Source organism: Candidatus Poribacteria bacterium (assembly GCA_026702755.1).
Taxonomy (GTDB): Bacteria; Poribacteria; WGA-4E; order WGA-4E; family WGA-3G; genus WGA-3G.
On record JAPPBX010000063.1, the window covers coordinates 1 to 57,671 of the forward strand.

At 48.2% G+C, this 57,671-nt stretch carries 40 protein-coding genes; 33 read left to right on the forward strand and 7 right to left on the reverse strand.

The window, feature by feature from the left end; genetic code table 11:
* Positions 1-186 precede the first annotated feature (186 nt).
* The 10 genes from OXH39_11670 to OXH39_11715 all read left to right on the forward strand — a co-directional run bounded on the left by OXH39_11670 (position 187) and on the right by OXH39_11715 (position 21,503).
* On the forward strand, positions 187-9,000 hold the full coding sequence (locus OXH39_11670; GenBank protein ID MCY3551108.1) for a tetratricopeptide repeat protein: 8,814 nt from the start codon (positions 187-189) through the stop codon (positions 8,998-9,000).
* A gap of 414 nt (positions 9,001-9,414) precedes the next feature.
* Positions 9,415-10,899: a hypothetical protein gene (locus OXH39_11675; protein ID MCY3551109.1), complete on the forward strand. Its 1,485-nt coding sequence runs from the start codon at positions 9,415-9,417 to the stop codon at positions 10,897-10,899.
* Positions 10,900-11,011: 112 nt separating this feature from the next.
* On the forward strand, positions 11,012-11,995 hold the full coding sequence (locus tag OXH39_11680) for a MoxR family ATPase (GenBank protein MCY3551110.1): 984 nt from the start codon (positions 11,012-11,014) through the stop codon (positions 11,993-11,995).
* The gene (locus tag OXH39_11685) at positions 11,992-12,882 is read left to right on the forward strand and encodes a DUF58 domain-containing protein (protein ID MCY3551111.1); all 891 of its coding nucleotides are present in this window, start codon (positions 11,992-11,994) and stop codon (positions 12,880-12,882) included. The genes OXH39_11680 and OXH39_11685 overlap by 4 nt, the downstream gene beginning before the upstream one ends.
* A gap of 134 nt (positions 12,883-13,016) precedes the next feature.
* Positions 13,017-15,071 (forward strand): BatA and WFA domain-containing protein, encoded by a 2,055-nt coding sequence (locus tag OXH39_11690; GenBank protein MCY3551112.1) that lies wholly within the window; start codon positions 13,017-13,019, stop codon positions 15,069-15,071.
* Between the two features lie 120 nt (positions 15,072-15,191).
* Positions 15,192-16,238, forward strand: a complete 1,047-nt coding sequence (locus tag OXH39_11695; GenBank protein ID MCY3551113.1) for a hypothetical protein — start codon at positions 15,192-15,194, stop codon at positions 16,236-16,238.
* A gap of 16 nt (positions 16,239-16,254) precedes the next feature.
* Positions 16,255-18,831, forward strand: coding sequence for a VWA domain-containing protein (locus tag OXH39_11700; GenBank protein MCY3551114.1), 2,577 nt, complete (start codon positions 16,255-16,257; stop codon positions 18,829-18,831).
* Between the two features lie 12 nt (positions 18,832-18,843).
* Positions 18,844-19,539: a hypothetical protein gene (locus tag OXH39_11705; GenBank protein ID MCY3551115.1), complete on the forward strand. Its 696-nt coding sequence runs from the start codon at positions 18,844-18,846 to the stop codon at positions 19,537-19,539.
* A 218-nt stretch (positions 19,540-19,757) separates the two neighbouring features.
* The gene (locus OXH39_11710; protein MCY3551116.1) at positions 19,758-21,071 is read left to right on the forward strand and encodes an AAA family ATPase; all 1,314 of its coding nucleotides are present in this window, start codon (positions 19,758-19,760) and stop codon (positions 21,069-21,071) included.
* Between the two features lie 3 nt (positions 21,072-21,074).
* Positions 21,075-21,503: a hypothetical protein gene (locus OXH39_11715; protein MCY3551117.1), complete on the forward strand. Its 429-nt coding sequence runs from the start codon at positions 21,075-21,077 to the stop codon at positions 21,501-21,503.
* Between the two features lie 50 nt (positions 21,504-21,553).
* Here the strand turns inward: OXH39_11715 and OXH39_11720 are convergent, their stop codons facing one another.
* Complete coding sequence (locus OXH39_11720; protein MCY3551118.1) at positions 21,554-23,227, reverse strand: thiamine pyrophosphate-binding protein; 1,674 nt, start codon at positions 23,225-23,227, stop codon at positions 21,554-21,556.
* Between the two features lie 300 nt (positions 23,228-23,527).
* Here OXH39_11720 and OXH39_11725 point away from each other — a divergent pair, with 300 nt between their 5' ends.
* The 23 genes from OXH39_11725 (at position 23,528) to OXH39_11835 (ending at position 47,801) form a co-directional block, all read left to right on the forward strand.
* Positions 23,528-24,370, forward strand: a complete 843-nt coding sequence (locus OXH39_11725) for a LamG domain-containing protein (protein ID MCY3551119.1) — start codon at positions 23,528-23,530, stop codon at positions 24,368-24,370.
* A gap of 303 nt (positions 24,371-24,673) precedes the next feature.
* Positions 24,674-25,678, forward strand: a complete 1,005-nt coding sequence (locus tag OXH39_11730) for a hypothetical protein (GenBank protein ID MCY3551120.1) — start codon at positions 24,674-24,676, stop codon at positions 25,676-25,678.
* A gap of 33 nt (positions 25,679-25,711) precedes the next feature.
* Positions 25,712-26,497, forward strand: a complete 786-nt coding sequence (locus tag OXH39_11735) for a phytanoyl-CoA dioxygenase family protein (protein MCY3551121.1) — start codon at positions 25,712-25,714, stop codon at positions 26,495-26,497.
* Positions 26,498-26,506: 9 nt separating this feature from the next.
* The gene (locus tag OXH39_11740; protein ID MCY3551122.1) at positions 26,507-28,630 is read left to right on the forward strand and encodes a hypothetical protein; all 2,124 of its coding nucleotides are present in this window, start codon (positions 26,507-26,509) and stop codon (positions 28,628-28,630) included.
* Positions 28,631-28,759: 129 nt separating this feature from the next.
* A complete protein-coding gene (locus tag OXH39_11745; protein MCY3551123.1) occupies positions 28,760-31,795 on the forward strand; it encodes a sigma-70 family RNA polymerase sigma factor in 3,036 nt (1,011 codons plus the stop codon).
* An 18-nt stretch (positions 31,796-31,813) separates the two neighbouring features.
* Positions 31,814-32,701 (forward strand): hypothetical protein, encoded by an 888-nt coding sequence (locus OXH39_11750; protein ID MCY3551124.1) that lies wholly within the window; start codon positions 31,814-31,816, stop codon positions 32,699-32,701.
* A gap of 147 nt (positions 32,702-32,848) precedes the next feature.
* Entirely contained in the window at positions 32,849-33,223 is a 375-nt protein-coding gene (locus OXH39_11755) for a hypothetical protein (protein MCY3551125.1), read from the forward strand.
* Positions 33,224-33,256: 33 nt separating this feature from the next.
* Entirely contained in the window at positions 33,257-33,622 is a 366-nt protein-coding gene (locus tag OXH39_11760; GenBank protein ID MCY3551126.1) for a hypothetical protein, read from the forward strand.
* A gap of 377 nt (positions 33,623-33,999) precedes the next feature.
* Positions 34,000-35,256 carry a PQQ-binding-like beta-propeller repeat protein gene (locus tag OXH39_11765; GenBank protein ID MCY3551127.1) on the forward strand — a complete coding sequence of 419 codons (1,257 nt, stop codon included), beginning with the start codon at positions 34,000-34,002 and terminating at the stop codon, positions 35,254-35,256.
* Positions 35,256-36,176 (forward strand): hypothetical protein, encoded by a 921-nt coding sequence (locus tag OXH39_11770; protein MCY3551128.1) that lies wholly within the window; start codon positions 35,256-35,258, stop codon positions 36,174-36,176. Before OXH39_11765 ends, OXH39_11770 begins: the two co-directional genes overlap by 1 nt.
* Positions 36,177-36,224: 48 nt before the next feature.
* Positions 36,225-37,673 (forward strand): PQQ-binding-like beta-propeller repeat protein, encoded by a 1,449-nt coding sequence (locus OXH39_11775; GenBank protein MCY3551129.1) that lies wholly within the window; start codon positions 36,225-36,227, stop codon positions 37,671-37,673.
* A gap of 60 nt (positions 37,674-37,733) precedes the next feature.
* On the forward strand, positions 37,734-38,339 hold the full coding sequence (locus tag OXH39_11780; protein MCY3551130.1) for a hypothetical protein: 606 nt from the start codon (positions 37,734-37,736) through the stop codon (positions 38,337-38,339).
* A gap of 26 nt (positions 38,340-38,365) precedes the next feature.
* Positions 38,366-38,626 carry a CopG family antitoxin gene (locus OXH39_11785; protein ID MCY3551131.1) on the forward strand — a complete coding sequence of 87 codons (261 nt, stop codon included), beginning with the start codon at positions 38,366-38,368 and terminating at the stop codon, positions 38,624-38,626.
* A 51-nt stretch (positions 38,627-38,677) separates the two neighbouring features.
* A complete protein-coding gene (locus tag OXH39_11790) occupies positions 38,678-39,751 on the forward strand; it encodes a hypothetical protein (GenBank protein ID MCY3551132.1) in 1,074 nt (357 codons plus the stop codon).
* Positions 39,752-39,776: 25 nt separating this feature from the next.
* Positions 39,777-40,109 (forward strand): hypothetical protein, encoded by a 333-nt coding sequence (locus OXH39_11795; GenBank protein ID MCY3551133.1) that lies wholly within the window; start codon positions 39,777-39,779, stop codon positions 40,107-40,109.
* A 384-nt stretch (positions 40,110-40,493) separates the two neighbouring features.
* Positions 40,494-40,622: a hypothetical protein gene (locus OXH39_11800; protein MCY3551134.1), complete on the forward strand. Its 129-nt coding sequence runs from the start codon at positions 40,494-40,496 to the stop codon at positions 40,620-40,622.
* A 30-nt stretch (positions 40,623-40,652) separates the two neighbouring features.
* A complete protein-coding gene (locus OXH39_11805; protein MCY3551135.1) occupies positions 40,653-41,486 on the forward strand; it encodes a hypothetical protein in 834 nt (277 codons plus the stop codon).
* A 345-nt stretch (positions 41,487-41,831) separates the two neighbouring features.
* Positions 41,832-42,527 (forward strand): hypothetical protein, encoded by a 696-nt coding sequence (locus tag OXH39_11810; protein ID MCY3551136.1) that lies wholly within the window; start codon positions 41,832-41,834, stop codon positions 42,525-42,527.
* A gap of 1 nt (position 42,528) precedes the next feature.
* A complete protein-coding gene (locus OXH39_11815; GenBank protein ID MCY3551137.1) occupies positions 42,529-43,935 on the forward strand; it encodes an aldehyde dehydrogenase family protein in 1,407 nt (468 codons plus the stop codon).
* 45 nt (positions 43,936-43,980) lie between these two features.
* Complete coding sequence (locus OXH39_11820) at positions 43,981-45,480, forward strand: sulfatase-like hydrolase/transferase (GenBank protein MCY3551138.1); 1,500 nt, start codon at positions 43,981-43,983, stop codon at positions 45,478-45,480.
* Between the two features lie 41 nt (positions 45,481-45,521).
* The gene (locus OXH39_11825) at positions 45,522-46,601 is read left to right on the forward strand and encodes a membrane dipeptidase (protein MCY3551139.1); all 1,080 of its coding nucleotides are present in this window, start codon (positions 45,522-45,524) and stop codon (positions 46,599-46,601) included.
* Between the two features lie 15 nt (positions 46,602-46,616).
* Entirely contained in the window at positions 46,617-47,033 is a 417-nt protein-coding gene (locus OXH39_11830) for a hypothetical protein (GenBank protein ID MCY3551140.1), read from the forward strand.
* Positions 47,034-47,453: 420 nt separating this feature from the next.
* A complete protein-coding gene (locus tag OXH39_11835; protein ID MCY3551141.1) occupies positions 47,454-47,801 on the forward strand; it encodes an STAS domain-containing protein in 348 nt (115 codons plus the stop codon).
* Between the two features lie 28 nt (positions 47,802-47,829).
* Here OXH39_11835 and OXH39_11840 read toward each other — a convergent pair whose 3' ends face one another.
* The 6 genes from OXH39_11840 to OXH39_11865 all read right to left on the reverse strand — a co-directional run bounded on the left by OXH39_11840 (position 47,830) and on the right by OXH39_11865 (position 57,436).
* Complete coding sequence (locus tag OXH39_11840) at positions 47,830-49,200, reverse strand: DUF4159 domain-containing protein (GenBank protein ID MCY3551142.1); 1,371 nt, start codon at positions 49,198-49,200, stop codon at positions 47,830-47,832.
* Positions 49,201-49,278: 78 nt separating this feature from the next.
* Positions 49,279-49,848, reverse strand: a complete 570-nt coding sequence (locus OXH39_11845; GenBank protein MCY3551143.1) for a DUF1854 domain-containing protein — start codon at positions 49,846-49,848, stop codon at positions 49,279-49,281.
* A gap of 2 nt (positions 49,849-49,850) precedes the next feature.
* Entirely contained in the window at positions 49,851-52,172 is a 2,322-nt protein-coding gene (locus OXH39_11850) for an ABC transporter ATP-binding protein (GenBank protein ID MCY3551144.1), read from the reverse strand.
* Positions 52,173-52,546: 374 nt separating this feature from the next.
* Positions 52,547-53,665 carry a mandelate racemase/muconate lactonizing enzyme family protein gene (locus tag OXH39_11855; protein ID MCY3551145.1) on the reverse strand — a complete coding sequence of 373 codons (1,119 nt, stop codon included), beginning with the start codon at positions 53,663-53,665 and terminating at the stop codon, positions 52,547-52,549.
* Between the two features lie 192 nt (positions 53,666-53,857).
* Complete coding sequence (locus tag OXH39_11860; GenBank protein MCY3551146.1) at positions 53,858-56,083, reverse strand: DUF5916 domain-containing protein; 2,226 nt, start codon at positions 56,081-56,083, stop codon at positions 53,858-53,860.
* A gap of 192 nt (positions 56,084-56,275) precedes the next feature.
* Positions 56,276-57,436: an RNA-guided endonuclease TnpB family protein gene (locus OXH39_11865; GenBank protein MCY3551147.1), complete on the reverse strand. Its 1,161-nt coding sequence runs from the start codon at positions 57,434-57,436 to the stop codon at positions 56,276-56,278.
* Between the last annotated feature and the right edge of the window lie 235 nt (positions 57,437-57,671).

The window sequence follows — 57,671 nt, forward strand, 5'->3', positions numbered from 1 at the left end:
TGAAGGATACCCAGTATCCTGACTTTTGGCAACTATTATTTATGAAACACCCTCAATTAATTAGACATTGTGGAAGGCGAGGTTACAAACCTCGCCAGCGAAGGAGAGGTGTTTTGTGGGATGTAAAATCCTCAAAAGTTCTAAGTGCTTTTCCAAAGCTGCCTATTCACTCAAGGAGATCCTTCCATGTTTGGACGAGAAAAATTCTCAGTTGTCGTATGTGTGTTGTATCTTATATCCTGCACCTTTTATCTTTCCTCGATTAGTTTTGCCCAAGACGAACAGATCATTGAACGCTACAAACTAATGCTCAGTCGCAATCCGAAAGAGGGGAGTACGTTTGATCGACTCTACCAGTTTTATCTGGAAGGGACGGGTTTAGATGCTATGGTAACCGACTATCAAGCGGAGGCACAAGCCAAACCGGACGATTCAAACGTTCAACTCATCTTGGGACACATCTACAAACGTCTTGGAAAGGACCTTGAGACTGTTGCAGCGTATCAACGCGCTGTTGAGCTTGCTCCGAACGATTATTACGCGCATTTCGCGTTGGGACAGATGTATGCAACGTTGCGGCGGCACGAAGAGGCGATCGGTGCGTTGACGAAGGCAGCAGAATTGTCGGAAGAAACACAGGCGGCATCTCCTGAAGAGTTGATGGATGTATATAAAGCACTTGGGCGCGCCTACTTCAGTCGAGACCGGGTGGACGAAGCAATTGCGGCGTGGGGAAAAATCCCTGAACTTGATCCGGAAAACATCTTTTCCCGTATTGAACTCGCGGATCTTTTCCGAGAGCAGGAACTCTATGATCAGGCAATCGCACAACATGAAGCGATTATTCAACTTAAAACAGAGGATCCATATCGGATCTGCTTGAGTCGTCGAGAAATTGGGAACATTCACGAGGCAAAAGGCGATTATGAGGATGCCATTCAAAGTTACGATACTGCGATGGCTTTAACAGCACCGGGCAATTGGCTGCGGAAAGATCTTCAACACCGCATTATCGGTATTTACGCCGCTGATGGCAATTGGGAAGGGCTGATTGCGCACTATCAACAGAAACTTGAGGACACACCGAACGATCCCGAACTCATCGGTCTGCTCGCTGCCGCATACATTGAGAACCATCAATTAGATGAAGGTATCACTACATATCAGAAGGCAGCAGAACTCGCCCCGACAGACGCTGGAATCCGATTAAATTTAATCACCGCCCTCCGCAGTGCTGAGAAATTTGAAGACGCAGCAACTGCTTATGAATCCCTCAGCGAGCAACAACCTGACGATTTCGGCATCTACCGCGAACTCGGCGAGTTGTACTTGCAGTTGGAAGATGAAAGCAAGGCAAGGGCAACATATCAGCGGATGCTTGACCGAGACCCCGATAACGCAGGAACACACCTTATCCTCGCCGAAATTTATGCTGGAAATGACTGGATAGACGATGCCATCGCAGCATACCAAAAAGCGATTTCCGTTGACCTCAACAATCTTGACTATATTGAATTTTTCGGCGAATTCTACTTCCGTCAGGGAAACCGTCAAAAGACTGTGGAGACGTGGAATCAACTGGTTGCAGGTGACAAAGCAACTGCTGAGAACTATGACCGATTGGCGAAGTTACTTGATGCCAAGGATTTTCGCACCGAAGCCATCGCTGCGAGTCGGGAAGCGGTTACGTTGATGCCCGATGCCTATCGTTATCGTGAAGCACTGGCGCAGCGGCTCACAGAGACGAAGAACTACGACGAGGCATTGGCAGAATATGCTGAGGCGGAGAAACTCGCACCCAACGAATTCTTCGCTGAACAGATGGCTGACCAGCAAATCGAAATCTATCGGCGGCAAGGGACGCTTGTTGGAAAAATTGAGGCATTGGAGGCGGAACTTAACAAGCAGGAAATTGCTCCGGCTGATGCCTTTACCCAACAGAAGCAGCTTGCCAAGATGTACCTCAAGTTGGGTAATATTACCTACGCAATTGAAGTGCTTTTGAAGACGAAAGCACTCCAACCCGATGATATACTCATCAACCGTTGGCTTGCGGAGGTCTATACCCGACAGGGTTTGCGCGATGAAGCGGATGCTATCTACGCACATTTGATTGAAGTTGATAGTGCGAATGCGCGGGAATACTATGCAAACATTGCGCGCGCCCATCTGGCAATTATGGATTTTGATACTGCGACAGACGCAGCGAAACAGGCAGTGGCGCACAGTCCCCGCAATCCTGAAGGACATCAGATGCTCGCGTTGATCGCTAAGCAGCTTGGCAACTATGAAACCGCTGTTGACAGCCTCAAGCAGGCGATTCGCCTTCGACCAGAAGCGACCGATATACGTTCTGAACTGGCAGAGGTTTATAAAATTTCGGGGAATCCCCGACAGGCGATTGAGCAGTACTGGCGGTGCTGGGAGTTAAGCGAGAGTGTGAATGATAAACTTGCATTCGTCAAACCGCTCTCTGAGATATATTACGATTTGGGACGACGCGGTGAGTTAGAAGAAAAGCTGAAACAGATGTCGCAGACGAATACGTTTGGCGTAGGTCCTGTCGTTGCCTTGGCGGAGCTTTATCAGATGGAGGGCGACTTACCAAGCGCACGTTTCCAATTGGCGCGGGCATTAGATCAGGAGCGTGAAAATTCGGATCTGTTGGCACAACTCGTCAAAGTCAGTCTTGACCTTGGTGACACCCAAGAGGCACTCACCTATCAACAGCGACTCGCTAAGGCGCAACCCGATCCGATCCATCAGCAGCGACTCGGTGAGTTACTCTTTGATGTCGGACGCGAACAGGAGGCAATCCAAGCGTGGACAAAATTGCTGCATGCCAAGAATCAACCGCTTGAGGCGGAGATTCGGCTCGCGACTTTGCTGATTCGGCACGGGCTGCTCGATGAAGCGATTTCTGTCCTTGACCGCGCGGCGGAAAAGATAACGGGGACAGATACCCATATTGCGCTATATCAGTTCGGTGCAGCGTTGGTTCAAATGAACGAGTTTGACCGCGCACAACCTCATTTCCAACGGATTCTGGACATGCCCGAACCCCCTAAGAGCACAACACAGAACGTCACTGCGAGTCGTTCAGGGTGGGGTCCTCCTGGAATCAACATACGCAAATTCGATCTCCCGCAGCAACTCATCTGGGATATTCAAGGACAGCCCTTTGGAGGCAGCGGCGGACAGCGGTGGATACCGAAAAGCTTTGAGGAGGCACAAGCCGGTGCACTCGTGCAGTTGACAACAATCGCACAACAGCAGCGGAAATTGACGGAACTGATTGAACAATTTGAGGCAGAGGCGGACGCGAATCCGAAGAACGTCCAGAATCTCGAAACACTGGTGCAGATCTATATCTTGACAGACAACACCGACAAGACGAAAGAAACAATTGATCGGTTGCTTGCTGTATCCCCGAACGATCCTCTCTATCGAAGCCTGCGATTGAGTCGCTCAATGCGGCAGGACATTGATTATGAAACTTTGAAAAAATACCTTGATGAAATAACCGGACTGACACCCGAGGCACGACTCTGGTATATCGCTCAATATGCTGGCGATTTCTATCGTCGTGGATCGAAAGCAGATGCTGAAAAACTGGCGGCAGAGCTTGAGACAGCAGAGATAACCGATCTCGGCACCGGTTCAATGCTGGTGAGTACCCTCGCGCAGATGAACAGGACCGACGCGGCGGAGAGAATCCTCGCGCAACTTCCAATACCAGCACTTCCCACAGGACCCCAGACTTTGACGATGGGACGACCGTCACCTATACAGCAACAGTGGAGCCAATATAGAGGTATCTATCAGAGTCTCGTTAGTGCTTACGTTCGTGCGGAGCAGACAGACAAAGCGGTTGCCCTGCTCTGGACATTCTTTGAGCGAACTAAACCCTACACAGCGAGTGCACGGCGCGTCTCAAACATCGCACGCGCCTCTCACTCCTACAGTGGTTATTCACCGCTTCAATCAAGTTACCCATCGCCCACAACTTACTACGATCAGGGCCGTTTGCAGTATCTCCAGCAGGTTTTCAGCCAGTTGTGGATCGCAAATCAACAGGACGTTTTGTACGCCAAATTGCAGGCTGAGTTGGATGGCGCGAAAGGCAGGGAACGCATCTATCCGGGTTTAGCGTTGAGTTATTGCTATTGGTGGGAAGGACAGCGCGACAAATCAGAGGAAATCCTGTCGGCGTTGCAAAAGGAACTCCCTGATGACCTTACGCTCAAACTCAACACCGTTTTCGTCCTTGTTCAGACGGGACAGCATACGGAAGTGTTAGATTTACTTGAGGAACTTGCCGCGGCAGATCCAAGAAACCGCCATCAGTATTATAACCTCACACTCCAACTCGCCGCACATACAGGGGACACCGTCGCTGTCCGTGAGTTGGTAACAAAGGTACTGAATTCGCCGATCGGTGTTCGGGAACTGCATCAATTCTCGCAAAAACTCCAACAGAGTGGGCTTACGCAGTACGCCATCGCTGTCGCCAAGAAAGCAGCGGTGCTGGCAATGTCACAACGCGATCCAAACTTCCTGATAGATTTAGGGCGCCATTTAGAGGATTTAGGTCGCGGGAAGGATGCAGCGCGTATTGCTGAACGGGCCCTGCGTTTTGCGAACCAACGTGACCGGTACGGTCAGACGCTGTACTCATGGGATTTTCAGCAAGCATCACAAATGGTCGGGCGTTCCAAAGCCATACGGGAGCGCGAACCGCAATTGGTTGCGGCCGTCCAAAATGACCCGGATTCGTTCCAAGCGCGCGTCAAACTGGCGACCTTCTACGAAAGTACCACTCAACTGAAAAAGGCATCGGACGCGTTTGAGGCAGCACTTGAACTGCGCCCTAAGGACAACATGACTCGACAACGGTACGCGCAGATGCTCCAGCGAAGCGGGCAGGCGAAAGAGGCTGTTACCCAATACATCGTCCTCCTCAAAGACAACCCAAATGCGATGGGTTATAACTATTGGGAGGTAATGGAAACCTTCTTCCAGGCAAGCAAGGTTGATGAACTCGTTTCGCTGGCAAAAGAGATGATCGTGCCGTCTGTTGGCAGGAATTTCGGCAACGATTTCGCTCGAAGCGTAGCACGCGAGTGTATGGATAATAACAGAGCCAAAGCGGCGATTGAACTCTATGAAAAGATTATTGAGGTTCAACCTGACCAGACCTATACATATAACGATTTAGCGTCTGCTTACGCTGCTGTCGGTGAACCAGAGAAAGCCATCCAGTTCTTGCGTGAGAAACTAGACCATCTGGATAAGAAACTTACACAAGATTCTTATGCACAAGTCCAAATTGTAACGAAGCTTACCGAGCTTCATAAAACATCGGGTGGAATAGAAACGTTGGTAACGGAATATGAGGCGAAACTCGCTGAGAAGCCGGAAGACCCGGCGTTGCTCTACCTCGTTGCCTCAATGAAGATTGCTGCAGGCGATCTCGAAGGGTCAAAAACATTCGTTGACCGATTGCTTGATGATGATGCCGTATTAGTAAACAGCCGATGGTTGAACAGTCTCGCGGATGCCTATCGAACCGCGAGCGACCGGGACCGTGAACGCCTCCTGCTTGAGACCGCAATTGCAAAGATGAACCCAGGGGATACGTGGGGGCTCTCAGAAAGTTACCAAAAACTCGGCACAGTGTACGCTCGCGAAGACGAGAAGCAGAAAGCACAGGATGCGTTCCGTAAGATGGGAACACTCCGACTGTTGCAAGGGAGGGGTTTCTACGAAAAAGAGCAGATAGCGAACACATACATGCAACACGAAATGTTCGATGATGCCGAAGTACTCTTTAACGAAATCATCAATGATTTCTCAACGCAACAGTGGACGCGAGAGCAGGCGCAGCGGCAGTTGGCGGAGATTAAACGACGACGCGATGGACCCACAACTACAACCCGAACGCCTGAAGAAGTGCCGAAGTTCAACGTTGGAATGCAGCGAACATTAGCGCAGCAACATGCTCGGAGCGGTCAGGTCAAGAAGGCTATTGATATTTACGAGCAGATTGCAAAGGTGATGCCTGAAGACCTTGAATCACAAGCACAACTTGCAAGGCTTTATTCACGCCAAAATAAGCACGATAAAGCAGTTGACATCTGGAGCGCGTTACTCGAAGCGGACCCAGAGAATACGAAGTATCAGGACGGACTTGTTGATACCTACCGAGATGCCGACAAAACCGATGAGGCACTTGAACTCGCGCAGCAATACATTGCATCGGATCCGGAAAGTAGTGTTCACCATGTCCGACTTGCTGAGCTTTACGCTGCTGACGATCAAGTGGATACGGCTATTGACACCTATAAAAAAGCGATTGAACTCGGTACCGGCGATGGAGAGGCATACCTCAAGTTGGCGCAGCTTTATCTCCGTAAAGATGACCTTGACGCGGCAGAAAAAGCGTTTGCGGATGCCATTCAACACACCGGTGAGGAGTGGGAACGACGGAATATTGAACGGCAGCTCATGGATCTCTACCGCCGTCAAGGTAAGTTGGAGGAGATGCTAAAGCAGGCAGAGGAGGTAGGCACGCTGACGCTTGAGATGCAACAGGAGCGCGCCCAAGAGTACCGTAACGCTGGCGAATTGGAAAAAGCCGTCACTGCCTACAAGAAAGCATTGGAGATGACCTCCCAAAGATGGGATCGAAGTAACATCGCTAATGAGCTGCTACAAGTCTACGCGCAACTCGGCGAAAACGACTTGGCAATGGAACTCTATGAAACGCAGTCTCAGTCCCGCTCAACGGGTGTATCAATCCACCACGGTCCGTCAGGTATCAAAGTCATGTTCGGTGGAGATGAGGCACGTGAAACCTTGATTAACGCCTATAAGAATCAAGGAAAACTTGAAGCGTTGACGGACATCTTTGAGGGTAAGCTTGAAGCGGATGCGGATAATCCAGCACTGCTTGAGATGATCGCTGAAATTTATCGGAATGCCGACAATCATGAAAAGACGGCGGAAGCCTATCAGGCACTCTGTAAAGCGCAGCCCAGCAATGTCCGCGGTTTTTACTATGCTGCTGCCGCTCTCTATAAGACGAACCAACCTGAGTTGGCAAAAGAATTGATGGACCAAGGGGAAGTCGCGCTTTCGGCGAACAACCGCAGCGGGGATATGTGGTTCCTCGCGGCACTTGCATCTATCTGTCTTGAAGGGGAAATGTATGACGCTGCCATCAAATTCGTTGAAGATGCGATTGCTGCAAGTTCAAGATTCGGTGGTTTCTCGTCCGGTGTCGGGAATTTATATGGGATTCTTGGGAAGAGTTACTTAGGCACGAAACAGTACGAAGAAGCTGCTAATGCCTATCAACAGGTGGTAAACCTCTCCAGACACAATTATGAGCGGGATCGGGCGGAAGCATCCTTACGCCGGGTACATAGAGAAGGTAACCTTTATGAAAAGAAAATTCCCGAACAGTTGCAGCGGGTTGAGAACAATCCCGACGATCCGGATGCCCACTTCGAGCTTGCTCAAACCTACGAGTGGAGCGGTAAAGTTGACGAGGCAGTTGCGCAATATGAGAAAGTTGTCGAACTTCAACCCGATAACGCTGAGTGGCACAAAAAAATCGGCGACCTCACCCGAAAATCGCGTCAGGGAGACGAAGCCGCGCGCTTAGCGAAGGCGGGTGCTGCTTATGAAAAAGCGATTGAACTTGAGCCGACTTCATATCAATCCTACAGTTCGTTGGCACAAACGCACGTGAAAGCGGATCGGTTATCCGAGGCGGAGGCGGTATACCGTCGCGCCTTAGATGCTTCTCTTGAGGATCACGAATATAGTAGTGCCCTCCGAGGCATCTGGAAGCTGTACGCTGATGCGGATCAAGAGGACAAGGGCCTCGCTGTCCTTGAAGAAGTGAGGTCGGATTTTGACGAAAAAGAGCGCACAAATGCTATGCTACTTGAACTGTTAGGGGATGCCTACAAAGAAGCAGAGGATGCAGAAGAAGCGGACGCTGTATACGCCGAATGGCTGGCGATTCGACAGAAAGAGGTGAATCGGAATCAACGCGAGTGGGACTATCGTCTGCTTGCTGATCAGCTTCTGAGAAAGGGCATCATGCCGGAGGTGGCGTTGGAACTCGCCGAACGCGCCTCACAGATGCGGAGTGATTGGAGTTTCGCCTTAACGTTGGCGGATGCTTATGTCACGAACGACCGGTATGAGGAAGCATTGGAACAATTCAAGCGCGCTATGAACGGTATGAGTCAGAGATACTCAGATACGGGGAGGCGGTTTTGGTCAGGTGTTGCTCAAGCAGGCAAGAATGCCAAGGACGAAGAGCGTTACGTCGAAATGGTGAAGGAACTGGTAAATCTCCCTTCCAGTAATCCGACGACTCAACTACATGCCAATGTAGCATTGGCACAGTTCTATCATGAACGCGATCTCCCTGAGAAGGCGAAAGCGTATATGGATAAAACTGCCTTCATCGCTGAGAATGCGTGGTGGATCATTGGTACGTTTGACAATGCAGACGGAATCGGTTATAATAAGGCTTACATCCCGGAGACCGAGACGCAGTTTGACACAACTGCGGAATACGAGGGTGTAGATGAGCAGGTGCGTTGGAAGAAGCAGGCGGATGATACGTTCGATGGATTCATTGATTTTCGACAAATCCTCGACAAAAACGTCAATTGGAGTACAGCCTACGCTTGGACGACCGTGAACTCACCCGACGAGCGAAAAGCCCAATTCCATTTCAGCAGCGGTGTTCAGGCGAAACTCTGGTTAAACGGCGAAGAGGTCTTTACACATAGTGAATCCCATGACTTCGCGATGCATCAGGATACCATTCCGATAACGCTCAAAGCCGGTGAAAACGGTATTCTTGTCAAAGTTTGTAGTGAGAATACACACGCTTTGGGATTCTATCTACGGCTTACCAATATGGATGGAGAACCCTTTGCGGATTTAAAACTCAGCAGTTCAGAGGAGAATTAACTGGTAGTAGTAAATAATTCTGGGTTTGTAGTGGCGCAATTCACTGCTTTCCCTAAGGCAGGTAGTCTTGTAGGTTGGGTTGAGCGGAACTCAAAAGCAGGATGTGGTGTTACAAATACGCGTGAAGTTTGATAGGTGGTCATATCCACTTAACAACGCAGCGAAACCCAACTTCATACCGCCAGAATCTGGGAAATTTTGCAACAAAGGCGTTGGGTTTCACTCAGTTTCTGTTTGATGTAATGTGTATCGATGGATTTCATTCTCTTTAACTTTTCGGAGATTTGATGGAATCCGTTCAACCCAACCTACGCTGCTAAGGAGACTAAACTTCTGTAGGGATTTAAGTTATAGATGCGGTTTACAACTGCGCTCAAAGAACAGACATACAAAAAGTAAAGAAGGAGAAGCCTCATGGACGAAAAATTAATTCTCGAAAAAATTCGGCACGTCCGTCACCGTCTGAACATTCAACGGTATTTTCAGACCTTCGCGACGTTCCTCTTCTACGGATTTTTGGCGTGTGTTCCGTTAGTTATTGTTGACAGCGTCACGTCCTTTAACGTTCCACCCCTCGTTTTTCTTTGGGTGGTGCTCGGTATTGCTGTGAGTGCCTTTGCGGTTCGCCTCATTCGCCCTGTGAGCCTCTACGAGACGGCGCGGAGAATTGACACAGATGCTTCCCTCAAGGACCGTGTCATAAGCGGCTTGGAACAAATTCAGCAGCGGATTGATGAACCCTTGACGGCTCTGCAACTTCAGGATACCTCTAACAGGTTAAAAGCAGTACCCGTGAAGCAGGTCGCCCGCTACGTTGTCCCGCGCGAGACGAAATTCATTGTGCTCATCGCTGCTTTCCTCGTTACTTTTTCATTTGTTGAATTTTTCGCTCCCTCAGCAACTTCAACGGAGATTGACTTCTCACCGCAAATCGCAGCCGAAGCAGACACGCTGTTGAAACGGATTGAGGAAGTGAAGAAGGAGGCGGAACGGGACGAGGATACGGAGCTTGAGGAGCTCTTGGAAGAGATTGAGAAAAGAGCATTGGAATTGAAAAAACCGCAGATCGCTCCGAAAGAGGCACTTGCCAGAATGACTGAGTTGAGCGCGCTTTTGAAGACGAAGATTGATCCGCTCAAGATGGCACAGCAGCAAGAACTCATGAAGGGGTTAGGGCAACAGTTCATCGGTAATCCCTACCTCGGCGAATTCGGACACCAGTTGAAACGCGGCGATTATCAACAAGCAGCAACGAAACTTGACGACGTAACCAAAGATTTGCCAAAGTCCGATAAGGAGAAACGTCAAAATCTTGCCGATGCGCTCAAACGGGGTGGGAAACACCTCGAAGGTAGCGATCTCGATGGACTTGGAAGCGAGCTGTCAGGAGCAGGCGAAGGTTTGGATGGTGACAATATCGAAGGGGCAAGAGTTCGGCTCCGCGCCTCAAGCAAAAAGATTCGGGATCTCGCCCTCCTTAAAAATAGAAATGTGCGGTTAGCGGAACTACTTTCCGAATGTGAGGCTTGTAAGGCAGGTATCGCTGGGGCTTGTAGTGCCGCTGGAATTAATAAGGCTACGGGATTGGCAAAGGCACTGAGCGTCAGTCCGAGCAATGGGGTAGGCAACACAACATCGGCGAGTCAACTCGGTCAAGTGACATCTCTTGATTCTGTCTTGAATCTTGAACAGATTACGGGTGTCCAAGGAGAGGGTGCTTCGACCGTCCAAACCTCTAAGGCATCTGCAGAAGGACAACAATCCGCTGTGAGTTATAAAGAGGCGTACACGAAGTATCAGAAGCTTTCTGAGGATGTCCTCACCCAAGAACAGATTCCGTTGGGTTATAAGTTTTACGTGAAACGCTACTTTGAATCCATTAAGCCGAGTAGTAAATAGTTATCAGTTATTAGTTATTAGTTAAGAGATATGTTGTGGCACTGGCAGAAAATGTTACCACCACAGAGATTAACTGACGACTGACGACTGGAAACTATACTATAGGAGAAACATGTCCGAACACGCTGAAGAAAAATATGAAGAATTCCGTGAGACTTTCCTGAAAATACAACAAGAGGTTTCCAAACGAATTGTTGGGCAAAAGGAAATCATTGAGGGTGTTCTGATCTGCCTCATGACGGGAGGACATGCACTGTTAGAAGGTGTCCCTGGGTTAGGCAAAACCTTGCTAATCCGAACGCTGCACGAGGTGTTGGACCTCAAATTTTCCCGAATTCAGTTCACGCCGGATCTGATGCCAGCGGACATTATCGGTACCACTGTGGTTGCTGAAGATGAAGAGGGACGCAAGTTCTTTGAATTCCAACCCGGTCCCGTATTCGCCAATCTTATCCTTGCCGACGAAATCAACCGAGCGACTCCTAAGACACAATCAGCTTTGTTAGAGGCGATGCAGGAGAAATCTGTGACCGTTGCAGGACAGCAGCGGGAATTGGATCTGCCTTTCTTTGTTATGGCGACACAAAACCCTTTGGAGATGGAAGGTACCTACCCGTTGCCCGAAGCGCAACTTGATCGCTTCTTTTTCAAACTCAAGGTTGAATACCCAAGCCTTGACGAACTCGACCTCGTTATGGAGCGCACGACGAGACGTGAGATGCCAACTGTTGATAAAGTCTGTGATGGTGCGCAGATCAATATGTTGGAACAGAGTGTCCGGGATATTCTCGTCGCTGAGGACGTGCGTAGGTACGCCTTGCAGCTGATATTGGGTACACACCCCGAAGCAGAAGATGCCCCAGAACTCACCAAGAAGTATGTCCGCTACGGTTCGAGTCCCCGTGGCGCACAGGCGTTAATTCTCGGTGGAAAGGTCCGGGCAATTCTCGATGGCAGGTACAATGTTGCCCGTGAAGACATTCAAGCTGTTGCCTTGCCAAGCCTGCGGCATCGTCTCATCCTCAGCTTTGAAGGCGAAGCGGAAGGGATTGATCCCGATGGCATCATTCAGCATTTGCTGGAAGCGATTGAATGATGAACGATACACAGGCTGCCTTCGACAGCGAATTCCTCAAAAAACTTGAATACCTCTATATCGTCTCCAAAAAGATTTTTGCCGGACGCATCAAAGCGGAGCGGCGGAGTACACGCCGAGGTGTCAGTGTCGAATTTGCTGATTATCGCAACTATACCGCGGGCGACGATTTTCGTTATATTGATTGGAACGCTTTCGCACGTTTGGATGAACTCCTGCTGAAACTCTATGAGGAGCGGGAGGATCTGCACATCTATTTCCTCGTTGATGCGAGTCGGTCAATGACCTACGGCGAATTGCCGAAGTTAACCTACGCGAAACGCGTCGCTGCTGCGCTCGCCTACATCGGTTTATCCAACCTCGACCGGATTAGCATTACCGCCTTCAACAACACGCGTGTGCATCGGCTCCCGACAGAGCGTGGCAAAGGTAAAATTTTCACCGTGCTTGACTTTCTTGAGCAGATTAATGGTACCGGCGAAACGGATTTGGAGAACGCCTTCCACAACTTCATTCATACGACCAAACGCCGCGGGCTTGTCGTTCTAATTTCTGACCTCTTTGATCCGAGTGGGTTTGCAAATGGGTTGAATGTGTTGAAGTTTCAGAAGCATGAACTCTTCGTAATCCAGGTCATTGATCAGAAAGAGGTCACCCCCGACCTACTCGGTGACTATCATCTCATTGACGTTGAAACGGATCGGCTCCGTCAAGTCACTATCAACGAAAATCATATCAAACGGTATCAGGCACTTTTCAAAAAATATTGCGACGATCTGGATTTATACTGCACACAACGCGAAATCAGCCTTGTACGGACGACGACAGAATCACCCTTTGAGGAGCTCATCCTACGCATCTTCAGGATGGGAGGTTTCGTCTCTTAATAGTTGTCAGTTACCAGTTAAGACGCGTGATCGGTCCGATAAAACAGACTGCCACAAGTGACTCTTTAACTCTTTAACTGAAAACTGAAAGGTTTTCGCAGAAAACCGTACTGACAACTGACAACCGTTAAAAAATGAATTTCTTATCCCCGACCTCACTTTTTCTATTTGGGCTGGCTATTCCGATTGTCGCACTGTACATCCTCAGGCTGCGGCGGCGACGCGAACCTGTCTCCACACTGATGTTCTGGGAGGAACTTTTCAGAGAGAGACAGACGACCTCACTGTTTCAGAGACTGAAGCATCTCCTATCGCTCCTGCTGCAGCTCCTGTTTCTGGCACTTTTGGTACTTGCTGTGGCGCGACCGCAGTTCGCGTTTCTAACGAAGTCGGCTCGGCAGCTCGTATTGATTATTGACCGGTCAGCGAGCATGAACGCCGTTGAGGATTCCGAGGGACGCACGCGGTTGGAATCTGCTAAGCAGCGTGCACTGCAAACAGTAGATGGTCTCCGTTTCATGGACGAAATGACTGTGATTAGTTCCCATACGCAACCTGTAATTCACAGTCCATTTACCAATCACCAGAGATCACTGCGGGAGGCGATTAACGCAATCAAGCCAACCGACATCAGCACGGACCTTGAGCCAGCATTTGATTTAGCATCCGCGATTGCCCAAACGAAGCCCAATCCCGAAATCGTTATCTTCAGCGATTTCCAGTCTGTTTCCGAATCGCTGCTTGTTAAACTCAATAGTAAAGTAGAACAGGACAAGGATACCGAAGAACCAGACTCAGAAATCAAGCACCGTCTGGTCAGGATAGGAGAAGCGAAAAATAATGTCGGTATCACGCAGTTCCGCGTCCGAAAGAGTCTCGTCAACCCTTTTGATTACGAAACGCTTTTGCGCGTCGTGAATGCCTCAGAGGAGGAGCGACAGTTCAACGTTGAACTCTATTTCAAGGAGGACCTCTTTGACGTGCGTCCCTACACGCTTGCGCCGGGCGAAAGCAAATCCGAGATTTTTAGCAACTTTACATTTGAAGGCGGAGAACTCAAAGCCGTTTTGGATATTGAAGACGCACTCTCCACGGACAACGTTGCTTATGCGGCACTCCCGAAGCGTGAGCGTATCTCTGTTCTGCTGGTGACAGAGGAGAATCCATTTCTTGAAAAAGCACTCGCCGTTGATGAACAGCTTGATCTCAGCGTTGTCACACCAGCGGCGTATGAATCCTCTGCACCACTTGAAAGCCATGACTCGGAAGGCAAGCGTGCCTATCAGGTCGTCATCTTTGACCGATACAGTCCGCCGACCCTTGGCGATGGAAATTACATGTTTATCTATCCACCGGCTGGTTCTTCATCTTTAGAAACTTCCGGCACGGAACTGAAATGGAACATCGGGGCATCCTTGGAAACACCGATTATCACGGATTGGGAGCGGACACACCCAATTCTACGGCATGTTCATCTTGAGAACGTTCAGATCGGTGAGGCGTATCAGATTACGCCACCGGCGACAGCAGAGGTGCTTGCCCGTTCATTTGAGTCACCTGTGTTGTTTGTTGACGTTGCACCGAACCGGAAAATTGTCTTCGCAGCCATTGATATTCTGCAATCTGATCTGCCGCTTCGCATTGCCTTTCCTGTGATTATTGCCAACACGATTCAGTGGTTTCAACAGCGTACGGGGATCCAAGAATACTATCTCCAAACAGGGGAAGTCCTACAACAGCGGATTGAACCGCTATCGGAAGCGGATTCACCCCAAGACGTGCCGAGAAGTGTAACAATCACGGGACCTGGAGATGAGACGTGGGAGATGCCTATTGAGCAGGGTGAGATACTTTTTGATCAAACGCAACGTGCCGGTTTTTATGAACTGAAACTTGCGAATGGATCGTTATCGGAGGCAACCACACCTACAAGAGAGGAGGATTCCCCATTGGAAGCAGCCGCTTCTGCAGAGGAAGAGAATGACGGAATTTTGTGGGCAGTCAATCTCGCTGATGAAATGGAGTCACACATCGGGACAGACGCAGCAATTGAGGACCTGCTCGAAGAATCGGTGTTACCGAGCGGTGCTGCGCTTTTGCACTATCCACCGTGGGTTTATTTGGTATTCCTCGCTGTCGGATTGAGTGTTGTCGAATGGTTTTTATATCAACGGAGGCGAATCGATTAAGGTAGTAGGGGCGAGGTCACCTCGTCCACACGGATTGGGGGATTCAGTCTGGGAATAGACTGAATCCATTCCTTGTATTACATCCCCAACCGCTACGATGCTTGGTGAACGGAGATATAGGTGAACAACAGCAATACATTCACACCTCAACCGATGAGATTTGCCGAGATTCTGGACACAACCTTTAGTCTCTATCGGAAGCATTTTCTATTATTCTTGGGCATTATTATTCTCTATTTCTGTGGGGTTTTGGTAGAATATTTATCTGAAAGGTTCCTTCCTGAATTCTCTGGAAAAAATTTTGTAGTCGATCTTGTTGATATACCTTTCACGCTTATAAGTATGGGCGGAATAATCGTAGCGACGGCTACAATCTATTTAAGTGGGCGTATTACAAGCCGAAATGCATTGAAGCAAGCCAGACATCGGTTCTGGCACGTGTTGGCGTGTGCTTTTGTATGGAGTTTGGCTTTTGATATATCAAGGATTGGTGTCGTTTTTCCTATGATTTCTATGATAAATCCTATAACTCGGTGGGCTCCGGGTTCTCCTGTTGATACCGACCCTCTAATACATTTTTCCTACATGCTCGCTTTTCTTAGGTTAGTTTCTATGCCTTTCTCAATCTATCTTCAGACTCCTTTGTGGCACATCATCAGTTTTTTACTATTTTTTGTGATGAAACCAGGGTTGTTATGGATACAGTTGATTCTGTTCGCCTTTGTACCTTTCTCAATTTACTATGCCGTGCGTTGGACATTCGCTACCTCAGTTGTTCTGCTTGAGGAATCCCCTATCCGACGCGCGTTTAAGAGGAGCAGCGGGCTAACCCGTGGTAATTGGTGGCGAGTGTGGGGAGTGCTAATCTCCTTTTCCGTGTTAACCTTCGCTGTTCAGCGTATCTTGGAGAGCACAGTCGGATTCATTCTTATTTTAACAAGATTGGCGGGTGCGGTAAGCCCTATGGACATCTTTCGATGGGCGGTAATGTACACGTCCATTGATGCTGATCCACTGTTCTACACGATTATGATGTGGACGGGTTTCATCGTTAGAACGCTTGTTTTTCCGATTTGGGTCATCGGCATTACACTTTTGTACTTTGATTTACGAATACGAAAAGAGGGATTTAATGGCGAAATGCCACTAAACAATACCACTAACTGAATATCTCAATAAAATTATGGAAATTACACGCCCACTTTTACTTTTACTGCTACTTTTCTTACCGGCTCTTTACTACGGTTACCGGCGGAGCCTCGTGGATTTGTCACGGACGCAGCGAGTCATTAGTTTGGTTGTTCGGATTATCATTGTCGTCCTGCTGATTCTGAGCGTTGCCGATGTCCAGTACCTGAAGACAGATGATAAATTGGCGGTTATGTTTTTGGCGGACATTTCGGATAGTATCTCGGACGATGGGTTGACGAAAGCGACGGATTATGTCAACGAAGCACTGAAATCACGAGACGGGAACCAGCAAAGTGGTCTCATCGCATTTACGGACAAAGCGGAGGTCGTTCAAGCATTACTGAAAAATGGAGATGAGCCTGATGCTGAATTGAAACTCACTGAAGTCAAGCAGGCGTGGCTGGAGACGGATGAGGACGCGGGTGATACAACGAACATCGCACAGGCAATTGAGACTGCATGGGGAACTTTCCCCGCAAATGCGAATAAGCGTATCGTCCTTATCACGGATGGTGTTGAGACACAGGGGGACGCTGTTCACACTGCACTTCGTGGGAAGGATTTCGGCATACAAATCGACACGGTGCCGCTATATCCGAGCGATGAACCGGAGGTCATGGTTCAAAGACTTGATATGCCAGCACAGGTCAAACAGGGTGCGCCGTTCAATGTAGAGGTGCTCATCCACAGCAACCATGAAGATGTAGCAGAGATCCGACTCTTCAAGAACAAATTCGAGGTGGCTAAACAGGAGGCTCGGCTTGAAGAGGGTGAAAATCGGGTAGTGTTTACCCAAACGGCTATGGACAGCGGCACGCTTACTTACGATGCGCTCTGCCGATCCACCAAAGATACGCGCTACGACAATAACCGTGCACTCGGCATCGTTTCGGTCTCTGGTAAACCGAAAGTGCTGCTCATCGATGAAAACGAGTCGCAAGCCCGTTATCTGACACGCGCGCTTGAAGATGCCAAAATTCGCGTTGATGTCCGTAACGGATTGGGCGTACCGAATGAACTCGCAGATTTGCAAAACTATGAACTCGTTATTTTCAGCAATGTGCCCGCTAACCGGCTCACCCAAAATCAGATGGAACTTATCCGCACCTACGTACAAGACCTCGGCGGCGGCTTCATGATGCTCGGCAGCGAAAACAGTTTCGGACTCGGTGGCTATTACAAAACGCCAATCGAAACGATTTTGCCTGTCCACACGGATACAGAGAAGAAAAAAGAAACGCCTTCTTTGGCAATGGTCTTGGTTATTGACAAATCTGGGAGTATGGGTGGCATTAAGATTGAGTTAGCAAAAGCCGCAGCGCGTGCCACCGTTGAACTGCTTGGGAAACGTGATAAAATAGGGGTTGTTGCCTTTGATGGTTCCCCGTTCTGGATTGCGGAGATGCATGATGCTTCGGACAAATTGTACCTCTCCGATCAGATCGGTTCAATCACCGCGAGTGGTGGCACGAATCTCTATCCGGCACTTGAGCAGGCGTATTTCGCCCTGACGGAGACGACAGCGAAACTCAAGCACGTCATCGTCCTCAGCGATGGACAGTCACAAGATGGGGACTGGTACGGTATTGCCAGTTCTATGCGGAACGAACGTATCACGATCTCAACGGTCGGCATCGGGAGTGGTGCTGACATGAACCTCCTTGGCAACCTCGCTAACTGGGGTGGTGGACGGGATTACTTTACGCAGGACCCGTATAGCATCCCACAGATTTTCGCGAAGGAGACTGTTACGGCTTCCAAATCTGCAATTATTGACGAACCTTTCATACCGCAGCGTATCAAGCCCACTCAGGTCTTGAGCGGAATAGATCTTGAACTCGCACCCTTTCTGCTCGGTTATGTTGCTACGCAGCCGCGTCCGACGGCTGAAGTCTTCCTTGTTTCCGACCGCGGTGATCCGCTACTGGCAAGTTGGCAGTATGGTTTGGGGAAATCTGTCGCGTTTACCTCTGATGCTAAAGCACGTTGGGCTTCGGATTGGTTGGATTGGGGCGGCTATGGCAAGTTCTGGACGCAATTGGTGCGTGATACAATGCGGAAGGCGACGCTCAGCAATTTTCAGGCGGAAATCAGGAAGGAGAAGGGGATTGCGCATCTCGCTATTGATGCGCTTGACGACGCGGGAGATTTCCTGAATCAACTGGAAAACGATATTTCCCTTATTTCGCCCGATCTCAAGAAGAAACAACTCGCTGTTACACAAACCGCTCCTGGGCGATATGAACTCGATTTTCCGACGAAAGACGTTGGGCCCTATTTCCTGAATGTCATGCAAAAACAGGCAGGCGAAGTCGTCAATACGCAAGTTACCGGCACTGTCGTTTCTTACCCACAGGAATATCTCGTTCATAACGCCAATGACGCGCTTCTTACACAACTCGCTGCGGTATCGGGTGGAAAATTCAACGCTTCAGCCGAGGACGCGTTCCGTCCCCCTGAAGAGCAAGTCGCGCTGCGTATCCATCTATGGCGACCGTTCCTCATCGCTGCCCTATTTCTATTGCTCGTGGATATTGCGTTGCGTCGCGTTGATTTCAAGCGCGCCTAAAGGAATGTGTTGATGGTCATGACAGAATGGGGTGCAAGCGCGTCCTCAAAGCATTTCACCTATAAAGTGGAAACACAGCGTCCGTGGAAGCCTGAAACGGTGCTTGAACTCTTAGAACAGGCACATCAGGAATTTGAAAGCCTCATGGGACCGGGCTTGGATACTGTGATTGAAGTCGAAGACCGAATCTGTGAACCTAATAATTTAGGTGCGCGCGCCGAGATAAACAAACAGGTTCACTCCGCTCAAGGGTATACCGTAGAGGTCAAATTCATCTGTGAATTTCCGCAGAACTATGGTGACACCGAGCAAGAACAGAATCTGGCATACCATTTCTTTGTTCATGAACTTTTTCATTGCTGGATTGGTGGGAATGTATTGAACGGTTATGGATTAATCGTTGAAGCAATTACCCAGTATATGACGGATTGGACGCTTGTTCACTTGGGATGGTGCACCGAAGATTTATTGATTCAGGGACGAATTAACAGTCAACAAATCGTAGACACCGCAAACCCACCTCACGCAGCCATCGCCACATACAAACTTCTGTTCGATCAGATGCACACCGATGATTCAGAGAATCTCTTCGCTTTCTGTAAGGATTTAGCCGACTGTTTCCGTCAACAACGAAGTCGAAAAGAAACGGATATATCCCGTATTTTGCAGCGATACTTGGGAACAGCGTTGGAAGAATCCAAGGCATAGCGAAATCAATTAAAGCCTCTTTCATGGAAAAAGAGGCTTTTTTCAAATAGGCCCCCAAGACAAAACAGCCGTGTATCTCAGTGAATTCTTTTGACAGGTCCTGATTGTATGTGTTACCATAATGGATAAAATGTATTGAGAATACTGAAAATTAATATGTCCCAGAATCGAATCTAAGTAGAATGTTGACAACACAATGAGGTTGTGGAGATGACAAAATGAACATTACCCAATTCATAATGGAAGAGGTCCGTTGTTTCAGTGAACGCCAGACACTTGAAATTCGACCGTTGACTTTTTTGGTCGGGGAAAACAGTACTGGTAAGACGACAACACTTGCCTGTTTCCATGTATTAGCAAATTATTTGCGGGGTAATGGTGTAGATTTTAATTTAGCCCCCTATTCCATGGGGACCTTCAGAGACATTGTCAGAAACAGTCGAAAAAGAGACAAAGTTTTTAAACTTGGATTCACTCATAAATATGGCAATGAAAATGTTGAACCAACATTTGAATTTGTTGAGAAAAAGGAAGGATTTGAACCCACGGTGAGTTCGGTCACAGTGAAATTCAGTAACGGAACAATCGTTTTTAATAAAATTAAAGGTGAATTGGAATGGATGAAGCACTTAACCACCTTTGATGTAAAACGAAATCAATATTGGATAGATTGTAGAAATGATGTTTTCACCAGACTCTTCCTTGATATCTCCTTAGATTCACTAAAAGGGCAAATTGAAGGAAGAACTGCCTTAGCAAAATATTTGAAAGCACTTGGAAATGCGGCAAGCATCGTCTATCAGCCATGGGATATATGGGACACCATATCCATATTTAGCACTTCACCTATTCGCTCACGTCCTAAACGAACTTACGATCCGACAAGGGAATTTGATGATCCAGAAGGCAGCGATGTTCCGATGTATTTAATGCGGATTGAAGCGACCGACGAGCAGAATTGGGAAGCGTTAAAAACACAATTAGTTGAGTTTGGTAGGAATTCTGGATTGTTTGAGAACATAGATGTAAAAAACTTTGGACGCTCCTTGGGTGCTCCATTCCAACTACAGGTCAAAGTACGTGGTCCTAAAGCAAATATCACTGATGTCGGCTACGGGGTCAGTCAGATTCTACCAATTTTAGTGCAGATTTTAAATCCGAGTATTTCTAAGAATGTTCGGCGTGATCCAATGCAGTCATTTTTTTCTTTATTACAACAACCTGAAATTCACTTGCATCCAAAAGCACAGGCAGAATTTTCTTCTTTGTTGGTGAAATTGGCTAACAAGGGCAATCAGTCATTCATTATTGAGACACATAGCGATTATATGATTGATCGTGCACGCATTGAGATCAGAAAGGGAAATATCCGTCCAGAAGATGTGTCCTTGATCTATTTTGAACCCAAAGGAAATATTGTCAATGTCCATAATATCGGTTTTGATAAGGAGGCGAATCTAATCAATGTTCCACCACATTATAGGGATTTTTTTCTAAAAGAATCTAAACGACTTATGGGGTTTGAAGATTAGGTGATGTGTGTAATTTTGGATGCAAATACTTTTGGTAAATTTAAGAACCCCACTGATGAAGATATGGCACCTGTGTGGAAATGGTTGGATAACAGAAATGGCAAAATCGTCTACGCTAACACTGAAAAATTTGAGGATGAGTGGGAAAAGGGAGGGATGAGTCCCTTAAGAGACCAGATGATGCGGGCGGGTCAACTTAAGTTAGTATCTGAAGGTGTACAAGAAAAGGCGAATGAATTGGAAGGTGAAATAGCATCAAACGACGAGCATATTATTGCATTGGCTATAGTAGCAAGCGTGAAAGTGCTAATATCTTACCGAGAGGGCGACGGCGATTTATTTGATGATTTTAGGGATAAGAATTTAGTTGGAGGCAGAGTATATACGAGAAAAACGCATACACACCTACTGAAGAAAGACACCTGCCCGTAAAATGAAGTAATGCGAGGCATGGCAACCTCGCACTACCACATAATTCTCCTTTAGGAGGGCATCCAAGTCCGTGGTGCAATCCCTTCCACGTGCGTTTTCACATCCACGACTGCTGGCTGACCTGAAGCAAACGCCTGATCCAGTGCCCTTGAGAGTTCACTCGGTTTGTTGACCGTGATCCCGAAACATCCCATTGATTCTGCCATCTTCGCGAAATCTGCGTCTGGGAACAGCCAGAGTTCATCGGAACCCGCTGTCCGTCCGCCATAAACCGACTCAACACCACCCTGTTCTTGGTTCAGTGAGTGGTTATTGTTCACAACGATAACGGCATTAATTCCAGATTTCATTGCCGTGTCGAGTTCGGTCATGTGATACCAGATGCCGCCGTCTCCTGTGAAACAGAGCACGGGTCTATCGGGTTGTGCGCACTTCGCGCCCATCGCCGCGGGGACACCCCATCCCAACGAACCTGAGCAACGTATGAAGCTCTGATCGGGATGTTTAAAGTCAATCATCGTGCCGGTCCAGATGCCTGAATGCCCTGTGTCGGACACAAGGATCGCGTCTGATGGGAGATAATCTGTCAGTTCACGGCAGAGGCGTTCCGGTAGCATCGGGAGTCGCTCTGAATTAACTTTTTCGCTGACGCTTTCTCTCCAGTTGTTCACCAATTCTTGCACGCAATTGACCCATTCAGTGCGCGGTGTCGTCGTTTCTGCTGCTTCAAGCATCCGTCTTAACGTATTCCGCACGTCTCCCTGCATCCCTAACTGAATAGGATAATTCCGTCCGAGTTCATCTGGATTAATATCGAGTTGTATAATCGGTGTCCCTTGTGGCGGGATCTTGTATCCGTTGGTTACCTGTCCACCGGTGTGGCTGCCGATAAAGAAGACGAGGTCTGCTTCGCATACCGCTTGATTGGCGCACGCCCGCGAGTATGAACCGGGGGTTCCGACTGCCAGCGGATGATCACTAGGGAACATCGCCTTGGCATTCAGAGAGGTCGCTACTGGAATCGAGAGTTTTTCTGCCAATGCTACGAGTTCTGCGCGTGCGTCTGAAGCCGTTACGCCGCCACCGGCTACAATGAGGGGTTGTTTCGCGTTGGAGAGGAGTTCGAGAGCCTCTGTTACCTTTTCTGCTTCTGCTTCCGGTCGGAACGGTGGGAGTTGGGTAAACGCCTCTTCAACGATTACCTCAAGTTCGCCTTCCCGATCAATAACCGACGACCCCGCGATGCCCTCGAAGTCGAGATGGGCCGGTCCTGGTGTCCCTGTGGTTGCAGCACGAAAGGCTTGGCGCAGATAAAAGGGAAGCTGCTCGGGTGTCGCAACATAAGCACTATATTTTGTAACAGCAGAAAACGGATTAACGTGGTCTACCTCTTGATAGGCGTGCCGTTGCTGATTGATTTGGTTTTCCTTACCGGTAATCGCAATCACCGGCGCGCAAGCGAGATAGGCATCTTGTAATCCGGCGGCGAGGTTGACTGCTCCGACAGATTGTGCCATACAGAGACTCGGACTGCGATTCACACGAGCGTAGGCATCCGCCATATACGCTGCCGCTTTCTCGCCATGTGTCTGGACCCGCTTAATCCCAAGATTTTCCATCTCCATTAAAGCCCGCGGCCCGATATAGGGCATAAAAAAAACGTGGGTAATCCCATACCCGTGAACGGTTTCAGCAATAAATTTAGCACCTGTCATTTTCGGCATAAGTTTTTCTCCTCTTTTGGCACTGCTTGTCAAACCAAAACTTGCTCTACAAGAGTGGTGTGGCTTGCGACACGATGTGAGAAGCATTCTATCAGTTTTCAGCATAACTTGCAAGCGTGAACTTGAGATAAAAATAAATTTGGTAGTAAATCGTTGAAGGTGCTATAATTATCTCAACGATATCGTCTGAACCAAAGTTCGCAGGGTTCAAGGATAGCAGGATTGTAGATATTTCGAGGTCACACCAAAGATTCTCAATAGATGCGGAAACGTTCTCACTTCCGCAAGGAGCAAGGGACTATGAAAAGACTAATCTATCTCCTTACGCTTACACTGGTTATTGCAGCACTTTCCAACAACGGATATACAGAGCCAGTGGTGACAGATGGACTTGTGAGTTATTGGACTTTTGACCGGCAGGACATTGATGGCGGCACAGTCAAAGATGTCTGGGGCGAAAATGATGGGAAAATCGTCGGTGCTCCAAAGATTGTTGACGGTCACGTGGGGGAAGCACTCGAATTTGATGGCTCTGATGATTATGTCAACTTGACAAACCTCGGCGATTTTGGAGAGCAGGTCGGTACCTCTACATTTGAAGCTTGGGTCAAAACCGGTTTCAAGAAGAATTGGACGACGCTATTTAAAGTCCTTGATCAGGGGTGCAATATGGCGTGGGCAATCGATGTCAACCGGAGTGCGAAAGCGGGTTTTCCGCTTGCTGAAGACATTGTCCACTATTACGTCCGTCAGAAATCGGCGGCGGGCTGCAACGCCATCGCTGTTGAAATTGAATTTGCCCTGTCAGACGGCAAATGGCATCACATCGTTTTCGCAATTGTAGACGCTGGCAAAGCCGAAGTCAGTATCTATATGGATGGTGAACCACAAGAGGTGATCGAAGGTGCTGTAAAAGACCTCGACACCTTTGTTCCGTTTGTGGAGCCGGTCTATATCGGTGCGGCGAACAATCGCGGCAATGTTGAGCGGCATTTCCCCGGTATCATTGATGAGGTACGTATTTACGACCGACCGCTCACAGCTGACGAAGTAACCCGTAATTTTGAATCCAAAATAGGTTTGTCCGTTCAAGCTGCCGAGAAGTTATCTATTGTCTGGGCGACCTTGAAGACAGAATTATAGGATAACGTGAGTTCAATAATAAAAATTAACGTACACGTAGGTTGGGTAGAGTGGTAAAAGACTATGTCCTTTCAGGTGTACAGAGAGTTCCGATTTTCGATGTTTCATTTATTTAGATCGATATAGCGAAACCCAACAATCCAACTAAATAGTTCCTAATTTTTCCAAATTTAGACTTGTGTAGGAACGTTGGAAAATGATATACCCTGTCTATCAAAAAGATTTGAAGGCAGATTTCATAAGTGTCCGTTGTGTAGGCATACCTTACCGTGCGATTTCTGTGCATCTAAAGGAGCAATTACCATGAAAAGGTTACTTTACTTGCTGACGATTGCCTTAACTATCTCCATATTTTCCCACAGCGGGAACACGGCGATAGTGACAGATGGGCTTGTGAGTTATTGGACATTTGATCGACAGGACATTGTTGATAACACAGCCAAGGATGTTTGGGGCAAAAACGATGGAACAATTGTAGGAAATCCCAAACTTGTTGCTGGCCGAAGGAACAGTGCCTTGGAATTTGATGGTTTTGACGATTATGTGAACCTGACAAACCTCGGCGATTTTGGCAGTCAGGTTGGTACGTCTACATTTGAAGCTTGGGTCAAAACCAGCTTGAAGAAAGAACGCTCGACCACACTCTTCAAAGTCCGAGATGCAGATTGTGGTATGGGTTGGGGAATGGATCTCAACGGCTGGACAGAACGCCCCCGGGATCCCCATATACCTGGATTGGATAAAGAAATTAATCTCAACGACTGGCAGAGAGCTAATCACAACGGTTGGAAGGACTTCGCTAACTTACCCCCTATCTTAGCAATGAACCCGGGGGTGAATCTTGCTTTTGATAATAACATTAGTTTTAATAAGGATGTCATTCGTCTGTATCTTGCCTATAAATCGGGGCAGCGTGGATGCAGACATTCGGCCTCTGGATGGCGGTTCCCGATTTCTGATGGAGAATGGCATCACCTTGTCTATGTCAATGGAGTTCCTTATGTAGATGAAGATGGACGCGAGTTGCGAGAAAGAGCCATCTTTATAGACGGTAAACGGGAATGGCTCAGTAGGTATAGGATTGAGGAAACCGACAGTTTTATCCCGTTCACGGAACCTGTCTATCTTGGTGCCGGGAACAATCTTGGTGAGGCAGAAGCGTTCTTCAACGGGATCATTGATGAAGTCCGTATCTACGATCGACCCCTCACTCAAGACGAAGTGACCCAGAACTTTGAAATTGAACTATCCGTTGAGGCAGCCGAGAAACTTCCTGTCGTTTGGGGTGCTCTGAAGACAGCACAATAGCATTGCGTTAACAACAGCCATAAAAGGAATTTAATGTTCACACCTCACGAAAAATGGTTTTTTGACCACCACGGATTCATCATCCTCCGTAAAGTCGTGCCACCTGAGGACATCCAACGAATGATTGAACTCGGTAACCAGTGGTACGACACGCCCTTGGAAGAACTTCCACCACCGCTCACCTCTACCTCCCGAACAGGTGATCGTTCCGCGACGATTGCCCATTGGATTAATCATATCCAATACGGCGACCCTGTCTTCCAACGGCTTGTGCTTAACCGAGAGATTATGCGGGTGATTATCGCCCTGACGCGAGGGACTCCCTGTCTCGTTGATTGTGCCTTGACGAAGAACTACAAAACCTCCGATGACATCCACTTCCATGCCTCCGGTCAAGATTATAGCGTGGACGAATCTGGACCTCGAGCGGGTTTCCTCAACGCTGGGACTTCGTTAGTTGACGTGCCATCAGGGACAGGGTTCGTCTGTCTGCCCGGAAGCCATAAGCGTAACTTTGAACCGCCTGATGACCTCTCAATCTATGATGGCCCCCCAACGGTTATCAACGTCCCTGTCAACGCTGGCGATTGTGTTATCTTTACTGAAGCACTCTATCACGGTGGAAGACGCTGGACGGAATCCTATCCCCGATACACTATTTTTAATCGTTATATTGACAACGCATCACACAATTCCCTTCCCATTGAGAGCCACAAACATCTGATTTCGGACGAGGTCTACGAGTTGGAGCAGCCCGCAGTTCGGGGACAACGGAAACAAGTTGTAAAACGGATTTTGAGTGAATTAGACGCACGCTGAGGTGCTACGATGCAAACATGCCAGCCGTATCCACTTGGCGAACCGGGACAGATGGCGACGTATCGGTATGAAGGTGAAGACCCGCTGCCGAATACGATTGTGAGAACATTCACTTGGGCAATCGGTTCGGTTGAGGAAAAGGCTGGTGTGCCCTATCAGTGGATCTGTCTCCGCGCAACGAAAGTATCCGGTGAAAAATTTTCTGTCTGGTTGCTCAGTGAAAATATACCGTCCGAGGATGTGAAGGCAGCCAGCGCGACCACGTCCCGTTACATCCTCCAAATTGGAGACGATATTCCTTTGGAATTCCATGATAGATTCACTGGAAAACCTGTCTTACCCGGACTCGGCGCGTGGCAATATCTTTTCCCTAAGCCCGCAGATGAAACGGCGCGAGATAATCTCTTCCCGCAAACAGTAAAATATCTTGGACATACCTATCGGCTCACGCAGATATCCGATTCAGGTGAATCTGACGCACCGCCCGATACGCAGCTCCTTTCACTCCGTCCTGAGACTCTTATCGGACCCCCCAGCAACACGAGGCAGAAGGACGAAACGCGCCGCTACGACCTGTCCGATTATGAACTCGTCTCTTTGACTGAAGCAGATTACGATGAAATGATTGCGGCAGGAATCAACTGTGTCCGCGTTGATACAGAACAGGTCGAATGGGTTAAGAAGCGCAACGTTTTTTATTGGGGAATTGACGCGGTTGCACTCGGGTATCCTGAGTGTTTATATCGAAGCAACTACCTCGGTCCCGCTATTTTTATGGACGAACCCGCTGTCTGCACACGGGACCATGTGCTTCGACCCAAGTTAGAGACGGATGTGGCATTTCGGAAAGCGATAACACCGCAACTCGCCTTTGAAGCGTTCCAAGACTATTTCCACACCGCCAAATACGATGGCGCGCCTACACGGCTATACAAAGGTTTGGAAGCACACCCGGACGTGGATTTAGGAGACATGGAGTTTCTTCAGCAGAATCTATATACGTGGGAGACCATCGTCAGTTCAGCAGTGTACCAGTTGTCAGAGGGAAACGCAGAGACACCTACCGCGATCGTTTTTGAACCACCCGGTAGGATTGGAACGATGCGAACGCTACCTGAAATGAATATGGCTTACGGCTGCCAAATCCCGATAGACAACCCGAAAAATCTGGCGAGTATCCTCTACGGCTTCCTACGCGGTGCAGCGAGGCAAACCGATAAAGGGTGGGGCATGAGCATCTACGGACAGGTACACCGTGCAGACGCGTTCTGGCTACAGACGCACGCTTACGACTTGGGCGCGCGACATTTCCACTACTGGGATAGTTATCAGCTTGCTTGTGTACCTTATGGTGAAATCCTTGCACTCTCACGAAATCTGAGTGCCCATGTTGAAAGCCATCCGCATAGGAATCTTGAAGAACTCCGCACAGCCGCGGAAATAGTTATTCTGTTACCACCCGGCTACAATCTGGGACACGTTGAGATGGGTAGGGGTAATCTCTGGGGTTTGGGGGAACTCAATTTAGAGAGGCGCAACAGAGAGGGTGTCAAATATCGCACCGTGATGCACAACTTCTTTACCGAGATTGAGAGAGCGATCCGACTCGGTGTTGCCTTTGACCTCCTTTGGGATTTAGCCGAACTTAAGTTGTCCGATTATCGTGAAGTCGTCCGGATTCGAGAGGATGGCAAGGTGGAGGTCCGTGAAGGTGAGGAGACGGTCTTACACGAAGGCGCGAGGATACCACCCCGTCCAACCGGTGTCTCGCCGACGTTGACTGTTGATGTGTCTGTTTCACAAGTCAATGCCTCAATTGAAGTCCATGCTTGCGCGACTGTGACCGAAGGATCCGCCTCAGTTTACTACACGCGAGGTGCTGACGAAAATGGTGTCTATAGTAACGAGATAGTACTCTGGGAATTGTTCGGTCCAGGAGAAGAGGATTACCGTTTCTTGAATAGAGAACAATCGGAAGTCCGCATCACTCAAACGGGATCGGTCGCCGGTGTGGAAGTTCGTTTTGAACTTAGACATCCTGGTGACTATCACCTTCGAGCCGCAACCGTTGACATGGCGGGTCGCACAGCGGTCGCGTGGGAAGCTATTACCGTTTCCAATGCGCGTGTCTAAGTACATTCTTTTTCGATTTTCCTATTTTAATTCTGAAATTTTCCATAAATCTTACATTTTATGCAACCTTCCTACCCGCAGCACATCTCTTATATATTATGAGAGACAACATGCTTTTGGAGGTGGCACATGCGAAACAACGACGCTGAATTAATTCAACAAACCTTAACAGGCGACCAGCGCGCTTTCGGTACACTTGTACGAAGGTACCAAAAACCGCTCCATGCACTTGTATGGCGGAAAATAGGCGACTTCCACATTGCTGAGGAGATCACGCAGGATATTTTTCTTAACGTTTACAAAAAACTACAGACATTGAAAAATCCGAATCGGTTTGCGGGATGGCTTTATGTAATTGCTTCCCGCCGATGTATCGCTTGGTTAAAAAAGAAGCGGATTCCAATGAAATCGTTAGATGCGATGCCACCAGAGGAATTGGAAGAGCTGGCTTACGCACAATATCACGCGGAACGACAAGACGAGGTCGTGAGTGAACGGCACCGCGAAATTGTCAAACGTCTCCTTCAGAAATTGCCGGAGAGTGAACGCACCGTTGTAACGCTCCACTATCTCGGTGACATGTCATGCGAAGACATTAGCAAGTTTTTGGGTGTATCACCGAACACCGTCAAGAGTCGGCTCCATCGCGCTCGCAAGCGATTGAAGAAAGAGGAACGCATGGTTCGTGACGTTTTGGGCGGTTTCCAGTTATCCGCGTCGTTAACTGAGAATATTCTGAGAGAAGTTGCTCATATCGAACCCACAACACCAGCGGGGGGTAAGCCGTGGATACCGTGGGCAGTAGCAGCTTCAACGACCATTTTCGTTATACTTTTGATGGGAAGCGGTACACAGTATTTAGCCCGTTTCCAGCAGCCCTACAGTTTGAATGTTAGATCAGAGACAACCGTTGAACTCGTTGACACGCCTCTTGTTCATGCCTCAAAGAAAAAAATTGATGTCAGAAATCAATTTGGGAATACTGACGTACCGGGTAGAAATAACAGAAACACTCATCTCGGAGCGGATGCACGCCAAATTGTTGCCGACCAATCGGAGCGATCCGATACATCCATTGTAAAATCGCGGTGGATTCCGATGGGCGGACCAGAAGGCACTTCTGGTGGCAGAGCCGGTTTGTTTGCGACATCCAAGCGAACCCTTTACGCCGTTGCAGCAAGGGGGATTTACAGGTTGACAGAAAACAAAGATGCCTGGACCCTTATCTGCGAAAGCAGCCCAACCCGTCAGTTTCAGGCACCGATGGCAGAACATGAAAATATGCTCTATGTTTTAACACCCAATCATCTATTAGCCTCAACCGATGAGGGTGAGACATGGGATACCGTTGGTCCGCGACCAAAGGGACGTGCTTTTGAGTTGCTCATCACAGACAGAGCATTTTACCTTGTTTTTGAAAAACATATCTTTCGGTCTGACGATGCTGGTAAAAGTTGGATACCGATGATGCAGGAGTTGCACGCCCAGATTACAAAAAGGAATGCTTCACCTGACATCTCAATTTCGGACGCTGTCGCGCTTGACAACAGTGTATTTGTTGGGACAAACCAAGGACTTTACCGTGTTACCACCGGCGTTTGGGAGAGGTTGCCTTTCTACGGTCCCCAATTTATTAATTCATTGATCGCTACCGAGGGTAAACTTTATGTTGTAGCGGGTCCCGATTTTACACAGTCTACAATATTTGAGTATCAAAGCTTAGATTTTTCAGTTGAGATATTAAAGGCGCCGCCGAGAATTTTTCGGTCAATCGACCTTGGCGATACTTGGGTCGATATTTCACCGGCGATAGGAAAAAACGAAAGAGGGGAGTTATGGATGGAGATACCGCCAACAGATGACAAGTTCCGACTCCAAATGTTCAGTGGTCTCCAGTTAGTCGCAGTTGGCGAAAGGCTCGTAGTGATGGGGACACGCGTCTTACTATATTCACAGGATAACGGCGATACGTGGACAGACATCGGAAAAGACATCAACATTGGCGAGAATGCGTTGAGTCAGAGCGTTTTCCCAGTTGTCGCGTTGGACGAAAATAACTTTTATACCTCGGATATTACAGGGATAGCCCGATCAATGGATGCTGGTGTTTCGTGGCACCCCTTTTCCAACGGAATGGTGAACTCTCATATTCAGAGTTTGATTCCCCTTGAAAACGCGCTCTGTGCACTCACTCCTGAAGGTGTGGTTAAATCAACGGATATCGGAGAATCGTGGACATCCATTGGGATAGATGCTCATGCTATCGTTGTGAAAAAAGGGAAACTTCAAAAGAAACAGACGGCTCCAGATTTGCTGAGCGATGCCAAAATTGCGAAGGATAAGGGTTCACTTTATGTCAGTAACAGTACAGCCGATAGCGTCGGTTTTTATCGCCTTTCTACTGATGGAGGTGTACTGATGTCCGTTCAAGGAATTCCGGCTTTTGTTGAGGATACACTGCAGGTTGAATGGCAGAAAAAAATTAATAATGCGCCTGGCGATCGTGGATTAAATCGCAAGCAAAAAGCGGATAGGCCCCGTATCATTGAAGAATATCTGACGAACGGTGGTTTTACAATTACCGACGAAACCGTCTTTATGGAATTCCGACACCAACTTTTCAGATGGCGAAAAGGTGAAGCCCAATGGTTCAATACGGGTATCATAGATACCACCGAACGTGCTGCCGGTGCAGATGCATCCAAAGGTCTCACGCTCGCGGCTTCACAGAACGTCGTCTATGCTGGTAAACGGGATGGATCCCTATTTCAATCGCTTGACAGCGGAAAGAATTGGAAAGAGATTACCGCAAATTTACCTTTTGTTTTCACATATTTTGAAGAGATAGTTTTTGCTGGTTCCACCGTTTATGTCGTAACAGATCAAGGTGTTATGAACTCTCATGACGGTGTCAATTGGAACGCACTCACCGATACCAAAGGAGACCGAATTCAGATGACTCGGATAGCGGTAGATGGTGATACGGTCTACGGTGTGTGCAGCCAAGGCGTTTATCGCATGGACACCGGAACAGATACATGGATTCAGATGGCATCCGAGATTCCATACAAGATAACGGCTTTCGCCGTTGACCGCGGTATCTTCTACATCGGTACACGACGCCGCGGTGTACTCCGTCTGCATCTTGACCAATCCAACAATTAAATTTGACGGAGATATTTCATGAAATATGTCAAAGAGACATTTTTGATGATCCTCTTGATGTTACCTTTAACGCTCTCTGCGGTGCCCCATGAACCTTCCCCTGCTGGAGGGGGTTGGCTTGAACTGAATCCACAGCTGCCGCTCGTGCAAACTGAAAAACCATGGTTTCCTGATTATCCGGGTCCGCTAACGATTGAGGCGTGGATATATATAGAAGAACCGCCGAACCTTCAAAGTGCTTTCTCACTTGTTGGACAAACAAGTCGTTTCAATTGGGCAATTCTTGGACATTCCGGGGATAGCAATTTTGATGGTGTTCCAGATTCTATTGGAGGCATTCTTACCCAGGAACATAATGGAACTTCAGGTATGGTCACCACACATCTACCAGCTAGGAAATGGGTACATTACGTAGCGGTAATTGACAATGGTGTTACTGTAGGAAGCAGCGGTTTTATTACACAAATAAGTCACGGGGAATCTCTGGCAACTGCTAACAACCGATTGATCATAGGTGGGGTTCCAGTATTGACTGAAATTGCTTTTCCGAACAAGCAAGAAACGGTTCTTGGGACAGGGGTATATATTGATGAACTACGAATCAGTTGTGTCCTGCGCTACAAGTTGGGTGAAAATTATACTGTTCCAACCAAGGCGTTTACATCGGATATTGATACACTCGGATTATATCATTTTGATGGTGAATCAACAGAACACTACCAGGACGCGTCAGAGCACCGGATTCCGTTAATTCGTAGTAAAGAAAATGCCGAATCCAAAAAGGAAAAACTTGCGGTCGAAGCCCCCAATAAATTAGCCACTATATGGGGCACCCTGAAATCTGCACGATCGAGGTTGGAGAATTTTTTCCTCGAACTAATGAACCTAATGATCATGATGATCTGATCGGGACAGTAAACGTAAGGATCGTCAGCATCGTAAATGGGCTTATACTACATATGGATTTTATCTGACCATTATCTCCGACAGGAATTAAAGATACCTGCTATTCTATCAAAACTGTGTAAACCCTAATTTTGAAGGAAGTAGATTATGCAATGTATTAGAAAAATTTTCTTGATGATTATAGGCATTATTTTTACAGTGCCTTTACCGCTCCTTGCAGCACCGCATGAACCGTCTCCTGCTGGAGGGGGTTGGCTTGAACTGAATCCGGAGCTGCCGCTCGTGCAAACCGAAAAGCCTTGGTTTCCCGATTATCCCGGTCCACTAACGATTGAAGCGTGGGTATACATAGACAGACCACCGAGCGTTCAGGATATCATATCACTGGAGGCTGGATCTCGTGCTGCCTTTTCCATAGCGGGTCAGACAGACCGGTTCACCTGTGCCATCGTTGGTGATGGATACAAAGCAAGTCCCGCTATCGTTACAAGGGGTGTTGGGGCTGGATCCGGGAAGATATGAGGGACACTACCTACCAGGCGGTGGGTCTATTACGTGGCAATAATTGACGGCGGTTCTACTGTCGGGTGCGGTGGAGCTATCTCTGGACTAACACCCGGGAGCCGTCTCGCATCTGTGAATGAACCTCTCCTTATCGGTGGTGTTCCAGTTTTAAGGGAAAGTGCGCTGAAAGCGGTGCCTGCCTCTGGGATGTATATTGACGAACTGAGAATCAGTCGTGTTGTGCGTTATGACGTAGGTGCGTATAATACACCCATTGGCGCATTTACTTCAGACGATGATACACTCGGTTTGTACCATTTTGATGGAGCGTCAACCGAACGTTATGAGGATGCCTCACCGCACAAGATTCCATTAATCCGCGTTAAGAAGCAGACCAAATCCAGGTCAAATCAGTAAATCCCTCTAATTTCCACCTCCTCTATTCTCGGAAACCCATTTCAAACTTTATGCCTTCCCGCTGGCAAGGTTTTTTTCCTAACCACGCCTTTCGCTGTTTCTCAATTTAAGTCCTTTTTCAAAAACATCAAACGTGGTATAATAGTATATCAAAAGATATGCAGAACAAAACTATCTCTTGCGCTGTCAGATTCATAAGCGCGACATAATGAGATGTTTCTAACAGACGCACAGCGTTAAACATTAAGACCTTTTTCAGCGTCTTAATAGGGTTACAGATACCCGTAAAATACATGAGGAGGAACAGAAGTTTGCACCATTGGAAATCAAACCTTTTTCGACTATTTACTTGCTTTGTTCTGGTGGTTTCCCTTTCCATGCCTGCTATCGCTGGCGATTGGCCGACGTGGCGGGGACCAAACCAAGACGGCACCTCAACTGAAACTGGGTTAATCTCATCTTGGTCGGTTGAAGGTGAGAACCTACTCTGGGAAGCGGAATTTATCGGACGTTCAACACCGATTGTGCTCAACGGCAGAGTCTACGTCATGGGGCGTGTCGGTAAAGACATCACCGAACAGGAACGCGTTGCCTGCTTCGACGCAGAAACCGGTGAACGCCTATGGAATTATCAGTTTAACGTCTTTCACACCACCATCACCTTCAACCGAGTCGGCTGGACGAGCCTCGCTGGCGACCCAGAGACAGGGAATATCTATGCGCACGGTGTCCAAGGACTTTTCTTCTGCTTCGACAAGGATGGCAATGTCCTTTGGTCGCGTTCACTCACAGAGGAATATGGACGGATATCGGGTTACGGGGGGCGCGTTCATACTCCCATTATTGCTGGCGACCTCGTCGTGATTAGTTATCTCAATTCGGGTTGGGGCGATCAAGCCGCAACACGCCACCGCTATTTTGCCTTCGATAAACGGACCGGCGAACTGATTTGGATTTCAACCCCCGGCGGTAGACCCTTAGACACAACTTACTCCACGCCAGTCGTTACCACTATCAATGGACAGCAGCTCATTATTGGTGGTAACGCTGATGGCGGTATCTACGCCATGAAACAGAATACCGGAGAGATGGTCTGGGGATTTAAACTGAGTCAACGCGGTATCAATACATCTGTCATCGTTTCAGGCACGAAGGTCTACGCCTCGCATAGCGAAGAGAATATAGACAATACAGAGATGGGACGCGTCGTTTGTATTGACGCAACCGGCACCGGGGATGTCACTAAAACCCACGAACTCTGGCGGTATGACGCGGTTAACGTTGGATACGCGTCTCCGACAATTCACGGTGGACACCTCTATGTTGTGGATAATTCCGCTAACGTTCATGCTGTGAATGCGGATACAGGTGAGCTTCTCTGGATGCACAACATCGGCAAAGTCGGTAAAGGTTCTCCTGTCTGGGCAGATGGAAAACTCTATGTCCCGGAAGTCAACGGTGGTTTTGCGATCCTTCAACCCAGTGAAGATAAGTGTGAGACGTTAAGCACGCAAGAGATCAGTCGGGCAGCGGAGGAGCATTACGTCGAGATTTACGGTTCACCGGCTATCGCTGATGGACGTATCTATTTCACGACAGAAGAACGCCTCTACTGTCTCGGAGGGAAAAATTAATGAGAAATTCTATCCTACTTTACGTTATTCTGATCGTGTGTATCCTCGCCGCTGGTTGTACGAGCAAAGAGATGGCACCGGAGCCGATGAAGATGTCAACTGCCCCCGCTGTCTCGCTCCTGCTTACGCCTGCTGAAACGCTCACATCAGGTGAATCTGTTGCGTTCAGTGTCATTGGGTTCGATGCAGCGGGTAAACAGACAGAAGCAGTCGGTGCCACGGAATGGAGCAAAACCGGCTTGACCGGTACGCTTCAAGATGGCACATTCACACCTGATAAAAATGCAGGCGCACACGCTGGCACAGTTACTGTCCAATCGGGCAATATGAAAACGATGGCTCGTGTTCGTGTTATTCCATCACTCCCGTGGTCGCAAAATTTTGAGGGGATTGAGCTCGAAAAGATACCCACGCACTGGATTGGCGCGACCGGCAAGTTTTTTGTGCGCGAGAAAGATGAAAATAAAATTCTTGTCAAACCGCCCCCCGTACGCGGTTTAGACCGATCGAATGTCTACATCGGTCCCGCCACAATGAAAGACTATCAGATTCAAATTGACTTAATGGGCACAAAAAATAAACGCAGAGTCCCGGATATGGGACTCATTGCGAACCGATATACGTTGGATATGCAAGGTAGACACCAACGTCTGCAAATCCGTTCATGGGCATCAGACTTACGGATGGCGAAGACAATCGACTTCGCTTGGGAGACAGGTGTCTGGTACACAATGAAAATGATGGTAGAAATTGCTGATGATAAAGCAATCATCCGTGGAAAAGTATGGCGAACTGGCGAATCTGAACCGGCAGAATGGACGATCACTGCTGAAGATCCATTGCCGAATCGCGAGGGAAGCCCGGGTATCTACGGTAACTCCCCAGCTGATATCTATTATGACAATCTTAAGGTATGGTAGTCCTCTAACGAAAACCACGCGTAAGAAGAAAACAAAGGAGTCGTTCAATTGAAACCTTTTTGGCAATCACGATTTATCTACATCATAAAACTCGCGGTATTTCTTCCTTTTATGGTGTCTGCCGTCTCCCCGGAAAAAGAGATCGCCTTGTGGGGCGGCACGCTAAGCCGTAATATGGTCTCCGACGAAAAGAATATCCCCGCAAGTTGGGATTTGGAAACCGGTGAAAATATCAAATGGACAGCAGAGCTCGGTTCGCAAAGTTACGCAGGACCCCTCATCATTGGCGGGAAAGTTTTCGTCGGTACAAATAACAAGGCACTCTACAACCCAAAACTGACCGGTGATCGCGGGAATCTTATGGCATTTCGCGAATCCGATGGCAAATTCCTCTGGCAATCGACCCACACCAAACTCCCGGCAGGCAGGGTAAACGACTGGCCCCTGCAGGGAATCTGTTCCACGCCGTTTATTGAAGGTGATCGACTCTACTATATCTCCAACCGTTGTGAAGTCGTCTGTGTTGACACTGAAGGTTTCCTTGATGGTGAAAACGACGGCCCCTTTACCGACGAAACCGAAACAAGTGAGATTGATGGAGACATCATTTGGAGCTACGATATGATGGACGAGTTAGATGTCTTTCCACACAATCTCGCGACCTGTTCACCACTCGCAGTTGGTGATCTTCTTTTCTTGGAAACGAGTAACGGTGTTGATGAAGGGCATATACATATCCCTTCACCAGATGCTCCATCCTTTATTGCTTTGAATAAGAATACAGGAGAACTTGTGTGGGAGGATGCCTCCCCTGCCGAAAATATACTGCACGGGCAGTGGTCAAACCCCGCTTACGGTGTTATCAAAGGTGTCCCGCAGGTTATCATCCCTGGTGGTGATGGTTGGGTCTATGCGTTTGCGCCGGAAACAGGTGATATCATCTGGAAGTTTGACTGTAATCCTAAAGATTCCGTTTGGGAACTCGGCGGACGTGGCACACGCAACAACATCATCTCAACCCCTGTTGTTTATGACGACAAGGTTTTTATCGCTGTTGGACAAGACCCGGAACACGGTGAAGGCGTAGGACATCTCTGGTGCATTGATGCTTCACAAACCGGCGATATTACCGAGACCGCAGGTGTATGGCATTTCGGCGGTGAACAGTTCAATCGCACAATGTCCACTGTAGCTATTGCTGATGGCCTCCTCTATATCTCAGACTTGAGCGGATTCCTCTATTGCTTGGATGTGAACACTGGGGATCTCTATTGGAAACACGATGCTTTCGCTGCAATTTGGGGTTCCCCCTATGTTGTGGACGGCAAGGTTTATCTCGGCGACGAAGATGGCGATGTTGTTATCCTGAAAGCAGGTAAAACTGAACAGGTACTGTTTGAAACCAATATGGGTAGTGCTGTTTATACGACACCTGTGGCAGTGAACGGGGTGCTTTACATTGTAACCCGTAATACACTGGTTGCAATTTCTGAATAGGAGACTGCTAAATACCAGAATCATTTGGAATCTATCGCATATCTTGTGAGGTACTATCACATGGCGTATAGTAACTTTACATTGGAAACAGTACGGAAAGCATTTGACATAGAAGAGGTTGATATCGCTGGACTTTTCTCTGAGAGTGAACCGATGGCTCCGAGTGAACTGCTTACCGCCGTGTTGGCGAGAAACATACCATTAGCTACTGCTATCGGAACCGAGAAAGCAAAGTCAGAATTGATTGTCGCCAATGTTCTTGTTGAACTCCGTGAGCAGTTAAATCTAAGCATCAGTCTCTTTTCTGGAATTGATTTCAACGTTGATGACGAGAGGGGCCTGACAGGTGTTTGTGATTTTTTGGTAAGTCTCTCACCAGTACAATTTGGTTTGGAAGCACCGGTCATCATCCTTGTTGAAGCAAAGAACGATAATCTTGAAATTGGTCTTGGGCAATGTGTGGCAGAAATGGTTGCTGCCCAGCACTTTAACGCTGAAGAAGATAACGACATTCCGTGTATCTATGGAGCGACGACTTCGGGCACAGAGTGGCGGTTCCTCAAATTGAGAGGGAAGAGGCTCTATATTGATATGCTTCCCTACCAAATTGAACGCTGCGACAAAATACTTGGTATCCTCGCAAACATGGTGGCTCAAAAAGCCTAAGCGCGAAATTTTAGGAGACTCCAAAAATGAAAGCGTTGCAGGTACCAGAATTTTCAACTTACGAGGAAGAAGCCGCTTTTTGGGATAACCTTGACACCGCCGATTTTATGGGAGACGATGGAGAATGGTTTCGTTTTGAGACGAATCAAGCGATTCGTGTGGCAATTCTTCCGGAAATCGCTGAAGAACTTATGAAAAAAGCGCGCGCGCGAGGTGTGTCAATTGAGACCTTAGTGAATGTTGTTTTAGTTGAGCACGTTAGGGAATCAGTTGAACACATTGATTAGTTAAATTTGAAAGTGCCAAGTAAATGGTACTTTGTAGAAAGTTTTATACAAATGAACCTTACCCGAAAAATTAATGAAGCCCGAAAAGCACTCGATGCACACGTCCGGGAAATCGTCAAATGGCACTTTAGCCCAAAGACCGGATGTCCCTTCTGGCTGGAGTACGCAGAAAATCTCGATTTTGACCCGCGAAAAGAGATCGGTGGCTATGCGGATCTCAAGTGTCTCGGACATTTTGAAGACGAATGGCTCCGCGGTGGGCCCGTCCGACGTTGGGTCCCGAAGGCTTACGCCAATGATCCGATTTATGTCTTTGAAACCGGTGGTTCGACGGGCGTACCGAAGTCGCGCATTAGTGTACGTGATTTTCACATTGATTATGAAATATTCAGTGAAACGCTTTCTGATGAAAGTTTCCCACCCGGTAGCGATTGGCTTATGTTAGGTCCAACGGGGCCGCGGCGTTTACGGCTCGCCGTTGAGCATCTCGCACAACATCGGGGTGGCATCTGTTTCCACGTTGATCTCGACCCACGTTGGGTGAACCAACTCGTGCGTTACGGGAAAAATGAGGAATTGGACGCGTATAAAAACCATGTGATCTCACAGGCACTCAATGTGCTGCGCGCCCATGAAAACGTCCAATGTCTCTTTACAACACCGAAGTTGTTAGAGGCGTTGTGTGAGAAAATTTCGTTGCCAAAGGTCGGTATTAAAGGTATTTTTTGTGGGGGAACCGAGATGGACGCACAGTTTCACCGTTTCGCCCGTGAGGAACTCGTTCCGGGCATTGATTTTATTCCAACATACGGGAATACACTTATGGGTTTAGCCACTTGTAAGCCATTCGATCCAGCGGACAACTATGCGATTATCTATTATCCACCGCATCCGCGCGCTATCATTGAATTGGTTAACCCTGAAAATCCGGAGGAGCTTGTCGATTACGGCGAAACCGGGCGCGTCATGCTAACCACGTTAACAAAAGAGTTTTTTGTGCCACGTTTTCTGGAACGTGACGAAGCCGAGCGCGCCGAACCGATTCCCGAATATCCGTGGGACGGTGTTGAGAACCTCCGCCTGCTTACGGAACTCCAGGAAAGTGTCGTCGTGGGTGTTTACTAAGCACTCTTAATCACAGGAGATAAACATGGAAGAGATTAAAACCGTTGAAATACAAGACCTAATATACGAAGAAACCTATACCGCTCACATTCAGAAAAATGGAGCTACGTGGATCGGGTGGATACCGGAAGTTCCGAAAGTCAAGTGTTGTGAGGAAAACACGCAGGAAGCGTTGCTAAAAACCCTCGCAAAAGTCCTTCATGAAACCTTAGTCACTGCAGAAGAAGAATGGGATAGACAAATTGAGGAAGACTTAAAAGCAGGACATCTTGATGATCTCTTACAAAAAGCAGAAGAAAATTTCAAAGCTGGCAAGTACTACGAGATAGAAGACCTCCGGAAATTCTTGGAAAAGTAGTTTTTTAGTGCTTATGGAATAACTATGAACAGAAATGTGTCCAACAAACTGGGCTTCTTGATACAAAAATCGGAAATTTTTGAGTAAACGCGAACAAATATAGAGCAACATGAGCCATATTCTGAATGCTGATTTTTGGAGGTTTTGCGCGAAACTTCCGCGCGATGTTTGAAGACGAGTCCCTCAGAAATTTGAACTGCTAACGCGAAATCCAAGACATCCTTCTCTTCGTTTTAAAAAGGTTGGGATTCTTTGGGCGATTCGAATCGGTAACGAATATAGAGCTTTAGCACGGAAAAAGAACGGGGTATTCGACTGGTTTTGGATCGGAAAACATGATGAATACATAAGGCGGATTCGAGAAGGTTGACGAAAGAATTTTTTGTGCCCCGTTTTCTAGAACGTGACGAAGCCGAGCGCGCCGAACCGATTCCAGAATATCCTTGGGACGGTGTTGAGAACCGCTGCCTGCTTACGGAACTCCAAGAAAGCGTCGTCGTGGGCGTTTACTAAATTGTCTTAACAAACAGGAGAGAAAATAAGGTGATAGTGGACTTTAGTAATGTTCTTAGCAGCATAGCGGATGTGCAAGTGCAAGCACATTGGGAACCAATAGCGGATGCTACGTACAACTTGCATCAGCCAACACGAGAACAGTTCGATAGGCTCAAAGCACGGTTGCCAGAACCAGTGAATATGGAGTGGGAACAGGCGTTAGAACTTTTCAATCTCAAACCTGTGCACCCATTGAAGAACTACAGCCAAGTTGACTTTCAAGTTTTTCTACCACCTTCGGCTGCTAATGTAGGGGATATTTGGGAACTTGACCCGAAAGGGATTCTCCCATTCCTCCATCAGTTTCACCCGGGTGCAACAACGGAGATCACCATCTCTTCTCACAGAACGCCTAAGTCTGACGGTGCGAGGGCGTGTTTACGGGCAATTTCGCCCGATTACGCCGAGGTTGTCTTCCGAATTCATGCGCAGTTCGTGCTGGACGCGTCTGGTATCCGTTTGTTGCCATCACAGTTTGCAGGACGATTGGTACTGAATCGAAAGGAAGGAGAAGTTGTCGAGTTTTCTCTGTTTCTTCCGTCACGCAATAGCAATGTAGATGTTAATGTGTTCAGGGCAGCAGACATAGCTTTTATCCCTCGCATGGAACTTTCCACTTTATCAAGCACACCTGTACGCGAGATAGCATGGGAAACAGCGATCACTGAGGAGGAAGCGTACAAAACGTTAGCGACTGCGTTCTACAAGTTTGCTAAAATTGAGTGGAGCCCAATTGAAGATGCCGTTGCACTCGCGAAAGTAACAAATCGTCCTATCCATGCGTTAGTTTTATTTGGTGCACTTGATGATGAATCGTGCTGAGGGACGGGTAAAATTTTGAGAGCGGGTCCGCTCTCTTCATCGGAAGTCATCAAGTTACTCAACGCGCACTTTGTCAATGTTTGGGTTCTATTGCGAGAGTTACCCGAACTGCAGGACGGTGCCAAAGGAGCTGCTGCCGCTATGTTAGCGACAAAACTCCAAGCGCATTTTGTATATCCGGTGGACTCTCTGATTCTGACGCCAGCGTTGGAGTTTGTCCAACATCTGCCCACGAATGAGTTTCACAAATCTTTTCCCGGTAATGAAAAAAAATCCGAATATTTTAGATGGCTAAAGTCATCTTTAGCGCAAGTAGATAGATAGACACTGAAGAGGAGTCTAAGTATGATAACGAAAATTGAGAAAGTCTTCCGTTCACCCTATTCCGTACCGAACGGTTTGCAAGTTACGGACGACGGTTTATGGATCGTTGATCAGATTACCGATAGAGTCGCTTTAGTTGAAATCACATCAGACCCGGACTATACCGTACCGAAACTCATCCGCGATATTCCGAGCGAATCCTCGAACACAAGCGGGATGACATACGGCGGTGGCGCGCTCTGGTTAGCAGCGAATGGTACTGGCGAACGCTGGCGTCCCGTACGGGATACAGATGCCGAGACAGGTGAGATCTTCCAAGTGGATCCCGATACTGGCGAAACCCTCGGACGATACCCGATACCTGATGGCGGCGGCACGCACGGTGTCGAATATGACCACTACGATGAGGGACATCTCTGGGTCCAAACCCTCAAAGATCAGGTCACACATAAGGTCAGGATTTCGGATTGGTCTATCCAAAAGACGCTTCCATTGCCTCATGGACGTGGACACGGCATGGTTCGCGTTGAAGATGGGCTTTGGTGTACGCATACCTCTGATAGAGTCATCGTCAAACTTGATCTTGAAGACGGCACGCCGCTTGATGTGATTGAGGTTCCTGAAGACTGCCCAGAACCGCACGGTTTATCCCTCTATGGGGACGATTTCCTTTATTGCGATGCTTCTTCGGGATGGGTCGCGAAGATTACATGGTAAAATGATACACATTCCAATTCTACGCGCCGGACGTTCTTACAGAAGTCTGAACACCGTTCGTGTGCCGCATATTAAAACAGGTAAACCCTTGGTTGAGGTGAGCCAAGCCAGCCGTGGCTTGATAGCGAAAGACCTCGTGGACATCGCCCTCCAAAAAGAGGTACTTGGGCAACGTTCTGTTGCCGAATTAGTCGCTATCTGCAAGGAGGCAGCACGTCTTTTCACAACGGCAACGCTGCCACTTGACGGGACCGACCAATCGCCAACGGATTATATCCAACAGGTCTCTGGGACAACCGGTCTACCCGAAGCACTCTGTCAGCAGAATTTAGTCAAGATTCAGGGTGTATTGGAAAACATAGACACGGTTTTGGACGGACTCACCCGCGGACTCGATTTGCAAGTGCTTGACACTGGGTGGGGTGTCCAAAATGGACGGACGTTGAGTTATGTCTGTGAAACGGATTCCTTGGGTGCTGTCCTGCCGAGCAATTCACCGGGCGTGCATTCGTTGTGGGTGCCTGCTATTCCGTTGAAAGTGCCGCTCGTCCTAAAACCGGGACGCGAGGAGCCGTGGACACCCTATCGGATAGCACAAGCGTTTATCGAAGCGGGTGCTCCCGCGGAGGCGTTCAGTTTCTATCCTACCGATTATTCTGGTGCTAATGAAATCCTTGTCCGATGTGGGCGTTCTATGCTTTTCGGTGGTGGTTCAACCGTCGCACCGTGGCTCAACACGCCCCGTGTTGAAATCCACGGACCGGGACGTAGTAAAATCATCATCCACGAAGGAGAACAGAGCGATTGGGAGCAATATCTCGATCTCATCATGGAATCGGTCGCTAAGAACGGTGGGCGCTCCTGTATTAACGCCTCTGGTGTCTGGGTGACAGCATACGGGCGTGAGATTGCTGAGGCGTTGACGGAACGCTTAGAACGTATTGAGCCGAAACCCTTGGATCACCCACAAGCCGGAATCGCAGCGTGGGCGAATCCGAAGGCTGCCCACAGTATTTCCTCGCTTATCGATCAACACCTTAAGGAACCGGGGGCAACGGAATTGACAATGGGTGATCGAGTCGTCGAATTAGATGGCTGCACTTTTCTCAGACCGACTGTGATATGGTGTGAGGATGCGGAACACCCGTTGGCGAATACTGAATTCCCGTTCCCGTTTGTGAGTGTCGTGGAAGTTTCACCAGCGGAATTAGTTGAAGCCATCGACGCGACACTCGTTGCTACCGCGATTACAGAAGATGCATCGCTCATACAGAATCTCATAGCAACACCGCTTATTGACCGGCTGAATTTAGGTGCAATCCCGACGAATCAGATCTCTTGGGATAGCCCGCATGAGGGAAATCTGTTCGAGCATCTCTATCGGCAGCGTGCTTTTCAGCATGGGTAGTCCCTTGAAAAGATTTAATTTTTTTAGACGTTTGGTATCATAGTCATGACCGATAACCCGAATGTTATTCTCATCTTCGCGGACGATCTTGGACGCGGTATGCTCAGCTGCTATGGACAGCAACACTTTGAAACCCCGAATATTGATCGCCTCGCAAACGAAGGTATGAAGTTCAATCATGCTTACGGTTGCGCGTTCTGCGCCCCATCCCGCGCCAGCATGTTGACAGGTCTCCACGATTGCCATGATGGGACGTGGACTTATACACAAGGCGGACTCTACCACAGACTGAGTGCCGGGGAACTAACACTGGATCAGATTACAGAGTTAATCCATACAACAGGACTGCAAGCGGATCCCGACGATGTCTTTTTGGCACAGATCGCCGAGGAAGCGGGTTACGTTACAGGACAGATTGGGAAACTCGAATGGGGTTTTGCCACGACTGGCGCGCGTATTCGTCGCCACGGTTGGCAGTATCACTACGGCTACTATGACCATCAGCGTTGCCACGGTTTTTATCCGCCTTATCTCTTTGAGAACGGACAACCCACGCCTATCCGAGGCAATACTCATGACGATTGCGGTGTACATCCGAATACGGAATCTCCTAAAAATATGGAGATTCGCAGCAATCGTCAAGGGAAAGCAGTATACTCTCAAGACATTTTCAACGAGAAAATTATAGAATTCCTTCGCGACCACAAGGATAACCCTTTCTTTCTCTATCACCCTTCTCAGTTGCCACACGGACCGATTGCTATTCCTGACATTCATCCGGCAGTCAAGCAGTCTTCGGAGTTAACAACGTTTGAGAAAGAGTACGCCTCCATGATCCTAAAACTGGATGAGACCGTCGGGATTATCTTGGACGAACTCGAACGCCTCGGAATAGACGACCGCACGATGATTGTTTTCTCCGCTGATAACGGCCATGAAGTGTACTACCGTCAGGAAGGACGAACGACAGGTCGGCAAGTAGATTTGGACGGAAACCGATTTGACGACATCACAACGAAATTCTATTCGGAGACTGGCGGCGATGTGTTCAACGGAAACGACGGTATGGGAGGCTTGAAATGGTCGAGTTGGGAAGGCGGTACGCGAATTCCTTATATTGTTCGCTTGCCCGGAAAGATTACACCCAGCAGTGTCTCCGATCTTATGCTCACGAACTACGATCTAATGCCAACGCTCGCAGACTTTATCGGCGCGGAAATGCTGCAAGATAAAGATGGCGTATCCTTCTTACCGACGTTGCTTGAGAGGCATGAAGACCAGCAGCACCACGAGTGGGTTATATATGCCTCTCGGCTCGGCCCGGCACTCGTAACGGCAGATGGTTGGAAGTTACGGTATATCAATAGCACAGACAGTTTCCAGTTATATCGTCTCCACGATGACTACCGCGAAGAGAACGATATCTCGGCAGATCATCCTGACCTCGTTGCCCGCCTCAGTGGGTGGATGCTCAATGCTTGTGATGGCGATTACCGAAACGGTACACCCGGAGCACATTTCGCTGGGTATCCCGATGAAAATTGACCTAATCCTTCCAATTTCAACCCATCAGAGAGGAATGTTTTATGCTTATTGTTGATGCCCACCTTGATCTATCCATGAATGCGTTACAAGGCAACCGAGACTTACTGAGTTCCGCCTATACGATTCGTACCCAAGAGGCGCGTACGTCCGGAAACCAAGGCACCGTCGCACTCCCAGAGATGCGTCAAGGACGAATTGCGCTGAGTTTCGTCACGCTATTTGCCCGCTCCACCGGTAGACCCTCTCCGCATTCTGATTTTGCGTCGCCTGCTCAATCCTACGGTATCGCACAAGGGCAATTGGCTTACTACCGTGCCTTAGAAAGAATGGGATACGTCCGCATTATCACGGACCGGGAACAATTAGACAGCCACGTCAACGCTTGGCAGAGTTGGGAGAGCACAGCGATAGGCGATGCCAGCGACTACGATAATGCCCCTCCCTTGGGGTTCGTGATTAGTATGGAGGGTGCCGACCCGATCCTTTATCCGACCCAATTACAAGATTGGGTTGATGGTGGGTTGCGTCTGATCGGACTAACACACTACGGTCCCGGACGTTACGCCGGTGGAACAGGCACAGAAATCGGATTAACCGAACTCGGTCGTCCTTTGCTCGCTGAAATGGAACGTTTAGGCGTTATCCTTGACCTCACGCACTGCTCCGATCAGGCATTCTGGCAGGCATTAGAGCACTACAACGGATTAGTCCTCGCGAGTCATAATAACTGCCGGGCACTGGTGCCGCATCAGCGTCAGTTCAGCGATGAACAATTACGGGCAATCTTTGAACGGGATGGGGTCATCGGTGCTGCTTTTGATGCATGGATGCTTCAACCGGGTTGGGTTACGGGTGAGAGTTCCAATGGAGGAGTTACTTTGAACAATGTCGTTGACCATATTGACTATGTTTGTCAACTGGCGGGCAACAACCGGCACGCTGCTATTGGCACGGATTTGGATGGCGGTTATGGGCGTGAGCAATCCCCCAGCGACTTGGACACCATCGCTGATCTGCAGAAGATACCGGGCTTATTGGCAGATCGTGGCTATAGCGACGATGATATCACCGCCATCATGCACGGCAACTGGCTGCGATTTTTGCACAAAGCATGGTCTTAGATAAGGAGACCTTTCATGAATCGAACACTTAGGCTTCTCGCCCTCGTTGTTATTGGATTGTTTGTTTTTCTGATTAGCGGGTGTTCAAGCAGATCCCGCCCTTACATTGAGCTTGATGGGATAGGCTTCAGCGCCGAATTCGGTCGTCTGAATAAACGTTCAGATCCTGTGCGGCACGTTCAAGGTGGCGCGCGCTTGATCTTGGCTTACGATCTTCAGAGCCGTTCCATCACAGGACATGTGGAGAACATGACCCACCAAACATTGAAACGTGTTAGGGTTACAGTCCGCTTATCCAATGGCATAAAACTCGGTCCAACGCGTGTAGCAGACCTTTCGCCAGGCGCAACGCAGGAAATCAAGTTTGCCGAGATAGACGGAGATTTTACGGGTTGGACGGCGCATGTTGAAGTAGGCGGGAATGAGGATTAAAGGCTATTCTATCGGTCAGCGTTCTTCAGAAAATTAACGCATATTCTTTGCAAAAAAATCATAGGAGGGTCGCCGCGCTGTAACAATCCTTCTATATAATGTGTATGTCTCTAAATTTATAGTAAAGTCCATAATTATTTATACACCGACACAAGGGCGAGGATACAATCCTCGCCAGCGGTGGTGGGGTTTTGTTCCTTGACGAACTGTAAACGTATTTTTGGATTTTACTATAAATGAACCTAAGGAATCTATGCATTATATGGAAGATAACGGGCAGACATCAAGTTTTTGCCACTTGAAACAAAAACAGAAATCTGTTATGATTAAATCCGTAAAAGGAACTCTCTTTCGTACTTTTTGGTATGAGGATACACAAAATTTTCCAAACTTTAGTATAAAAATAGCAAAGGCGAGCTTATGCAAGTCAATATTCAAAATAAAAACTTCACAATTTTAGAGATTCAAGGAAGAGTCGTCGGACAAGATGCGGTCGTGCTTAAAACCATGCTTGAGGAACATATTCAGGCACTTGAGGCGCAAGGTGGAGTTCCCACACTCATTTTCAATATGTCTGGGGCACAGACAATGGATAGTGCGGGCTTAGGTGTGCTTATCACTACCAGCACCCAGATCCGTCAGAATGGGGGACGGACGGCACTTGTTAACGTCAATAAGGGCATCAGACGTATGTTAATTCGGACAAACCTGACATCACTTTTTGAATTTCCCAAAAACCTTGCAGAAGCGATAGCCAAAAGTTTCTAATCGGACGAAACTTAGGAAAGAAACAGTTTTACTCCGCATACCCTGTCCTATCTATGTTCCCGCCATATTTCAGCGCATAAATTAGCAGATTCGACATAAACCGATAGACATCCGTAGAACGTCGGAGCCGCAGCATCGTGCGGCTCTCAATTTCTGCAGTCTCCATTGCACACATATAATCCTTGCGATTGTAAACCACCGCTAACCGATCGTCGATGATAATCCCTTTCTGAAAACGGAACTGCGTCGGTTGTGCGTTGTTCTCATTGCCCCAGAATACATCGCCACCGGTAGGCGGTTTCGGCAAATGGTAATGAATACTGTAGATTTCATGATCGTGGGGTAGAATATCAAGCGGGTACTCTGGAAAAATCTGCCTGAGTTCATCGGCGACGACATGTGCGAAAAGTCCGTTGAAGCCGCAGTCATCGAAAAACAGCATCCCACCCTTTTCAACGATATATTTCCGAAGTGCGGCACGCTCTGCTGATGTGAAACCTGTTTGCAGCGGACCATCTTTCGCCAGCCCTCGTCCGACGGTAATATCTTTGTCGTGTCCTGTCATGATGATGAGTGGGGCATCCATAATCTGTGGATCGGTGAGTCGTAGCGCACCGCCAGCGAAATCCATATCCGCTCGAATCGGGGTGTGATCTTCCAACCATTTGATGAGTGCTGGAATGGCAGTCGGATCCTGCCACCAATCCGAAAGTGAATGTTTGAGTCGAATTAACCGGATATGCCCACGGATCTCGTCTCCTGTGCCTTCAAGGATACCGCCTAATTTTTCTTTCGGTATCTTTACAAAATTCCGCAATGTATCAATTCCATCTCCTAAACCTCCTGTCGGCAAAGAGCCGTCCAGAAATTCTGAAAGTCCACTTTTAGCAGCATTGGTGCCTCGACTTCTTACGACGGAAGATGCACCTTTTTCTATGACGGGTGCTTCTACTCTGGGAGTAACAGATGAATGTACGGATGAAGCATTAGGGGTCTCACCGGTGGGGAGTGTCGGTGCTATCGCCATTTCCGTAGGATTCGGGACATCGGTTTCGAGGTCTAATGGTGCTACTTGCCGCACAACCTCCCTTTCGTTCTTTGGAAGTTGCTGCATAGGCGACACTTGTGTTAGTATGCGATTCGTGGGGATTTCTCTTGAAAGTGGAATGTTCGTCGAGACGGTCCGCCGAGTTGGGCGGGTTTCCACATCCGTTCTGGCAGGATTGAGCGTAACGAAGGTCGCCTCAAATGAATCTTTATTCAACTCCCGCTGTCCAGACAGCAGCAAGGCTGCTATCAGTACAAAGAGCAGATGCAATCCGACTGAGGCGATGACTGCATGAGGTTTGTATCGCAAGTTTCGGTTTACAAGCTGCACCGAAAAATGTCTCTGTTTCATTTTTTTTATTTACCTTGCGGTTCGTTACGGCTTGTGATCTTCGCTAAGAGGATGGAAGTTTCTTAGTCCCCGGTATCCTTAGAGATGCCGCTGAATTTGTAGATAACTCTGTGCATCTAACTCCCGATAATCTGGAATATCGTACCGGTTCCCTTGTACGTCTGTCACAAAAAGTCGTGCCGGGGGCACCTGTTTGATATTCTGGTTCAGCCCACGCACCGAGAACGTTATACGTCCCCGCGCCGTTTGGACCTCCCACTCATGGATGCCGAATTGCTCTTTTACACGATACACTTTCTGAATTGTGGGTGTGAAATATCGTTTATCCAACTCTTCTCGTAGGATTTTCTGACTCTCCGGTGTGAGTTCTGATGGGTTCACGAGAATCCCGATTTCAGTGTCCTCATCGGCAGCGATGGAGATGTAACCATCTGGGTTGCTGAGCGGCATGAGCCTTCTCACCAGCACGCGTAGATGACAGACCTCATCCTGAATTTCGAGCCGTGCTGTCCCGACTTCAGCACGCGTGAACGTGAGTTGGGCTGCATCCAAATAACGCGGCGTAAAGTCATCCGGTTCAGACGACTCCGGTTTTGCCGTGTCATCTGTGGTAAGTGTGCCCTCTTTTTTTCCGTTTTCATTTTTCATATTTATCGCTCCACGGCTTGCGCTTGGGCGCGGATATTGGCAGCTTCCCTTTGCGTTTCTACAAGTTTGTAATAGATACCCTGTTGTTCCATAAGTTCCTCGTGAGAACCGCACTCAACACCCTTGCCTTTTTCGATCACGAAGAGACGATCGGCGTTTCGGAGCGTTGAAAGTCGGTGAGCAATTGCAAATGTCGTCCGGTTCTGCACCAATCTGTCAATCGCTTGCTGAATTTTCTTTTCGGTTTCTACATCTACAGATGAAGTGGCTTCGTCGAGAATTAAGATACGCGGGTTGTGCAAAATCGCCCGTGCGATTGAAATGCGCTGTCTTTCACCTCCGGAGAGGCGTCCACCGCGTTCACCAACTTCTGTATCGTACCCGTCAGGGAACTTGACGATAAATTCGTGGGCATTCGCTGCCTTTGCTGCTGTGATAATATCCTCCATCTTGGCATCGGGATGCGCGTAGGCGATGTTCTCGGCAATCGTGCCGCTGAACAGATACGGTTCCTGTAGTACTACGCCAATCTGTTGACGCAAATCTTTGAGGTTGATTTGCTTGATGTCTTCACCGTCAATCTCCAACTGTCCAGAATCCGGTGTATAAAAACGGCAGATGAGGTTAATGAGCGTTGACTTCCCCGCCCCGGAATGACCGACCAATCCGATCATCTCACCGGGTTGCACGTGTAGATTGATGTCCCGAAGCACCGGTTTGTGGGAGTCGTAACCGAAGGTCATATTGTGAAATCTAACCTCTCCTGTGATATTCGGCATCGCTTTAAGGTTGCCGTCGTCCAACTGTTCTGGTTGCGAGTCTATGACTTCAAAAAGCCGTTCCGCTGCTGTCATTGAACGAGAAGCCCAGTTGATGAGCGGACTGATATAGCGCATCGGTTCATAGAACCTCATGAGATACCCATGGAAAGTCATGAGGGTGCCGAGGGACATTGTTCCAGTGAGAACATCAAGCCCACCAACGTACCAGACGATGAGAGAACCCAACTGAATAGCAGACATCAAAGGTGGGTAGTAGGTCGCCCAGATCATCTCAGCGTTGGTTTCATAATCCCGTGCATCGATGTTAGCATAGGCAAACCGGTTGACTTCACCGCGTTGTTGTCCGAAAGCGCGGACGACCCGAATACCAGATACCGAATCGTTGACGACATCGAACAGTTTTGAGCGTCGTCGCCACGCACGGTGCCAGAGGCTGCGGACTTTCTTCCAAAACCAACCTGCCCCGAAGACGATTATCGGAATCGGGATTAGGATGAAACATGCCAATTTCCAGTTCATCCAGAAAAGGATACCTCCAATCCCAAAGAAGAGGAACACCTGCACAGCGAGAAACGAGAGTCCTTCTAACATAAAATCCTGAAGTCTTTCGCTGTCTTCTGTGATGTGTGAAATGACAGTACCTGTTGTTCGTTTGTCGAAAAATCGGATAGATAAGTTGTGCAAGTGCTGGTAGACATGAGACCGGATGTTTGCAGAGATGCGAAATGTCAACCAAGCCGCCAGACGTCCTTGGAAAATTGCAAATATCAAACTGATGACTTGTGCAGCTAACAGTGTACCAATAGCAACTGCTAAAGCGATTGTCGCGGGTTGAATCCTTCGGAATAGTTCCGCTAACCACGTTAACTGCGTATCCGCTGGCGGAGTAACAAGATTGTTCAACTGTAGGATATCGTCAATCAGAATACGATTGAAATATTGTGGCACTAAAGAAATAAGTGTTCCGACGATGATGAGTGCAATAAAGAGAATTGCTCTACCGCGATAGGGTTGTATGTAGGACAGAATCCGTAGCATCACCTTGTGCTTCTTGGTGCATGCGGGGCAAGGCGAGAACTCATCTGGCAAGGGCAGCCCGCAGCTTTTACAGGCGTGATCCTCAGACTTATAGTCCCAAATGGGTGCTTCGTCGCGTTTGCCGTTTCGGAACTCAATCTCGTCCCCGATGAATCGTGCGACAAACCCGAACTTTGAGGCACAACCATTGGAATACCTGATAAGGTCTACCGTTCCTTCTTCTGTTTCCAGTACCAAGAGTCCAGCATCCACTACGATTTCGGGACGGATGCCAAGTACGCTCTGGTAGGGAATATAGTGGAGCACCTCACCTTCACTTGTTACAGTAAGTATCGCCGCTTCTGTTAGCACGAACCATTCTTCACCGTAATGACCGTCTGAGCGGACATCACTTCGGACAGCAAACCGAATCTGTTCTATCGGGGTATCCAAATTTTGTAATGTCTCTTTGAGTGAGTCGGGCAGCGCGTCAAGCGTACCCGTTGGTGTCTCTGCAGTTGCCATTCCTTCTTTGTTCTCCCATACTTACTTCCCGGGCGTGCGCTCGTCCGGATATTTCCAAAGGACTTTGCGATCAATAGACTTCCAACGCCTTGAATCAACGCGTTGGGTAACAAATATCTTCTTACCACACCTGCACCGTATATCGTGAACATGCCCGTTTGAACAGGTCTTTTTTTCAACAAAGTCGATACTGTCTTGGTGGACGCGATAACCGCGCCTGCATGAATAACAGACTAAGTACATGACGAATATCTCCATCTACTGTGTTTCCGAATATTGGATACTCACCTTTATAAAAACCCGTTTCTCGCAATTTAATTCAAAAAATATGACTTTCTATGTAGGATGTCTCTGTATCCTGACTTCATGCTGACTTAAGCAACAACAGAGTGCTTCTCCAAAACCTCGTCGTTCAGTTCAACACCAAGTCCGGGCTTCGTTGAGGGAATGATGTATCCATCTTCCCACTGCAACGGTTCCTTAAGTATTTCAGCGTGGAAACCATCCCATGTATGGATGCCTTCCTGAATCAGGAAATTCGGACTGCAGACATCCAATTGGATATTTGCCGCGCCGCCAATCGGACCGCCGTATAGATGCGGTGCGATCTGGGCATAGTGTGCTTCACCCATAGAGGCAATCTTCTTCGCTTCAAGGATACCACCTGTAATCGTCAAATCCATCTGCAAAATAGATGCTGCCTGTTGCTCCAGCAGATCCGCGAACTCATATTTTGTCAATAATCGTTCTCCGGTGGCGATTGGAATGCTCGTTGACTGGGCAACGCGTACCATCTCCTTGATATTCTCCGGTGGTATCGGTTCCTCGAACCAGAGCGGATCGTACTGTTCCACGCGTTTCGCAAAACGGATTGCGCTATTGGTGTTGAATTGCCCATGTGTCCCGATTAGAATATCACACCTATCACCAACGGCATCGCGAATGCCACGGATGACACTCTCAGCATAATCAAGGGTTTCTAACCTATCGGCAGTACCTGCATCGACCGGGTCAAACTTGACAGCGGTAAAACCTTTTTCGACGTAAGAGAGCGCGAGTTCGCCTGTTTTTTCTGGAGAATCGCCGCGCCGCCATTGCAACAGGTAGGAATAAGCGCGCAGTTTCTCATGGAACATACCACCTAATAGGTTGTAAATCGGCTGATTCAACGCTTTGCCAACGATGTCCCAGCACGCCATCTCGATCGCACTCATTGCTGGTGTCGTCAGTGGACCCGAGTGCCGTACACAGGGACCTTCATAGAGGGTTGACCAGATTTTTTCAATCCGAAACGGGTCCGTTCCAATCAAGAAACGCTCGCCCCAATCTTTGATGAGTTCAACGACGACATGATTCAGTTGTGTATGATAGGTACATTCGCCTACGCCTTCGATGCCATCATCGGTTATCAGCTTGACGAAAATCCAACGTCTTCCACCCCAGTGTGGCGGCGGCACATCAACGAGATACGTTTTCACATCAACAATCTTCATTCTTTTAACTTTCCTTGCGGAGTAACGACGTGGGTTTGGTATTCACATACCTTTCAAAAGATCTAGGGAAACACCCAAGCAAAAACCCCTCCACTACGTTACGGGCTACGGTTTTCTGGTAGATAGCAGCGAAGAATTATCATCGAAGCCAATCAACAGTTAACCTTATTTTTTTACTTTCGTTGCGGTTGGCTATGGGTTCCACCAATAGGTCACTTTGCCAACCAAGGTGGTATCGAGCAATCCTGATGTTATACTGTCTGTCCCATACGTCTGGTTGAAAACGAAATAAAAATCACTACCGGGGCGGTAGATGTAATTGACTAAGAAATTCGTGGTAACCAGATTCCGGTCACTGTTCCATTGTACATAAAGCTTGGTAAAGAGGTCAGTGGAGAAGGAATAGACGACACGTCCACCGAAGACGTTTGTATCAAAAGAGGCCTGTTCGTCAGATTCTTCTTGTTGCGGTAGTGTGACACGGTTAAACTCGTATCTCGGTTCCAAACTAAAGCGTCCACCGAACCGAAGGTCGAGACGGAGGTCAAATCCTCGTCGGGTGCCGTTGTAGAAATCCCCGACATTGAACCCAAAACGTCCGTTGAAGACCTTGCCTTCAGCGTTGAGCATGAGGTTGTAGTTATTATAACTGTACTTGCCTCTTGGAATGACAATTCCTTCTCGAATCTCAAAGTCCTCGGTAAGGTTCTCAAAGTTTCGGTGGATGCGGAGTCCACCCCAACCGTTGGTTTCCAATTCGAGCCACGTGCTCCAAATAAAAGTTCGCGTTTCTAATTCATTGTCCGAATTGAGAATGATGTCGATCTCCGGTCCAGCCCACATCCGACGAAATCCATACCAATGGAGGTAAGGGGTGGCGCGGACTTCGCTCCGAAACCATCGGCTTCCTGTGCGGTACACATAGCCAGCTTCCGGATTGAAATCGTCGCCAATGTCTGTATAGGAGGCGTTCACTCGTGCGACTTCGCTCTGCCAATTTCCGCCGAAGTACAACGCGTTTGTGTTTCCGGTGGGAGGGGTTTGCTCGTTGACGAGGTCGTTTGGTTCAAAGGTACGTGCCCAGAGTCCTCGAAAATTCATCCTGTCGGTGGGACGATAGATAAAATCAACGCCAGTTGCTCGATTGTGTGCATCAGGACCTTGCTTATTAATCCCAATCACACCGAGGCTCGAACCTGTAAAAAGATCGCGCTTGATACGCAAAACCGAGTAGTTTGTTCTGTCAACATCAACTGCGTCTAAATTTTCTGTAGCGTCGGCTGCATACTTATCCGTGAAAACGTTCAGAAGCCCAACACCGAAGCCTCCGACTTTACCGGTAATCTTTCCGCCTGTCAAAATCGGGATTGCGTGTCCTTCTTCAATACCGATGCGACGACTGTAGAAAAGTAGGAGCGGTGGCGGTGCATTGAAACTTGTCCGTGGGATGCCAAAGTCGAATAAGCCTGCGCCCTCTAAGAAGAATTGGCGTTTTTCTGGGAAAAAAAGACTGAACCGCGTTAAGTTCGCTTGTTCTTGGTCCGCTTCAACCTGTGCGAAGTCTGTGTTGACGGTTAAATCAGCTGTCAGGTTTGAGGTGACACTCACCTTCATGTCTCCTCCAAAGTCGAACACACCAAAGGTTCCTTCCTCATCTGTCCGGGCGACACCGGGGAGGAGATACGGTAGGAGCTCAATATTCCGGCGTTGTGAGATACCTGATAAACCGGTCAGCGTTCCTAAGTGCGTTGTCCGATAGCGTGCCAGGAAGGTATAGGCTGCTGGCACTGGTGACCATGTGCCTTCTTCCTGATTCTTCTGGATAGTGCGTCCAAGATTCAAGCCCCATGTTAGTGCTTCTTCACTCTTAAACCTCAATTGACTGAAGGGGATCGCTATCTCTGTTGTCCAATTATCGCCGTTAATTTTCGCTCGAGAGTCCCAAACCGCGTTCCAGTTCTCGTTTCGACTGTCGCCGCTGTCCATGAGCGCGACATCTTCCCGCGCTCCCAGCGGATTGACTCTGAAGAAGAAGCCGCTGCGCCTATCGTTATAGGTATCCAGTAGGACAAAGACGTTGTCTTGGTCCCACATCATCGCGTCGCGTCGCATCTTATTCGCAATAATCTTGGAACGGTCAGGTTCGCTGCAGACGAAACCGAAATAGATATGTCTGTCATCGTAAAGGATGCGAACTTCTGTTGATTCCGTCAGCGGTTCGCCAGCATCGGGTTCAAATTGAATAAATTGACGGATGGGTGTTGCTTTCTGCCAATCGGACTCTGTGAGTTCACCGTCGATTTCGATGCTCTCATAAGTACGGTATGCTTCTGCTTGGAGTTCCTCAGTTTCGGCATGCACGCCAACACCAATAGAAAAGAGGAATAGTATCGATAGCCATCTACATAGATTATCCATGGTATATAAAGTGGGAACACGACCTCCTTGATTATCTTAAGCTTTTTCTTATTATACCACATTTAGTCAATGTACCCAAGCCTAAAGACTTGGGCTTGTTAGGAGTTCATCAAACAATAGGGGTTGTCTGACGTTCTCTAAGCCCGCGTCTGGTGCTTTGTTCGTGTTTCTCGCTTCATAGAGGTCGGTAACTCAACGCTCTCCACGATGGGCGCAAGCCGCCCGTAAGAGTATGTTTATCGCAGCGTTGTGGTCTCGGTCTAAAGACATGCCACAAAAACTACAATCAAATGTTCGTATCGCCAGTGAAAGTTTTTTTCGCGACTTCTTACCACAACAGGAGCAAGTTTGCGAGGTATTCTTAGGATCAACTTGGTGGAAATGGAAACCGTCTCTTTCGGCTATGTTTCCAGCCCACTGAAAGAAGGTTGCCCAAGACGCATCGGAAATGCTCTTGCTGAGGTGTTTGTTCTGAATCATATTGGAGATCTTTAGATTCTCTGTTACCAACACATTATTTTTCTGATGGTGGTAGAGTTTGTAGACGAGTTTGCCGATAAAGTCTTTACGTTTGTTTGTCGTTCGTTCATGGTGCAATGCGAGTTTATGTTGCTGTTTTTTCGTGCGGTTGCTTCCTTTTTTCTTTCGGGAAAGGTCTTTAGAGTGTTTTCGGAGCAGTCCTTCTGCTTGGCGATACCAGCGGCGGTTATCTTCTTTTTCGCCTTCGGAAGTCGTCAAGTAATGCGCAGTGCCAACGTCAACGGCGATTGCGTCTGTCGGTTCAACTTTCGGAGGGTCGGGTATCTCACAAGAGATGTGGGCATACCAGCCACTTGCTTTCTTGACGATTGTTACCTCTTTCGGGTCACCTTGTAGGGGACGGTGCATGCGTATCTTGACTTCGCCTAACTTCGGCACTTTTAAGCGATTGTGCCTAAAATTGGTCTCTATTATCGGGTTCTCACGAATGCGTATTGTCTGCTTGTCAGTGTCTTTCGTCTTTTTACGAACAACTTGGGTATATTTGCGAAGACTCCATGTTAGAGAACGCACACGCTTTTTATGGCGAGGATACCCTTTTTTGGCATCTCCGTTCTTACAACGTTTGCGGAATGCAGCAAAGGCTTTGTCGGTTCTTCGCAACGTGTGGTTCTGGAAATCTTGTGGCACGGAGCGGAAATCATCATATTTCTCACGGGCACCTGTGAGAAGGGTTTGCTGCTCAGAGAGGGAAACAAAAATACCTTCAGTCTCATACGCAACAAGCCTATCGTGGCGCGCAGAGTTCTGGAGTTCGCACAAGTGCTCAAACCACAGTAACAATGTTTGTTCCTGTGTTTTCGTAGGATACATAGGATAGACAAAAGTTAATTTCATGGTATATCAGGTATCAGGCGTTTATCCCCTACGACGTGGGAGGCAAGCACGTTACCGAGGGGTAACGCGTCGTATGCTTGCCAACCTGATACTCTAATTATACTACATTTCGGACCGAACATCAAATATATTTTCGCGTTCTGATCCTTTCCAAGAGGGCGGTTTTTCCTCCCAAACCTAAAGGATTGGGATTCCAAAACCGACTATTCCC

Bases quoted from the DNA above. Each gene is read 5' to 3' on its own strand.
- OXH39_11670 (MCY3551108.1), top strand. From the start codon at position 187: ATGTTTGGACGAGAAAAATTCTCAGTTGTCGTATGTGTGTTGTATCTT.
- OXH39_11675 (MCY3551109.1), top strand. From the start codon at position 9,415: ATGGACGAAAAATTAATTCTCGAAAAAATTCGGCACGTCCGTCACCGT.
- OXH39_11680 (MCY3551110.1), top strand. From the start codon at position 11,012: ATGTCCGAACACGCTGAAGAAAAATATGAAGAATTCCGTGAGACTTTC.
- OXH39_11685 (MCY3551111.1), top strand. From the start codon at position 11,992: ATGATGAACGATACACAGGCTGCCTTCGACAGCGAATTCCTCAAAAAA.
- OXH39_11690 (MCY3551112.1), top strand. From the start codon at position 13,017: ATGAATTTCTTATCCCCGACCTCACTTTTTCTATTTGGGCTGGCTATT.
- OXH39_11700 (MCY3551114.1), top strand. From the start codon at position 16,255: ATGGAAATTACACGCCCACTTTTACTTTTACTGCTACTTTTCTTACCG.
- OXH39_11705 (MCY3551115.1), top strand. From the start codon at position 18,844: ATGGTCATGACAGAATGGGGTGCAAGCGCGTCCTCAAAGCATTTCACC.
- OXH39_11710 (MCY3551116.1), top strand. From the start codon at position 19,758: ATGAACATTACCCAATTCATAATGGAAGAGGTCCGTTGTTTCAGTGAA.
- OXH39_11715 (MCY3551117.1), top strand. From the start codon at position 21,075: ATGTGTGTAATTTTGGATGCAAATACTTTTGGTAAATTTAAGAACCCC.
- OXH39_11720 (MCY3551118.1), bottom strand. From the start codon at position 23,227: ATGCCGAAAATGACAGGTGCTAAATTTATTGCTGAAACCGTTCACGGG.
- OXH39_11725 (MCY3551119.1), top strand. From the start codon at position 23,528: ATGAAAAGACTAATCTATCTCCTTACGCTTACACTGGTTATTGCAGCA.
- OXH39_11730 (MCY3551120.1), top strand. From the start codon at position 24,674: ATGAAAAGGTTACTTTACTTGCTGACGATTGCCTTAACTATCTCCATA.
- OXH39_11735 (MCY3551121.1), top strand. From the start codon at position 25,712: ATGTTCACACCTCACGAAAAATGGTTTTTTGACCACCACGGATTCATC.
- OXH39_11740 (MCY3551122.1), top strand. From the start codon at position 26,507: ATGCAAACATGCCAGCCGTATCCACTTGGCGAACCGGGACAGATGGCG.
- OXH39_11745 (MCY3551123.1), top strand. From the start codon at position 28,760: ATGCGAAACAACGACGCTGAATTAATTCAACAAACCTTAACAGGCGAC.
- OXH39_11750 (MCY3551124.1), top strand. From the start codon at position 31,814: ATGAAATATGTCAAAGAGACATTTTTGATGATCCTCTTGATGTTACCT.
- OXH39_11755 (MCY3551125.1), top strand. From the start codon at position 32,849: ATGCAATGTATTAGAAAAATTTTCTTGATGATTATAGGCATTATTTTT.
- OXH39_11765 (MCY3551127.1), top strand. From the start codon at position 34,000: ATGCCTGCTATCGCTGGCGATTGGCCGACGTGGCGGGGACCAAACCAA.
- OXH39_11770 (MCY3551128.1), top strand. From the start codon at position 35,256: ATGAGAAATTCTATCCTACTTTACGTTATTCTGATCGTGTGTATCCTC.
- OXH39_11780 (MCY3551130.1), top strand. From the start codon at position 37,734: ATGGCGTATAGTAACTTTACATTGGAAACAGTACGGAAAGCATTTGAC.
- OXH39_11785 (MCY3551131.1), top strand. From the start codon at position 38,366: ATGAAAGCGTTGCAGGTACCAGAATTTTCAACTTACGAGGAAGAAGCC.
- OXH39_11790 (MCY3551132.1), top strand. From the start codon at position 38,678: ATGAACCTTACCCGAAAAATTAATGAAGCCCGAAAAGCACTCGATGCA.
- OXH39_11795 (MCY3551133.1), top strand. From the start codon at position 39,777: ATGGAAGAGATTAAAACCGTTGAAATACAAGACCTAATATACGAAGAA.
- OXH39_11810 (MCY3551136.1), top strand. From the start codon at position 41,832: ATGATAACGAAAATTGAGAAAGTCTTCCGTTCACCCTATTCCGTACCG.
- OXH39_11815 (MCY3551137.1), top strand. From the start codon at position 42,529: ATGATACACATTCCAATTCTACGCGCCGGACGTTCTTACAGAAGTCTG.
- OXH39_11820 (MCY3551138.1), top strand. From the start codon at position 43,981: ATGACCGATAACCCGAATGTTATTCTCATCTTCGCGGACGATCTTGGA.
- OXH39_11825 (MCY3551139.1), top strand. From the start codon at position 45,522: ATGCTTATTGTTGATGCCCACCTTGATCTATCCATGAATGCGTTACAA.
- OXH39_11830 (MCY3551140.1), top strand. From the start codon at position 46,617: ATGAATCGAACACTTAGGCTTCTCGCCCTCGTTGTTATTGGATTGTTT.
- OXH39_11835 (MCY3551141.1), top strand. From the start codon at position 47,454: ATGCAAGTCAATATTCAAAATAAAAACTTCACAATTTTAGAGATTCAA.
- OXH39_11840 (MCY3551142.1), bottom strand. From the start codon at position 49,200: ATGAAACAGAGACATTTTTCGGTGCAGCTTGTAAACCGAAACTTGCGA.
- OXH39_11845 (MCY3551143.1), bottom strand. From the start codon at position 49,848: ATGAAAAATGAAAACGGAAAAAAAGAGGGCACACTTACCACAGATGAC.
- OXH39_11850 (MCY3551144.1), bottom strand. From the start codon at position 52,172: ATGGCAACTGCAGAGACACCAACGGGTACGCTTGACGCGCTGCCCGAC.
- OXH39_11855 (MCY3551145.1), bottom strand. From the start codon at position 53,665: ATGAAGATTGTTGATGTGAAAACGTATCTCGTTGATGTGCCGCCGCCA.
- OXH39_11860 (MCY3551146.1), bottom strand. From the start codon at position 56,083: ATGGATAATCTATGTAGATGGCTATCGATACTATTCCTCTTTTCTATT.
- OXH39_11865 (MCY3551147.1), bottom strand. From the start codon at position 57,436: ATGTATCCTACGAAAACACAGGAACAAACATTGTTACTGTGGTTTGAG.